This window comes from Streptomyces solicavernae, from assembly GCF_029968095.1.
In the GTDB taxonomy this organism is placed as follows: Bacteria; Actinomycetota; Actinomycetes; order Streptomycetales; family Streptomycetaceae; genus Streptomyces; species Streptomyces solicavernae.
Genome location: NZ_JASCIR010000009.1, coordinates 1 through 57,671 on the forward strand (window position 1 = coordinate 1; position 57,671 = coordinate 57,671).

A 57,671-nucleotide genomic window follows, 5' to 3' on the forward strand; every position below is an offset into this window, starting at 1 on the left:
GCACCGCCAGACAGGCCGCACGGTCGGCCGCGGACTCGGCGGGCCGGACCGCGTACGACCGCGTGGTCACGCGCTCTCCGCCCGGACCCGGTCGAGGGCGGTCTGCAGGTCGTCCGGGTAGCCGCTCTCGAACTCGACCCAGCGCCCGTCGTCCGGGTGCTCGAAGCCGAGCCGCACCGCGTGCAGCCACTGCCGGGTGATGCCGAGCCGCTTGGCGAGCGTGGGGTCCGCGCCGTACGTCAGGTCGCCGACGCAGGGGTGGCGGTGGGCCGACATGTGCACGCGGATCTGGTGCGTGCGCCCGGTCTCCAGCTTGATGTCGAGCAGCGAGGCCGCGCGGAACGCCTCCACCAGGTCGTAGTGCGTCACCGACGGCTTGCCCTCGGCGGTCACCGCCCACTTGTAGTCGTGGTTCGGGTGCCGTCCGATGGGGGCGTCGATGGTGCCGCTCAGCGGGTCGGGGTGGCCCTGCACGAGCGCGTGGTAGCGCTTGTCCGGCACGCGCTCCTTGAACTGCCGCTTCAGCGAGGTGTACGCACGCTCCGACTTGGCGACGACCATCAGGCCCGACGTGCCGACGTCCAGGCGGTGCACGATGCCCTGGCGCTCGGCGGCGCCGGAGGTCGAGATCCGGTACCCGGCGGCGGCGAGGCCGCCGATCACGGTGGTGCCGGTCCAGCCGGGGCTCGGGTGCGCGGCGACGCCGACCGGCTTCATGATCACGACGATGTCCTCGTCGTCGTGCACGATCTCCATGCCCTCGACGGGCTCCGCGACGATCTGCACGGGCGGCGCCGCCTGCGGCATCTCCACCTCAAGCCAGGCCCCGCCGTGCACGCGCTCGGACTTGCCGACGACGCTGCCGTCGACCTGCACCTTTCCGGATGCGGCCAGCTCGGCGGCCTTCGTACGGGAAAAGCCGAACATGCGGGAGATGGCGGCGTCTACGCGCTCGCCCTCCAGGCCGTCGGGCACGGGCAGGGTGCGGATCTCGGAAATCGTGCTCACCCGTCGAGTATGCAGGACGGGTACGACAGCCCCGCACGAGCGCCCGCCCGTATCGCTCCCGGCGCTCAGTCCTTGTGGACGGTGCCGCTCAGTCCTTGTGGACGGTGCCGCTCAGTCCTTGTGGACCGTGCGGCTCAGTCCTTGTGGACCGTGCCGTCCGGGTCGAGGCCGCGGAAGGACAGGATCACGATCAGGATGCCGCCGCACACGATCGCCGAGTCCGCCAGGTTGAACACCGCGAACCCCTTCGGCGCGATGAAGTCGACCACCGCGCCCTCGAAGACGCCGGGCGCCCGGAAGATCCGGTCGGTGAGGTTGCCGAGGGCACCGCCGAGCAGCAGGCCGAGCGCGATCGCCCACGGCAGGCTGTACAGCTTGCGCGCGAGGCGGGCGATCACCACGATCACCACGGCCGCGATCACCGTGAAGATCACCGTGAACGCCTCACCGATCCCGAAGGCCGCGCCCGCGTTCCGGATGGCCTGCAGCTTCAGCCAGTCGCCGATCAGCTCGATCGGCTCGTGGTGCTCCAGCTTCTCCACCACGATCAGCTTGCTGATCAGGTCGAGGGCGTACGCCACAGTGGCGACGGCGAACAGCACCGCGATCTTCCGCCGCCCCTTGGGCTGCTCCGGCTCCGCGGCCTCCTGCTGCGGCTGCTCCGGCTCCGCGGCCCCCTGCTGCGGCTCTCCCGACTCCGTCGCCCCGGCGTCCTCGCTGTCCGGCGTACCGATGATGCGCTCCGCCTCTGCCACGTGAGTCCCTCAACCTAGATTCCGACTGAGGACGAGGGTACGGCACCCACTCACAGTGACTGCTCCTCAGGACCGCCGTTCCTGCTTCTGCTTGCACTCCACGCACAGGGTCGCGCGCGGGAAGGCCTGCATCCGCGCCTTCCCGATGGGCTTCCCGCAGCTCTCGCACAGTCCGTACGTCCCCGCGTCGAGGCGTTCCAGGGCCCGCTCGGTCTGCTCCAGCATCTCCCGCGCGTTGGCCGCCAGGGCCATCTCGTGCTCGCGCGTGATGTTCTTCGTCCCGGTGTCCGCCTGGTCGTCGCCGGCCCCGTCCCCGGAGTCCCGCATCAGCCCCTGCAGCGACTCCTCGGACGCCACGATCTCGGTACGCAGCCGGCCCGCCGCCTCGGACAGCAGGGTGCGCGCGTCGGCCACCTCCTCGGGGGTCCACGGGTCCTCGCCGGGCCGTACGGCGAGCTCGCCCGGCTCGGCCGCGTCCGCTCGCGCCTTCGGTACGGAAGGGGCCGACTGCTCTGCCGCCGTCGCCCCGGTCTTCTTCGCAGCCACCGACCTGGCTCCCGTCTTCTTCGCGGCGTGCGCCGCCTCCTCGGCCGCCTGCTCCTCGGCGGCCTTCCTGGTCGCGCCCTTCCCTCGGGCCCTGGTGGCGTCGGCCGCCGCTCCCTCAGCGCTCTCAGCACGCGCGGAGGCGGTCTTCTTGGCGGCCGCCTTCTTTGTAGTGGCGGTTTCCGTGGCGGTTTCCGTGGAGGGTTTGGTGGAGGGTTTGGTGGAGGGTTTGGTGGCGGTTTTCGTGACCGCCTTCGTGGTGCTCTTCGTGGCGGCTTTCGTGGTGGTGCTCTTCTTCGCCGCCCTGGTGGTCTTCTTCGCGGTCTTGGCGGCCTTCGCGGTCTTCGCGGTCATCGCTGCCGCGCCCTGCGTCTCGGCGCTCTCCGTCTCGGCGCTCTCCGTCCCGGCGGCCTTCGCCCCGGCAGCCTTCGCCCCGGCGGCCTTGGTCTCGGCGGCCTTGGTCTCGGCGGCCTTCTCCGTGCTCTTCTTCGCCACCATGGCCGCGGCCCCTTCACATTTTGTGATCTTGCTCGCGAATCGTGCTGGGACGATAAATCGACTCCAGGCCCGCGGCAACGGGGCACTCCGCCCGATCCGCCCGGCCCACGGGAGCCCCGGGACCGGCATGCATCGGTTGTGCCCAGCTCCCCGCCCGGTAATCCGCCACGCGCCCCGCGCCGGGATCCGCACCCCGCGCGTGTGGCCATTCGGGTCAGCCCACGGCGCCCCGCCCCCGTACGAAATCCGGTCGGCCCACCGCCGCCGAGCCCCGTACACTGGGCACAGCGAAAAGGCATGGATGGGGACGAGTAGCGTCCGTGAGCAGCCAGGAGCGACCCGGGGACGGTGGAAGCCCGGGGGCCCGCGCGAGCGTGAAGATCACCCCGGAGCCGCCGGAAGAAAACCGCAGCGACGGTGAGTAGACCCGGCCGCGACCCCAATGAGGGGGCCCACCGGCGCACACCCGAGCCGGACGGGCCAAGGAGGGTGGTACCGCGGGAGCCCGCGCCGCACACGGCGCAGGCCGGCTCTCGTCCCTCCGACGGAAACAGTGTCCGCCGGAGGAAGCTCGTTGAATACGCAGCCGCAGTACCGCCAGGTGCCCGCCCAGGTCGACCTGCCCGCCCTTGAGCACGCCGTGCTCGACTTCTGGCGCGAGCAGAAGATCTTCGCCAAGAGCCTGGAGCAGTCCGAGGGTCGCCCCGAGTGGGTCTTCTACGAGGGCCCGCCCACCGCCAACGGAATGCCCGGCGCCCACCACATCGAGGCCCGCGTCTTCAAGGACGTCTTCCCGCGCTTCCGCACGATGCGCGGGTACCACGTCGCGCGCAAGGCCGGCTGGGACTGCCACGGGCTGCCCGTCGAGCTGGCCGTCGAGAAGGAGCTCGGCTTCAACGGCAAGAAGGACATCGAGGCGTACGGCATCGCCGAGTTCAACGCCAAGTGCCGCGAGTCCGTGACCCGGCACACCGACGCCTTCGCCGACCTCACCCAGCGCATGGGCTACTGGGTCGACCTCGACGACGCGTACCGCACGATGAACCCCGAGTACATCGAGTCGGTCTGGTGGTCCCTGAAGCAGATCTTCGACAAGGACCTGCTCGTCCAGGACCACCGCGTCGCCCCCTGGTGCCCCCGCTGCGGCACCGGCCTCTCCGACCACGAGCTGGCGCAGGGGTACGAGACGGTCGTCGACCCCTCGGTCTACGTCCGCTTCCCGCTCACCGGCGGCCCCCTCGCCGGGCAGGCCGCGCTCCTGGTGTGGACGACCACCCCCTGGACCCTCGTCTCCAACACCGCCGTCGCCGCGCACCCCGACGTCCGGTACGTGGTGGCCACCGACGGCAACGAGAAGCTGGTCGTCGCCGAGCCGCTCGTCGAGAAGGCGCTCGGCGAGGGCTGGGAGACCACCGGCGAGTCCTTCACCGGCGCCGAGATGGAACGCTGGACCTACCAACGCCCGTTCGAGCTCGTCGAGTTCCCGGCCGAGGCGCACTACGTCGTCAACGCCGAGTACGTCACGACCGAGGACGGCACCGGTCTGGTCCACCAGTCCCCCGCCTTCGGTGAGGACGACCTCAAGGTCTGCCGCGCGTACGGCCTGCCGGTCGTGAACCCGGTCCTGCCCGACGGCACCTTCGAGCCCGAAGTCCCGCTCGTGGGCGGCGAGTTCTTCAAGAAGGCCGACGAGAAGCTGACCGCCGACCTGGACGCGCGCGGCCTGCTCTTCCGCCACACCCCGTACGAGCACAGCTACCCGCACTGCTGGCGCTGCCACACGGCGCTGCTCTACTACGCGCAGCCGTCCTGGTACATCCGCACCACCGCCGTCAAGGACCGTCTGCTCGAAGAGAACGAGAAGACCAACTGGTTCCCGGACTCGGTCAAGCACGGCCGCTTCGGCGACTGGCTGAACAACAACATCGACTGGGCCCTGTCCCGCAACCGCTACTGGGGCACCCCGCTGCCCATCTGGCGCTGCGAGGAGGGCCACCTCACCTGCGTCGGCTCCCGCGCGGAGCTGTCCGAGCTGACGGGCACGGACCAGTCGGCCCTCGACCCGCACCGCCCGTTCATCGACGACGTCACGTTCACGTGCACGCACGACGGTTGTACGCAGACAGCCGCGCGTGTGCCGGAAGTCATCGACGCCTGGTACGACTCGGGCTCGATGCCGTTCGCGCAGTGGGGCTACCCGTACAAGAACAAGGAGCTCTTCGAGAGCCGCTACCCGGCGCAGTTCATCTCCGAGGCCATCGACCAGACCCGCGGCTGGTTCTACACGCTGATGGCCGTCGGCACGCTCGTCTTCGACAAGTCGAGTTACGAGAACGTGGTCTGCCTCGGCCACATCCTCGCCGAGGACGGCCGCAAGATGTCCAAGCACCTGGGCAACATCCTGGAGCCCATCCCGCTCATGGACCAGCACGGCGCGGACGCGGTGCGCTGGTTCATGGCCGCGGGCGGCTCCCCGTGGGCGGCGCGCCGCGTCGGCCACGGCACGATCCAGGAGGTCGTCCGCAAGACCCTCCTCACGTACTGGAACACGGTCGCCTTCCAGGCCCTGTACGCCCGTACGTCGAAGTGGGCCCCCTCGGCCGCCGACCCGGCCCCGGCCGACCGCCCCCTCCTGGACCGCTGGCTGCTCAGCGAGCTCAACACGCTGGTCGAGCAGTCCACCGAGGCCCTGGAGTCGTACGACACCCAGCGCGCCGGCAAGCTCCTGTCGGCCTTCGTCGACAACCTCTCCAACTGGTACGTGCGCCGCTCCCGCCGCCGCTTCTGGCAGGGCGACAAGGCGGCGCTGCGCACCCTGCACGAGGTCGTCGAGACGGTCACGCGTCTGATGGCCCCGCTGACGCCGTTCATCACCGAGCGGGTCTGGCAGGACCTGGTGGTGCCGGTGACGCCGGACGCCCCGGAGTCCGTGCACCTGGCGACGTGGCCTCAGGCGGACAACTCCCTTGTGGACCCGGTGCTTTCGCAGCAGATGGCGCTGGTGCGGCGGCTCGTCGAGCTGGGCCGCGCCACGCGTGCCGAGTCCGGTGTGAAGACGCGGCAGCCGCTGTCCCGCGCCCTGGTCGCGGCAGGCGGCTTCGACGCGCTCGGCGAGGAGCTGCGCACGCAGATCACCGAGGAGCTGAACGTCACCTCCCTCGCCTCGCTGTCCGAGGTCGGCGGCTCCCTCGTCGACACCACCGCCAAGGCCAACTTCCGCGCCCTGGGCAAGCGGTTCGGCAAGGGCGTCCAGGCCGTGGCCAAGGCCGTCGCCGACGCGGACGCGGCCGCGCTCTCCCTGGCGCTGCGCGACGGCTCGGCGACGATCGAGGTCGAGGGCGAGACGGTCACGCTCACTCACGACGAGGTCTTCATCACGGAGACGCCGCGCGAGGGCTGGTCCGTCGCCTCCGAGGCCGGCGCCACCGTCGCGCTCGACCTGGAGATCACCGAGGACCTGCGCCGCGCGGGCCTCGCCCGGGACGCGATCCGGCTCATCCAAGAGGCCCGCAAGAACAGCGGGTTGGACGTCGCGGACCGGATCGCGGTGCGCTGGTCGGCCACGTTCGGCGACACCGCGGACGCCCTCGCCGAGCACTCCGCCCTCATCGCCGACGAGGTCCTCGCCCTGGACTTCGCCGAGGGCGAGGCCGACGAGACGTATGGCGCGCCCTTCACCGACGAGGGTCTGGGCCTGACGTTCCGCCTCCGCAAGACCGAGGCGTAACCGACACCGCGCCCAAGCAGCGTCAACAACGAGGCCCGGTGTCGCCCGATCCGACGGATCGGGCGGCGCCGGGCCTTCGGCGTTGTGTACCGGGGCACACCTGGTCCCCCCGACCTGTGTCCGAATCCCCAACTCCCCCGTGCGTCAACTCCGCCTGTGCGTACGGCAAAAGGGCCTGGCCCCGGGAGGATTCCCGGGGCCAGGCCCTTGAAGCGCTGCCGACGCTACGCGCGCTGCGCGCGTACGACCGTCAGTTGTCGTCCTCGTCGATGAGGAAGCCGCGCATCGGGGACGGAGCCTGCTGCATCGGCTGCGGACCCTGCGGCCGCACCGGCGCCATCGGCTGCGTCATCGCGGGCGCCATCTGCTGCTGGCCGCCGTACGAGTTGCCACCGGTGGTGGCTCCGTGGCCGCCCATCGTCTGGTTGCCGCCCATGGTGTGGTTCCCGCCCATGGAGGGCGCACCGGCGGAAGCCATCGAGGGGGACGGCGGCAGCGAGGCGGCAGCCGGCGTACGCGGCGGGGCCAGCGAGTCGTCGGCCTGGGTCTCCAGCTGGCGCAGCTGCGACTCCAGGTACGACTTCAGGCGGGTGCGGTACTCGCGCTCGAAGCCGCGCAGGTCCTCGACCTTGCGCTCAAGCGTGGCGCGGGCGGACTCCAGGGAGCCCATCGCGACGCGGTGCTTCTCCTGCGCGTCCCGCTCCAGGGCGTCGGCCTTGGCGCGGGCGTCGCGCTCAAGGCCCTCGGCGCGCGAACGCGCCTCGCCGACGATCTTGTTGGCCTCGGAGCGGGCCTCCGCGATCGCCTGGTCCGCGGTCTGCTGGGCCAGGGAGAGGACGCGGGCGGCGCTGTCGCCACCGGGACCGCCCTGACCGCCGCCACCGCCGCCACCCTGCGGGAGCTGCGGACCGTGACCACCCAGGGGACCGCCCATCGGGCCGCCCTGCTGCATGGGGCCACCGGGACCGGGGCCCTGCGGACCGCCGTGGCCGCCGTTGGGACCTGCGGGCAGCTGCGGCGCGCCACCGGGCAACTGGGGCGGGCCCAGGTGCTGTTGCTGCTGCGGCGGCACCGGCTGCGGACCCGATATTGCGGCGGGCACCGGGGCGCCGGGACCGCGCTGCTGCGGCGGCTGGTCCTGCGGCTCGGGCTTGCGCATGCCGCCCTGCTGCTGGTTCTGCGCGGCGGCACGGGTCGCTGCGGCGAGCTTCGCGCGCAGGTCCTCGTTCTCGCGGAGCAGTCGCGTCAGTTCGGACTCGACCTCGTCGAGGAAGGCATCGACCTCGTCCTCGTCATAGCCTTCTCGGAGGCGGACGGTCGTGAACTGCTTGTTCCGCACGTCCTCGGGGGTCAACGGCATCTCTTCACCTCAACGTAGTCGTCGGCATTCGGCAAGAACGTAAGTGACATCGCGCTCACACCGCGCTCACGACGGAGATCAGGATGTAGACGATGATCATCAGCACGAAGAAGGACAGGTCGAGCGCCACGCCCCCGAGACGCAGCGGCGGGATGAACCGCCGCAGAAGCTTGAGCGGTGGATCAGTGACAGTGTAGGTGGCCTCCAGAACGACCACCATCGCCTTGCCGGGTTGCCATGAGCGGGCGAACTGGAAGACGTAGTCCATGACCAACCGGAAGATCAGCACGATGAGGAAACACATCAGCGCGATGTAGAGCACATCCAAGACAACGCTCATGATCCGCGCTTCCCTCTCCCCTGTCTCGTACTACTCGATCCGGTGTCGCTTCTCAGCTCTGGTTGAAGAACCCGCCCTCTGCGATGCGAGCCTTGTCCTCCGCCGTGACATCGACGTTAGCAGGAGACAACAGGAACACTTTCTGTGTCACCCGCTCAATGCTGCCGTGCAGTCCGAAGACCAGACCGGCGGCAAAGTCGACAAGTCGCTTCGCATCCGTGTCGTCCATCTCCGTCAGATTCATGATCACCGGAGTGCCCTCACGGAAGTGTTCCCCGATGGTACGGGCCTCGTTGTAGGTCCGGGGGTGCAAAGTCGTGATGCGGTAGGGCTCCCGCTCGGAGACAACCTTGGGCATGATCACCGGTGCGTTCTTCTCCAGGCTCTGACGTTCAGGTGTGATGGATGCCACGGGGGCGATTCGCGCGGGACGCCCGATTTCAGCCGGAACCGGAGCGGCGGCCGGCATCGGATCGCGCGGCGCGGGCGTCTGTACCTTTCGGGCCGGTTCGTCCTGCTGCAGTTCATGTACAGGCTCGTGCCGCCGACGGTCCCGCTCGGGCTCCGGATCCAGTTCGGGCTCGAACTCGTCATCGGGGTCAAAACCCCGGCCGTCGTATCCGTCGTCCTCCACGAGGCCGAGGTAGACCGCCATCTTGCGCATCGCGCCGGCCATGCTCTGAGTCCTCCGCTCTGTGGTGGATCCGCTGTGCCACCAGGTGCTCGCGATCCACTCGGCACCCCCGCTGATCTGCGGGAATGACCATATTTTCTGCTGTGGTCCGACTTGCTTGGCGACGTTACCGGAGCTGGGGTCGGACTCCGAGGACCGCACTGCCGACGCGCACATGTGTCGCTCCGGCCGCAACGGCCTCCTCCAGGTCCGCGCTCATCCCTGCCGACACCATGTTCGCAGCCGGATGGGCCGCGCGCAGGAGGGTTGAGAATTCCACCAGCCGCTGGAACGCCGCCTGTTGCCGTCCCGCGTACGGTCCGGTGAGCGGTGCGACGGTCATCAGACCGTCGAACCGCAGCCCCGGAGCTTCCGCCACAAGTCCGGCCAACTCCTCGATTCCGTCAGGCGCTACGCCTCCCCGGTCCCCCCGGCCGCCCTCTTCGGCGTCGAGGGCGACCTGGATCAGACAGCCCAGCTCGCGCTCCGCCTTCACCGCCGCGGCGGAGAGAGCGGTGACGAGCTTGGGCCGGTCCACGGACTGCACCAGATCGGCATAACTGGCAACGGAACGCACCTTATTGGTCTGCAGCTGGCCGACAAAGTGCCAAGTCAGCGGCAGATCCGCGCACTCGGCGGCCTTCGGCGCCGCGTCCTGGTCCCGGTTCTCCGCGACGTTGCGCACGCCGAGTTCGGCGAGGATCCGCACGTCGCTCGCGGGGTAGGTCTTCGTGACCACGATCAGGGTCACTTCCTCCCGCTCGCGCCCGGCCGCAGCGCACGCGGCAGCGATGCGCTCCTCCACCTTCGCCAGATTTGCGGCGAGTTCCGCCTTACGGTCCGTCATGCCCTATCAGTCCAGCCAGACATAGGCCGCGAGCCGACCGGTGGTGCGCTCGCGGCGGTACGAGAAGTGGTCTTCGGACTCCAGTGTGCAGACCGGCGACTGCTCCCGGTCGCGCACCCCGAGCCGCTCCAACTGGGCGTGCACCCCGGCGGTCACGTCGACCGCCGGGGTTCCCCAACTCGTCTCCGCGTAGGCCGCGCTCTCGACCGCCGCCACGTCGGCCCGCATCTGCTCCGGCACTTCGTAGCAACGGCCGCAGACCGCGGGCCCGGTGCGGGCGATCATCCGGGAGGCCTCGGCGCCGAGTTCCGCCATCGCCCCGACCACGGCGGGCACGACTCCGGCGACCAGACCGGGCCGGCCGGCGTGCGCCGCACCGACGACACCGGCGACCGGGTCGGCGAGCAGCACCGGTGTGCAGTCGGCGGTGAGGACGGCGAGCGGGGTGCCGCGGCGCGCCGTCACCACGGCGTCCACGCAAGGAATGTCGGAATTATCACGCCAGGGACCGTCCACCACGGCGACGTCCCGGCCGTGCACCTGGTTCATCCACACCACGGCGCCGGGTTCCACACCCAGCGCCTTGGCGGCGAGTTCACGGTTGCCGCGGACCGCCTCGGGGGCGTCGCCGACCGCCCCGCCGAGGTTGAGCTGCTCGTACGGAACGGCGCTCACCCCGCCCCACCTGTCGGTGAAGGCGAAGTGCGCGCCGTCCACGGTGTTGTGCGCAGTTATCACTTGGCGTCGGTCACTTCAGGAAGTCCGGCACGTCGAGCTCCTCGGCCGGGCTGTCCTGGTACGGACGGGCCGGCGGGACCTGCGGCGGGGTGACCGGTGCCGTCGGGATCTCGTTCGCCGGGGCCGGCTCGGGGGCGGGCTCGGCGACCGGGGCGGTGTCCTCGCGCGGGGTCACGCTGCCGAGGGAGCCGAAGGCGGGGCGGGACTCGGTGCTGGTGCTGCGTACCGGGGCCGGTTCCTCGCGCTTGCCCGCCGTGTTCGAACCCACCGCGTTCTCGCGCTTGTTCGGCGGCTGCCCGCCGTCGAAGCCCGCGGCGATGACGGTGACGCGCACCTCGTCGCCGAGCGCGTCGTCGATGACCGCGCCGAAGATGATGTTGGCCTCGGGGTGGGCGGCCTCGCTGACCAGCTGGGCCGCCTCGTTGATCTCGAAGAGGCCGAGGTCGGATCCGCCGGAGATGGAGAGCAGCACGCCGCGGGCGCCGTCGATGGACGCCTCCAGGAGCGGCGAGGAGATCGCCATCTCGGCTGCGGCCACCGCGCGGTCGTCCCCGCGCGCCGAGCCGATGCCCATCAGGGCCGAACCCGCTTCGGACATCACGGACTTGACGTCGGCGAAGTCGAGGTTGATCAGGCCGGGCGTGGTGATGAGGTCCGTGATGCCCTGGACACCGGAGAGCAGCACCTGGTCCGCCGACTTGAACGCGTCGAGCACGCTCACCTGGCGGTCCGAGATGGAGAGCAGACGGTCGTTGGGGATCACGATGAGGGTGTCGACCTCTTCGCGGAGTTCCGCGATGCCGTCCTCGGCCTGGTTGGCGCGACGGCGGCCCTCGAAGGTGAACGGGCGCGTGACCACACCGATGGTGAGTGCGCCGAGCGAGCGTGCGATGTTGGCCACGACGGGTGCGCCGCCGGTGCCGGTGCCGCCGCCTTCACCGGCGGTGACGAAGACCATGTCGGCCCCCTTGAGGACCTCCTCGATCTCCTCGCGGTGGTCCTCGGCCGCCTTGCGCCCGACTGCCGGATTGGCTCCGGCGCCGAGTCCGCGGGTGAGTTCACGGCCGACGTCGAGCTTGACGTCCGCGTCGCTCATCAACAGGGCTTGCGCGTCGGTGTTGATGGCGATGAACTCGACGCCCTTGAGACCGACCTCGATCATCCGGTTGATGGCATTGACACCACCGCCGCCGACACCGATGACTTTGATGACTGCGAGGTAGTTCTGCGGTGCTGCCACGTCGAAGGCCTCTCGCCTCGATTTACGTGTCGCCGCTTCGCCGTGCGTGCGGTGCGACGACTGATGCCGAATTGGGACGGTCCGAACGCCGACCCGAACCCTAACGCTGAAGTTTAGGGTTACCAGTGTGTCTGTTCCCTGGAGTCTTCGAAACAGGACACTAAGTCGACAAGTGGCGCACGTTCAACGAACACGCCGAACCTCCCGTTTTTCTTTTCACCCTATGTGATCAGCCGTTGCGCTGACCAACCAGGGTGCTGGCCAGCGCACTTGGGCGTCAACTCCCTGACACGGCGGGGGCGGTGGGAGCGCTCACGTCGAAGCGTCGGGCCGTCGGTTCCGCTTTCATCAGCGCGGTGAGCGAGGCGGCTTTCGCGTCGCCCTTCTCCACGCTGCCCCAGTGGACGGTGCGTTGGCCCTTCAGCTCGACCGAGATCGAGTCATATGAACGCACTTGAACGGTTCGCGCGTCCTTCGCGACCGAGGCGGGCAGATCCCCGGCCACCTGCACGGCAGCGCGCAACAGCCGTTCCGTGCCGAAGCGGTTGAGGCTGGGCGACGCGGCGGCGTCCAGTTCGAGCAGCGGAACGCCCTTGGGCGGCCGGTCCACCGTTGCGAACCGCACGCCTTTCGCGTCCACTTCGGTGAACTTTCCGCCCTTTTCGATGAGCAGCACCGGCTTGCGTTCGGTCACTTTCAGGCCGATTCCATGCGGCCAGGAACGTACGACGTCGACGGTGTCGATACGGCGCAGCTTCTTCCGGAGCCGGTCCTCGATCGCGTCCGTGTCAACGGAGATGAGCGGTGCGCCGACCGGAACCCGCGCCACCGCGCGGACCTGTTCGGAGGTCAACACCTCGGTGCCGGAGGTCTTCACGCGCTCCACGCGCAACCACTGCGAGCCGTAGAGGAGCCAGACGACGCCGGCTGCGAGCAGTGCGGCAGCGACCCCTGCGATGACGCGGGTGCGGGTCGGTGGCAACCGAAGCCGGCGGCCACCGCCCGTCGGCCGGGGCGGGCGGGCCGGTGCGTCCCCCTGTGTGCGTTCGCCTCGCTCGGCGGTGGTGGGTCCGGCCACGCTCCCCTGCCTTCTCACGCCCGGTGGCGTGCCGCAATCGCCTCGTAGACCATGCCGACGAGGAGTTCGTCGGCGTCCCGGCGGCCGAACTCGGCGGCGGCGCGGGACATCTCGTACAGCCGGTGGGGGTCGGCGAGCACCGGGAGGACGTTCTCCTTGACCCACTCCGGGGTGAGCTCGGCGTCGTCGACCAGGACACCGCCGCCGGCCTTGACCACCGGCTGGGCGTTGAGCCGCTGTTCGCCGTTGCCGATGGGCAGCGGGACGTAGGCGGCCGGGAGTCCGACGGCGGAGAGTTCGGCGACGGTCATCGCGCCCGCGCGGCAGAGCATCATGTCGGCCGCGGCGTACGCGAGATCCATCCGGTCCACGTACGGTACCGGGACGTACGGCGGCATCCCCGGCATGTTGTCGACCTGCGGCATTTCGTTCTTCGGGCCGACCGCGTGCAGGACCTGGATGCCGGAGCGCTGCAGATGCGGGACGACCTGCTGGACGACCTCGTTCAGGCGGCGCGCGCCCTGCGAACCGCCGGAGACGAGCAGCGTCGGCAGGTTCGGGTCGAGCCCGAACGCGGCGCGGGCCTCGGGCCGCACCTGCGCGCGGTCCAGGGTGGCGATGGTGCGGCGCAACGGGATGCCGATGTAACGGGAGTTGCGCAGCTTGCTGTCCGGCGAGGAGACCGCGACCTGGGCGGCGTACCGCGAACCGATCTTGTTGGCGAGGCCGGGCCTGGCGTTGGCCTCGTGCACCACGATCGGCACGCCGAGGCGCTTCGCCGCGAGGTAGCCGGGCAGCGCCACATAACCGCCGAAGCCGACGACGGCGTCGGCCTTGGTGCGCTCCAGGATCTGCTCGGCGGCCTTGATGGTGCCGCGCAGCCGGCCCGGGACCGTGATCAGTTCGGGGGTGGGCTTACGGGGAAGGGGTACGGCGGGGATCAGCGCGAGGTCGTAGCCGCGCTCCGGCACGAGCCGGGTCTCCAGGCCCTTCTCCGTGCCCAGGGCCGTGATGCCCACGGTGGGGTCCTGCCTGCGCAGGGCGTCCGCGAGGGCGAGCGCGGGCTCGATGTGGCCGGCGGTCCCCCCACCGGCGAGTACGACATGCACCGAAATTCACCGCTCTCCGGACGGTCGCGCCTTGGCGCGCCGTCTCATCGTGTTCCATCTCACCGCAGCCCGCTTCTTGCCCGAGGCGGACGACCGCATGGCAAGCGCTGCTCGTGCCGCGGGCTCCTCGCGCGCGAACGCGATGAGGAGTCCGACGGCGAACATCGTCGGCAGCAGGGCGGACCCTCCGTAGGAGAACAGCGGGAGCGGGACACCGGCGATCGGCAACAGGCCGAGCACCGCACCGATGTTGACCACGGCCTGGGCCGTGATCCAGGTGGTCACGCCTCCCGCGGCATACCTCACGAAGGGGTCCTCCGTGCGTCCGGCCACGCGGATACCCGCATAGCCTAGAGCCGCGAACAGAGCGAGCACCGACAGCGTCCCCGCCAACCCCAGTTCCTCCCCGGTGATGGCGAAGATGAAGTCGGTGTGCGGTTCAGGGAGTTGACCCCATTTTTCCACACTCGCTCCCAGACCGGAACCGAAGAATCCGCCGGAGGCGAGGGCGTAGATCCCGTGCACGGCCTGCCAGCACTGGTCGCGGGGGCCCGGGTCGGTCGCGCCGAGGCATTCCAGGCGGGCCATCCGGTTGGGGCTCGTACGGATCAGGACGAAGCCGAGCATCGCGGCGACGGAGAGCACACCGGCGAAGAGGCGCGTGGGGGCGCCCGCGAGCCAGAGCAGGCCGAAGAGGATCGCCGCGAGAATGATCGACGTGCCCATGTCGCCGCCGAGCATGATCAGCCCGAGCAGCATGAACGTGACCGGCACCAGCGGCACCAGCATGTGCTTCCACTGCGTGAGCAGCCGCTTGTCCTGCTTGCGCGCGAGCAGATCGGCGCCCCACAGGACCAGCGCCAGCTTCCCGAACTCGCTGGGCTGGAGCTGGAACGGACCGCCCAGGTAGATCCAGTTCTGGTTGCCGTTCACCGCATGCCCTATCCCGGGCACCTGCACCAGGATCATCAGGAAGACCGAACCGGCGAGCATCGGGTACGCGAACGCCCGGTGCAGCTTGACCGGCATCCGCATGGCGACGAGCAGCAGGATCGTCCCGAGCACCGCCGCGATGAACTGCTTGCCGAAGAAGTACGAGGCGGGCAGGTCGAGCCGCAGCGCCTGGATCATGGACGCGCTGTAGACCATCACCAGGCCGAGCACGGTGATCAGCGCGCTGCTGCCGAGGATCACGTAGTACGCGGTGAGCGGCCGGTCCCAGGCCTTGCGGGCGCGGTCGGCGATCCGCCGCCAGGGCCGGTCCCGGGGCGGTCGCGGCTGTGTCTTCCCGCGCAGCGGGTTCCGGTTCCTGCCCAACGGGCTCCGGTTTCTGCCCAGCGGTTTCCGGTTCCTGCCCAGCGGGATGGCCGCGCTGCGCACGTCGCGCGCGGGTTTGGCGTCGGCGGGCATCGTCGCTGTCCCCTCCAGTCGTGCCCGCGCCGCCGGGGTGCGGCGGGCGGGCCGGTCCGGCTAGGCGCGGTGGGTGGCGTCGCCGCGCTCGGCGGCGAGGGCGTGCACGGCGTCCGCAAACGCCTCGCCACGCTTGTTGTAGTTGACGAACATGTCCATCGAGGCGCAGGCCGGGGCGAGCAGAACGGTGTCGCCGGGAGCCGCGAGCCGGGCCGCCTCCTCGACGGCCGCGGACATCGCCCCAGTGTCGGTCCGGCCGAGGTCGGCCACCGGGACCTGGGGGGCGTGTCGGGCCAGGGCTTCGCGGACCAGGTGGCGCTCCTTGCCGATGAGCACGGCGCCGCGCAGCCGCTTCGCGGAGGCGGCGACCAGCTCGTCGAACGAGGCTCCCTTGGCGAGCCCGCCGGCGATCCAGACGATCGATTCGTACGCGGCCAACGAGGCTTGTGCCGCATGCGGGTTGGTCGCCTTGGAGTCGTCCACGTACGAGACCCCGGCGACGTCCGCGACGTGCTCGATGCGGTGGGCGTCGGGGCGGAAGTTGCGCAGCCCGTCCCGTACGGCGGCCGGTTCGACGCCGAAGGCGCGGGCCAGGGCGGCGGCCGCGAGGGCGTTGGCGACGTTGTGCGGGGCGGGCGGGTTGACGTCCGCGACCTCGGCCAGTTCCTGGGCGCTCTGCTGCCGGTCCTCGACGAAGGCGCGGTCGACCAGGATGCCGTCCACGACGCCGAGTTCGGAGGGCCGGGGGCTGCCGAGGGTGAAGCCGATCGCGCGGCAGCCCTCCTCGACGTCGGCCTCGCGGACCAGGTCCTCGGTCGCCTTGTCGGCCGCGTTGTAGACGCAGGCGACGCGATTGCCCTCGTAGATCCGGCCCTTGTCCTTGGCGTACGCCTCCATCGAGCCGTGCCAGTCCAGGTGGTCCGGCGCCAGGTTGAGGACCGTGGCCGAGTGGGCGCGGACCGAGGGCGACCAGTGCAGCTGGTAGCTGGAGAGCTCCACGGCGAGTACGTCGTACTGCTCCTCGCCGAGGACCGCGTCCAGGAGCGAGACGCCAATGTTGCCGACGGCCGCGGTGCGCAGGCCCGCCGCCTGAAGGATCGAGGCGAGCATCCGTACGGTCGTGGTCTTGCCGTTGGTGCCGGTGACCGCGAGCCACGGGGCGGCGTCCGGTCCGCGCAGGCGCCAGGCCAGCTCGACGTCGCCCCACACCTCGACGCCCGCCTCGGCCGCTGCTGCGAAGAGCGGCTTGTCGGGCTTCCAGCCGGGGGTCGTGACGATCAGTTCGGTGCCGGGCGGCAGGGTGTCGCCCGCGGCGGAGCCGCTGGTCGATGCAGTACCGAGCCGGACGGTGATCCCGAGTGCCTCCAGCTCGGCGGCCTGCGTACGGGAACGCTCGTCGTCGCCGTCGTTGACGACCGTGACGACCGCGCCGAGGCCGTGCAGGACCTTGGCCGCCGGGATTCCGGAGACGCCGAGCCCGGCGACGGTGACGTGCTTGCCCTGCCAGTCGGTCACTTGGCGGCCGCCCATACTGCGTAGAAGATGCCGAGTCCGACGATCACGCACATGCCCTGGATGATCCAGAACCGGACCACCACAAGGACCTCGGACCAGCCCTTGAGTTCGAAGTGGTGCTGCAAGGGTGCCATCCGGAAGACGCGCTTCCCAGTGAGGCGGAACGAGCCGACCTGGATCACCACGGACATGGTGATGAGGACGAACAGGCCGCCGAGGAGCGCGAGCAGCAGTTCCGTACGCGAGCAGATCGCGAGGCCGGCGAGGGCGCCGCCGAGGGCGAGCGAGCCGGTGTCACCCATGAAGATCTTGGCCGGTGAGGTGTTCCACCACAGGAAGCCGAAGCAGGCACCCATCAACGCCGAGGCCACGATGGCCAGGTCGAGCGGGTCGCGTACCTCGAAACAGGCCGCCGGGTTGGTGAGCGTCACCGCGTTGGCGCAGGACTCCTGGAACTGCCAGACGCCGATGAACGTGTACGCGCCGAAGACCATCACGGAGGCGCCGGTGGCGAGGCCGTCCAGGCCGTCCGTGAGGTTCACGCCGTTCGACATGGCCAGGATCATGAAGAGCGCCCAGACCACGAAGAGCACCGGGCCGATCGACCAGCCGAAGTCGGTGACGAAGGACAGCCGCGTGGAGGCCGGAGTGTTGCCGCGTACGTCCGCGAACTGCAGCGCGAGGACCGCGAAGGTGATGCCGACGATCAGCTGTCCGGCCATCTTCGCCTTGGCCCGGAGCCCGAGCGAACGCCGCTTGATGATCTTGATGTAGTCGTCGAGGAAGCCGACCAGGCCCATGCCCGCCATCAGGAAGAGCACCAGAAGCCCGGAGAAGGTGGTCTCCGCGCCGGTGAGCAGCTTGGTCAGGAAGTACGCGAGGATCGTCGCCAGGATGAAGGCGATACCACCCATGGTCGGCGTACCGCGCTTGCTGGCGTGCTCGCGCGGGCCGTCGTCCCGGATGTACTGGCCATAGCCCTTCTTGGCCAGGAGCTTGATCAGCAGCGGGGTGCCGACCAGGGTCAGGAAGAGTCCGATGACACCCGAGAAGAGGATCTGCCTCATCGGCCGGAGACCTCACCCTCGATGAGCGCGAACGCGACCTTCTCCAGGCCCACCGACCTGGAGGCCTTCACGAGCACGACGTCTCCCGGGCGCAGCTCGCTGCGCAGCAGGTCGACCGCCGCCTGTGCGTCGGACACGTGCACCGACTCCTCACCCCACGAACCCTCGTTGTATGCGCCCAGCTGCAGCCAGGACGCTTCCCTGCCCCCGACCGCGACGAGCTTGCTCACATTGAGCCGGACGGCCAGGCGTCCGACCGCGTCGTGCTCGGCCAGCGCCTCGTCCCCCAGCTCGGCCATCTGCCCGAGCACCGCCCACGTGCGGCGCCCCCTACCCATGGCAGCGAGCGCGCGCAGTGCGGCTCGCATGGACTCGGGGTTCGCGTTGTAGGCGTCGTTGACGACCGTCACGCCGTCCGGGCGCTCGGTGACCTCCATCCGCCAGCGGGACAGGTTGCCCGCCTCGGAGAGCGCGACCGCGATCTCCTCGGCTGACATCCCGAGTCGGTGGGCGACGGCGGCCGCGGCAAGCGCGTTCGACACGTGGTGCTCACCGTACAGGCGCAAGGTCACGTCACTGCACCCGGAGGGTGTGCGCAGCGTGAAGGACGGCTGTCCCTGGTCGGTGAGCCGGACATTCTCGGCGCGTACGTCGGCTTCTTCGGACTCGCCGAAGAACAGCACCGGCGCCTTCGTCCGCGAGGCCATCGCGCGTACGAGCGGGTCGTCGGCGTTGAGGATCGCGGTGCCGTCCTCCGGCAGGGCCTCGACCAGCTCGCCCTTGGCCTGGGCGATCTGCTCGCGGCCGCCGAACTCGCCGATGTGGGCGGAGCCGACGTTCAGCACGACGCCGATCTTCGGCGGGGTGAGGCCGGTGAGGTACCGGATGTGGCCGATGCCGCGGGCGCCCATTTCGAGGACGAGGTGGCGGGTCTCCTCGGTGGCGGTGAGCGCGGTGAGCGGCAGGCCGATCTCGTTGTTGAGGGAGCCCGGGGTCCAGACCGTGGGGGCCCTGCGCTGCAGGAGCTGGGCGATCAGGTCCTTGGTGGAGGTCTTGCCGGCGGAGCCGGTGAGGGCGACGAGGGTGGTGCCGAGCCGGGCGACGACGGCGCGGGCGAGGGCGCCCAGCGCCTTCTCGACGTCGTCGACCACGATCGCGGGCACACCCACGGGCCGGGTGGCGAGCACGGCGGCCGCCCCCGACTCGATGGCGCGCTCGGCGTAGTCGTGGCCGTCGACCTGTTCACCGACGAAGGCGGCGAACAGGCCGCCGGGCTCGACCTTGCGGGAGTCGATCACCACGGAGCCGGTGACCTGACGGTCGCCGTCCGGTATGTCGTACGGCTGTCCGCCGACGACGGAGGCGATCTCGGCGAGGGAGAGGGCGATCACTGCGTCATCCCTGGGTGTTCTGAGTGGCGTTGCGGCGGCTGTGCTCGATGGCGGCGCGCAGCACGTCACGGTCGTCGAAGGGGCGGACCACTCCGTTGATGTCCTGGCCCTGCTCGTGGCCCTTGCCGGCGACGAGGACGGTGTCCCCGGGGCGGGCGCGGTGCACGGCCGAGGCGATCGCGGCGGCCCGGTCCTCGAACACCTGGACGTCGCCGCGCTCGTGCACCGGCACCTCGGCGGCACCGGCGATCATCGTGGCGAGGATGGAGAGGGGGTCCTCGGAGCGGGGGTTGTCCGAGGTGAGGACGGCGGTGTCGGCGAGCCGGGCGGCGGCGGCGCCCATCGGGCCGCGCTTGGTCTGGTCGCGGTCGCCGCCGCAGCCGAGCACGATGTGCAGCTTGCCCTCGGTGACCTTGCGCAGGGCGCGGAGCACGGACTCGACGGCGTCGGTCTTGTGGGCGTAGTCCACGACCGCGAGGTACGGCTGCCCGGCGTCCACCCGCTCCAGGCGGCCCGGCACCCCGGGGACGGCCGCGATGCCGTCGGCCGCGGTCTGCGGGTCGATGCCGGAGGCGGCGAGGGCGACGATCGCGGCGAGGGTGTTGGCCACGTTGAAGGGCCCGGCGAGCGGCGACTTCGCGGCGATCCGCTCGCCCTTGGGGCCGACGACGGTGAACGTCGAGTCCATCGGGCCGACTTCGACGTCCTCGGCGCGCCACTCGGCGTCCGGGTGGCCCTCGGCGGAGAACGTGATGACCGGGACGGTGGCCTCGGTCACCAGCCTGCGGCCGTACTCGTCGTCGAAGTTGACGACGCCGAGCCGGGAGCGTTTGGGCGTGAAGAGCTGCGCCTTGGCCCGGAAGTAGTCCTCCATGTCGGAGTGGAACTCCATGTGCTCCGGGCTGAGGTTGTTGAAGACGGCGACGTCGAAGACGCAGCCGTCGACCCGGCCGAGCACCAGGGCGTGGCTGGAGACCTCCATGGCCACCGAGTCGACGCCGCGCTCGCGCATCACCGCGAACAGCGCCTGCAGATCGGTGGCTTCGGGGGTGGTGCGCTCCGACTTGATGCGCTCGTCCCCGACCCGCATCTCGACGGTGCCGATCAGCCCGGACTTGTGCCCGGCGGCCTTGAGCCCGCCCTCGACGAGGTACGCGGTGGTGGTCTTGCCCGACGTGCCGGTGATGCCGATCTGCAGCAGGCCGGCGCCGGGGCGGCCGTAGATGGTGGCGGCCAGCTCGCCCATGCGGCCGCGCGGGTCGCCCACGACGAGCACCGGCAGCTCGGTCGCCGTGGCCCGGTCCATGCCGGCCAGATCCGTGAGGATCGCGGCGGCACCGAGGTCGGCGGCCTGCGCGGCGAAGTCGGCGCCGTGGACGCGGGCACCGGGGAGCGCGGCGTAGACGTCGCCGGGGCGCACGGCACGGGAGTCGTGCGTGATGCCCGTGATCTCCGCGGTTCCGGGTACGTCGACACCCAGCTGCTCGGCGAGGGTCGCGAGGGTGCTCGCGGAGACCTGCTCCGGCCGCGGCGGTCCCGGATATGTCACGGGAACGCCCTTCTGGGTGGTTTGGGACTGATCAGCGTGTGGCACGGCGGTGAGCGTACCCGGCGCACCCGGCGAGGCGCGAAATGGGCCGTCCTCGGGTGCGGGGCGGGGGTTCTGGTTCCCGGAGTCGGGGGTGATCGTTGTCACGGGGCTACCTGTTCAGTGGGGCGGATCAGTCTTTCGGGTCGAACGTGACCGGAAGGCCGGGGGCCTTGCTGCCGGAGGGCGGCACCTGAAGGGTCTTGAGCGCGAACTCCATGACCGTCTTGTAGATCGGCGCACAGATCTGGCCACCGAAGTAGCTGCCCTTGGTCGGGTTCTGAACGGCGCAGTAAACCGCGATCCGCGGCTTGTCGGCGGGCGCGAATCCGGCGAAGGACGCGGTGTAGCCCTTGTAGCGGCCGGTCTTCGGGTCGACGCGGTTGGCCGTGCCGGTCTTGCCCGCCACGCGGTAGCCGTCGATCTTCGCCTTGGTGCCGGTGCCCTCGTCGTCGTCCACGACCGACTGCAGCATTTCGGACAGGGTCTTGGCGGTCTTCTCGCTCACGACCCGCTCCTTCTTCGGCTCGGGCGCCGGCGTGAACCGGCCATCGGGCCCCTTGGACCCGCGGATCAGCGTGGGCTCCACGCGTACGCCGCCGTTGGCCACCGTCGAGTACACGGAGGTGGCCTGCACGGCGTTGAGCGCGAAGCCCTGGCCGAACGGGATCGTGTACTGCTGCGAGGTCGACCAGTCCTCCGGCTTGGCGAGGATGCCCGCGGTCTCGCCGGGGAACCCGAGCCCGGTCGGCCGGCCGATGCCGAACTTGCGGAGGTACGAGTAGAGGACCTTGTTGGCCTCCGGCTGGGTCTTGCCCAGCTGCTGCGTGGCGAGGATCGTGCCGATGTTGCTGGACTTGGCGAGCACTCCGTTGAGCGTCAGGTACCAGGTGGGGTGGTCGACGTCGTCCTTGAAGAGCCGGTCGCCGCGGTGCAGCCGGTTCGGCACCGTGACATGGGTGCCGGGTGTGGCCGCGTTCTCCTCCAGGACGGCCGCCATCGAGATCAGCTTGGTGGTGGAGCCCGGCTCGTACGCGTCGCGCAGGGCGGCGTTGCCGAGGGCCTGCGGGTCGGCCTCGGCGAGGTTGCCCGGGTCGAAGCCGGGGGCGTTGGCCAGGGCTAGCAGCTCCCCGGTCTTCGTGTCCTGGACGACGACGTAGCCGCGGTCGGCCTTGGACTTCTCGACCTGCTCGGCGATGGCCTTCTGGGCGACGTACTGGATGTCGCGGTCGATGGTCAGCTCGATGTCGGAGCCGGGCGTCGCGGGGTTCTCGTCGCCGCCCGCCGTGGGGACGCGCCGGCCGCCGGACTGCGCGTAGGTGATCTTGCCGTCCTTGCCCGCGAGTTCCTCGTTCAGCTGGGCCTCGATGCCGCCGCCGCCCTTGCCGTCGGCGTTGACCCAGCCCAGCGTTCCGGCGGCGAGGTCGCCGTTCGGGTAGAGGCGCTTGCTGCTCGGCTCCTGGAAGACACCGGCGAGGACGCTGCCCTTGTCGGCCTCGTCCGCCTTCTCCTGGAAGGTGTTCTTCAGGTCCTTGATCTGCTTCCAGACCTCGGGGGTCTGACGGCGGGCGAGCAGGGCGTACCGGCTGTCGGGCTTCCTCAGCTTGCGGGCGATGTCGGCGGCGTCCCGGTCGATGATCGGCGCGAGCAGCGCGGCGGCCTGCTCCGGCGCGTCCCTCACGTCGGTCGCCTCGGCCGTGAACATCGACGGGTCGGCGGTGATGTCGTACGCGTCCACGCTGATCGCCAGCTCGGCGCCGTTGCGGTCGGTGATGCCGCCGCGCTCGGCGGTCAGGGTGTGGCTGAAATAGCGGTTCTTCGCGGCCTTCGCCGCGTACGCGCTCGCGTCCACGGCCTGCACCTGCAACAGCCGTACGACGAAGGCGATCATCACCAGGGCCAGGGCCACACTGATCAGCCGGAGCCGGGGCCGGGGGCTGCCGAGGCGGATAGTGCGGGGCCGGGGGGCGGCGGGGCGCGGCCGGCGGGCGGCGGGGCGGGCGCCGGGGGCGGGGCGTCGCGGGGTGGTGCCGGAGCGGCCCGGCTCGGCCGGTCCCGGCACCCGGCGTCGTGGGGGCTGCCTGTCGGTCACGGCATCACCTTGCGGCGGTCGAAGGAGTGGGCTCCGCCCCGGTCCGCGCGCCGGACGAGGGGCTCGGCGGCTGCGCGGCGGGCGAACCGGAGGGCTTGGCTCCGCCGCTCGGCGTGCCTGAGGGCTTCGGGCTGCCGCCCGGCGAACCGGAGGGCTTCGGGCTCCCGCCCGGCGAACCGGAGGGCGGCGAACCGGAGGGCGGCGGCGTGGAGTTGGCGGTACGGGGCGGCGGCTTGCTCGCGGCGGACGGTTCGGCGGTGGCCGGGTCCGTGGTGCCGTGCACCTTGCCCTCCGGGTCGAGGAAGGCGGGGTTGCCGCCGGGGACCATGCCCAGCTCGCGGGCGCGCCGCTCCAGGTTGCCGGGCGCGGAGTAGCCGTCGACCTCACGCTGGAGCTGCTGCTGCCTGTCGGTGAGCTCGGTGGTCTCCTTCTTCAGCTTGCTGAGCCGGAACGACCCTTGGTTGAGCGAGGAGTTGAGCAGCAGCAGCGCGATCAGGCCGCCGCCGAGCAGCACGACGACCAGCAGTACGAACGGGGTGCGGGCCGCGGTGGCCGGCCCGGCGGGGAGCAGCCGGGCGAGCCGCGCGGCCCTGCCCCGCATCTGCGGTCGTGCGCTCATGCGAAGCCCTCCCCACTGCGCCGCGTCACGCGATGTCCTCCCGGATGCGCTGCGCCCCGCGCAGCCGCGCGGGCGCGGCCCTGCGATTCTCGGCCACCTCTTCCTCGGTGGGAAGTTCGGCACCGCGCGTGAGGAGCTTGAGCCGCGGCTGGTAGCGCTCGGGCACGACCGGAAGGCCGGGCGGCGCGGTGTTGGCCGCACCGGCCGCCAACACCTGCTTGACGAGCCGGTCTTCGAGCGAGTGGTACGAGAGGACGGCGATCCGCCCGCCGACCGCGAGCGCCTTCACGGCCGCCGGGATCGCCCGTTCCAGTACGGAGAGTTCACCGTTGACCTCGATCCGCAGCGCCTGGAACGTGCGCTTCGCGGGGTTGCCGCCGGTGCGCTTGGCGGCCTGCGGCAGCGCGTCCCGGATGAGTTCGACGAGCCGCGCGCTGTTGCTGAACGGCTCCTTCTCGCGCTCCCGCACGATCGCCGAGACGATCCGCTTGGCCTGCTTCTCCTCGCCGTACGCCCGCAGGATGCGCACGAGTTCGCCCGCCGGGTACGTGTTGAGCACCTCGGCGGCGCTCATCCCGGCCGTCTGGTCCATGCGCATGTCGAGCGGGGCATCCTGCGCGTACGCGAACCCGCGGTCCGCCTCGTCGAGTTGCATGGAGGAGACGCCGAGGTCGAAGAGGACGCCCTGGACGGCGGGGATCTCCAGGCGCCGCAGTACGTCCGGGAGTTCGTCGTAGACCGCGTGCACCAGGGTGGCCCGGTCGCCGTACGGGGCGAGCCGCTCGCCGGAGAGGCGCAGCGCCTCCTTGTCCCGGTCGAGGGCGACGAGCCGGGCCTCGGGGAAGCGGGTGAGCAGCGCCTCGCTGTGCCCGCCGAGGCCGAGCGTGCAGTCGACGACCACGGCTCCGGGCTGTGTCAGGGCCGGGGCCAACAGGTCCAGGCACCGCTGGAGCATCACCGGGACGTGTCGGCTCTCGCTCAAAACACCCTCTCAAGTAGAGCGCGGCCGCACACGCACTGCCGGGTCCCCGCCCGCTCGAAGGGGAACGGCCCGCCTGGCGCCGGGGAAGGGGCGTCAGCCGACCGGGAGCGGGAGGAGGCCGAGCCGTACGTGCGCACCGCGCGCGGGGAAATCCGTAAGGAATCTCCGGGAAACCAGTCAAGGAGGGAGGGTTGTCCGCCTCCCGCTTCGCGTCACTTTAGTCCACGCTGTCCCGCGGTCAATCTCCGGCCACGCGCGCGCTGTGCGCGTCGTACGGGAGCCCCCTGGAGGCCTTCCGGGAGCCCTCCGGGGGCGCTTCGGGGCCGCTTCGGGGCCACTGCGGGGCCACTGCGGGGCCACTGCGGGAGCCTGCTCACCCGTACGGACGCGGCCTGTGCGGGTCTGTGCGTTCCCTCACAACAACGGCATAAGGCGTTCTTTGTCCCCTCCCACAGCGGGCCCGCGCGTGCGGTGCGGACTACCGTCGTACGCATGTCGACAGCCTCAGTTCCCGCAGACCCCGCCGGCCGCATTGCGCACGCGTCCGCCGAAGGTACAGTCACCGACCGCCTCGTCGAGGCGAACCAGCGGTACGCCTCCGCCTTCACCGACCCGGGCATGGACGCCCGGCCCGTCCTCAACGTCGCCGTCGTGGCCTGCATGGACGCCCGGCTCGACCTGCACGACGCCCTCGGGCTCGAACTCGGCGACTGCCACACGATCCGCAACGCGGGCGGCGTGGTCACCGACGACGTGATCCGGTCCCTGACCATCAGCCAGCGCGCGCTCGGCACCCGCAGCGTCGTCCTGATCCACCACACCGGCTGCGGTCTGCTCAGCCTCACCGAGGACTTCCGGCACGAGCTGGAGGACGAGGTGGGCCAGCGTCCGGCGTGGGCGGTGGAGGCCTTCCGCGACGTCGACCAGGACGTGCGCCAGTCCATGGCGCGGGTGCGCACCTCGCCGTTCCTGCTGCACCGCGAGGACGTGCGCGGCTTCGTCTTCGACGTGAAGACCGGCCTGCTGCGGGAGATCGACCCGGCGTAACGGTCCGCCCCTTCTCTGTGTTCACGGCTCCGCCGGGTGCTGTCCAGGCCCGGCGGAGCGCTGCGTTCCGGGCAGGTCCAGAGAGAAATCAGCCGTACTCATATCCCAAAAGGCCGCAAGGCCCGACATATCGCCGCCAGTTATCCACAGGCAAGTGACACGACCCGGTAACGGCAACAAGAATGCGTGTGTGGCATCCCGCGGACGCTTCCGCGAGCGGTGCCGTGATTCGGGGAGGGCCGTGTCGCACCGAGACACCGGCCTTGAGAACGGGCCGAGGAGGGCCGGGTGACGACCTATGAAGATCGAGCGAGCCTCACTGACCTGACCACGACCGCGGAGCGGGTCCGCAGGTCGGTGGAGGGTGTGATCGAGGGCAAGCCGGAGGTCGTACGGCTCTCGCTGACCGTGCTCCTCGCCGAGGGGCACCTCCTGATCGAGGACGTCCCCGGCGTGGGCAAGACCATGCTCGCCAAGACCCTCGCGCGGTCCATCGACTGCTCGGTGCGCCGCATCCAGTTCACGCCGGACCTGCTGCCCTCGGACATCACCGGGGTGTCGATCTTCGACCAGCAGGAGCGGGACTTCGAGTTCAAGCCGGGCGCGATCTTCGCCCAGATCGTCATCGGCGACGAGATCAACCGCGCCTCCCCCAAGACCCAGTCCGCGCTCCTGGAGTCCATGGAGGAGCGCCAGGTCACGATCGACGGGAAGAGCTACGAGCTGCCCGACCCGTTCATGGTCGTGGCCACGCAGAACCCGGTCGAGATGGAGGGCACGTACCCCCTCCCCGAGGCCCAGCGGGACCGCTTCATGGCCCGCGTCTCCATCGGGTACCCGAGCGCCGAGGCCGAGCTGCAGATGCTCGACGTGCACGGTGCGGTCTCGCCCCTGGACGACCTGCAGCCGGTGGCGCACGCCCACGACATCGTCAAGCTGATCGAGGCGGTGCGCACGGTCCACGTCGCGGAGCCGGTGCGGCGTTACGCGGTCGACCTGGTCGCCGCGACGCGTACGCACCCCGACCTGCGGCTCGGCGCATCGCCGCGCGCCACCCTGCACCTGTTGCGCGCCGCGAAGGCCGCCGCCGCCCTGAACGGCCGGGAGTTCGCGCTGCCGGACGACGTCCAGTCGCTCGCCGTCCCCGTCCTCGCCCACCGCCTGCTGCCCACGGCCCAGGCCCAGTTGAACCGCCGTACGGCCGAGCAGGTCGTCCTGGAGATCCTGCAGCGCACGCCGGTGCCCGCCGCCCCCGCACCGGCCTCCGGGTACCCGGGCCAGCTGCCGGGTGCCAACGCCTACGGCCGGCAGCCGCCCGGCGCCCGGAGGCTGTGATGGCGGTCGGGGGGCCGCCGCCGCAGACCGGTCAGGCGGACGCGGACGACGACCGGGGCAGCCTGCGCACCGCGTTCGCCGGGCTGACCACCCGCGGCCGCTCCTTCCTCGCCGCCGGCATCGCCGCGGCGGCGTGTGCGTACGTCCTGGGCCAGGGCGACCTGCTGCGCGTCGGGCTGCTGCTCGCCGTGCTGCCGCTGCTCTGCACGCTGGTGCTGTACCGCACGCGCTATCGCGTCGCGGGCTCGCGCCGCCTGACGCCCGCGCGCGTGCCCGCGGGCTCCGAGTCCCGAGTGCACCTGCGCATGGACAACGTGTCGCGGCTGCCCACCGGACTCCTGATGCTGCAGGACCGGGTGCCCTATGTGCTCGGCCCGCGGCCCCGGTTCGTGCTCGACCGGGTGGAGGCGGGCGGCCGCCGCGAGGTGTCCTACCGCGTCCGCTCCGACCTGCGCGGACGCTACCCGCTTGGGCCGCTGCAGCTGCGCCTGTCCGACCCGTTCGGCATGTGCGAGCTGACCCGCTCCTTCAGCGCGTACGACACCCTGACGGTCGTCCCGCGCGTGACGCCGCTGCCCGCGGTCCGCCTCTCCGGCGAGGCCGCCGGGTACGGCGACGGCCGCCAGCGCGCGCTCGCCCTCGCCGGCGAGGACGACGTGATCCCGCGCGGGTACCGGTACGGCGACGACCTGCGCCGCGTCCACTGGCGCTCCACCGCGCGGTACGGCGAGCTGATGGTGCGCCGCGAGGAGCAGCCGCAGCGCGCCCGCTGCACGGTGCTGCTCGACACCCGCCGCGCGGCCCACGAGGGCGCCGGACCCGACTCGCCCTTCGAGTGGGCGGTCTCCGGCACGGCCTCCGCCGTGGTGCACATGCTCGAACGCGGCTACGGCGTCCGCCTGTTGACCGACACCGGCGCGTCCGTGCCGGGCGAGGGCCCCGACGGCTTCGCGGGCCCCGGCCTGGAGTCGGCCGACGCGGCCGGGCTGATGATGGACACCCTCGCGGTGGTCGACCACTCGGACGGCACGGACCTGTCGCGCGCGTACGAGGTGCTGCGCGGCGGGAACGAGGGCCTGCTCGTCGCCTTCCTCGGCGACCTGGACGCGGCGCAGGCCGCCGTGGCCGCGCGGATGCGGCAGCGCAGCGGCGGGGCCGTCGCGTTCGTCCTGGACGGCCGGGCGTGGACGCGCACACCGGGCGGCGGTCCGTCCGGCCCGTTCGAGGAGCGGCTGCGGCAGTTGCGCGAGGCGGGCTGGACGGCGATCGGGGTGCCGCCCGGCGCGGACCTGGCGCAGCTGTGGCGCGAGGCGGACCGGCACAGCGCGGGCGCGGGCTCCGTCGCGGGCACGACTCCGGGAGGCTGGTCATGAGCGGGCGCACCCGTCTCGTCCTGTGCGCCACGGCGGCCACGCTGCTCGCGGCCTGCGCGCTGCTGCCGCTGGTCAATTCGATCGCCTGGATCGTGCAGGCGGCGGTCCTGCTCGCCCTGCAGTCGGGCACGGGCGCGCTCGCCCGCCGGGTCCCGCTGGCCCGGCCGCTGACCGTGCTCGCCCAGGCCGTGGTGACGCTGCTGCTGCTCACGCTGGTCTTCGCGAGCGGTTATGCGATCGCCGGGTTCCTGCCCGGCCCGGACGCCTTCGGCCGTTTCGCCGCGCTGCTGCAGGCCGGAGCCCAGGACGTGGGGCAGTACGCGATCCCGGCGCCGCTCTCCGACGGCATCCGGCTGATGCTGGTCGGCGGGGTCCTGGTGATCGGCCTCGCGGTGGACGCGCTCGCGGTGACGTTCCGCAGTGCGGCCCCGGCCGGGCTGCCGCTGCTCGCGCTGTACTCGGTCGCGGCGGGGCTGTCGGACGGCGGGGCGGGCTGGGTGTGGTTCGTCCTGGCCGCCGCGGGCTATCTGCTGCTGCTCCTGGCGGAGGGCCGGGACCGGCTCTCCGCGTGGGGCCGGGTGTTCGGCGGCGCCGCCCGCAGGCCGGGCGGCCTAACCTCCGGCCTGGAGCCGAGCGGCACGGGCGCGGTGGCCCCGGTCCGTACGGGCCGGCGCATCGGTGTGGTCGCCCTCGGCGTCGCCCTGCTGGTGCCCGCGGCCCTGCCGGCCCTGGACGGCGGCCTGTTCGACCCGGCGCGCGGCGGTGGCGGCACCGGCCCCGGCGGCGGCACGATCTCCGCGGTGAACCCGCTGGTCTCGCTGCAGAACAGCCTGAACCAGCCGACCGACCGCGAGGTCATCTCGTACCGCACCAACTCCGAGCAGACGCAGGACATGTATCTGCGGATCGTGGCCCTCGACCAGTTCGACGGGAGGTCCTGGAAGCCGGCCGAGCGCGCCATCACGGATGTGCCGAACCGCCTCCCGGTCCCCGGCGGCCTCAGCTCGGAGGTGCGCACGACCGAGGTGCAGACGAACATCTCGGCGGCGGACTGGTACCAGCAGAACTGGCTGCCGATGCCCTTCCCGGCCACGCAGGTCAGCATCGAGGGCCGCTGGCGGTACGAGCCGGTGGGCCGCACCCTCGTCGGCGACCGCGGCCAGAACACCGGCGGCAGGCAGTACGAGGTGAGGAGCCTCGTCGTGCAGCCCACCGCCGAGCAGCTGGCCGAGGCTCCGGCGCCGGACGCGACGCTCGCGCGCGAGTTCACCTCCGTACCGGACTCGCTGCCCGCGGACGTGTACGCGACGGCGCGGAAGGTGACGCGGGGCTCGTCCAACGACTACGAGCGCGCGGTGAAGCTCCAGGACTGGTTCACGACCGAGGGCGGCTTCACGTACGACACGGAGGTGCAGGCGGGCAGCGGGGTGGCGGCGATCAGCCGGTTCCTGAAGCAGAAGGAGGGCTTCTGCGTCCACTTCTCCTTCTCGATGGCGGCGATGGCCCGCACGCTCGGCATACCGGCCCGCGTGGCGGTCGGCTTCACTCCGGGCGCTCCGCAGTCCGACGGCACGATGTCGGTCGGCCTGCGCGATGCGCACGCCTGGCCCGAGCTGTATTTCGAGGGGGTCGGCTGGACCCGTTTCGAGCCGACGCCGACGCGCGGTTCGACGCCCGATTACACCCGGCAGGACGTGCCCGCGCCGGAGGCGAGCGACAGTGCGGCGCCGGCGCCTTCGGCCTCGGACACGCCGTCCGAGGACCCGTCGTCGGCGCCGTCGGAGGGCTGTGGCCGGGACCAGCGGCTGCTCGGCGAGTGCGGGGCGGCGCAGGCCCAGGGCGGTGCGGACGGCGGCGCCGACGGCACGCCGGTGTGGTCGGTCGTGGCGGTGTCGGTCGGTGCGCTGCTGCTTGTGGCGCTGCCGCTGCTGCCGTGGCTGTGGCGGACCCGGGTGCGCGCGGTGCGGCTAGGCGCCCGGGGTCGTACGGGGGCGGACGCGGCGGCGCGGACGCTGGCGGTCTGGCGCGAGGTCACGGACCTGGCCTGGGACTACGGCATCCTGCCGGACGAGTCGCTGACGCCGCGCAAGGCGGCGGAGCGCATCGTCCGCGTCGGGCATCTGGGGGGTGAGCCGGCGGCGGAGTCGGCCCTGCGGGTGGCCTCGGCGGTGGAGCAGGTGCTGTACGCGCCGCACCCGCGTCCGGCGGCGGGCCTGGCCGAGGACGTGCAGCGGCTGCGGGCGGGGCTGCGTACGGGCCTGAGCCGCGCGAGCCGGGCCCGGGCGGTGCTCGCGCCGCGTTCGGCTGTCCGTGTGGCCTGGGCGTTCAGTGCCCGTCGGCGGGCGCTGACCCGGCGTCTGCTGGTGAACGGCCGGGGCGAGAGCCGCCTGGACCGCTGGTCAGCGGCGGTACGCCGACCGGGACACCGGCAGGGCTGATCGCCCCGGCAACGGCCGGGCGCGCGAGAGTCCCGGCGAGCTGGGGCATCCGGGGGGGCCGGTCCTGGCAAGCGCGGGCATGTGGAACAGGCATGCGAAAGGGGTGCGCGCCCAGGCGTGCACCCCTTCAGCCAAGCTGTTCAGCGCGGACTCAGCGGCCCTCTTCGTCTCGACGACGCTGCCATCGCTGCTCGATCCGGTCCATCATCGAGCGGCGCTGTTTGCCCTGGCGGCGAGTGGTCTGGCCGGGCGCCTCACCGGGAGCGGCCTGCTCCCCTGGCTTGGGCGCCTTGCGCCAACCGGTGACAGCGAGAACGGCGCAGCCGAGCATCACGAGGAAGCCCACGACGCTGATCCAGATCTGCTGCGCGACCATGCCGGTCATGAGGAGCGCGATACCCACCAGGAAGCCGGCAACAGCCTGGTAGACCCGTCGACGGGTGTGTGTACGCAGCCCGCTTCCCTCAAGCGCTGTCGCGAACTTGGGATCTTCGGCGTACAGCGCTCGCTCCATTTGCTCGAGCATTCGCTGCTCGTGCTCCGAGAGCGGCACGGAGTCCTCCTCATCGTGCAGTCGCCGGGGCGACCGGGGGTCCCCTTCAGGATAGGCAGGGAATCGCCCCCGTGAAACCCGCCCCTCTACGCCAATTCGCCTTCCGGGCCCGTCATGGGAGGTCCGGCCGTGCTGAAGCAGGCATTCCCCAGCGGCCGATCCGTCATGCCGGACGGTCTCCCTCGATCATACGGGGCGAAGCGCCCGATCGGGGGTCCTGTGGCGTACTCCATCTGCGGCTGCGGTGCTGATCAGCGCCGCGCGTCATGCGGCGGCCTTCTCGGCGAGCACGTGCAGCTGCGTGGCCACCGAGTGAAACGCGGGCTGTTCCGCGGCGGCGGCCTCAAGCTTGAGGAGGGCGTCGAGCGCCCCCGGCTCGGTGTCGACGAGCACGCCGGGGACGAGGTCCGCGAAGACCCGTACGCCGTGCACCGCGCCGATGCGCAGGCCGCAGTCGGTGACGAGGCCGGTGAGCTGCTCCGCGGTGAAGCGGCGCGGCACCGGGTCGCCCTCGCCCCAGCGGCCGTCCGGGTCGGTGAGCGCCTCGTGGGCCTCGGTGAAGTGGCCGGCGAGGGCCCGGGCGAGCACGGCGCCGCCGAGGCCCGCGGCGAGCAGGCTGAGCGCGCCGGTCTCGCGCAGGGCGCCGACGACGTTGCGCACGCCTTCGGCCGCGTCGTCCACGTACTCCAGGACGCCGTGGCACAGCACCACGTCGTACTCGCCGCGGCCGACCACGTCGAACAGGCCGTGGGCGTCGCCCTGGACGCCGCGGACCTGGTCGGCGACACCGGCCTCGGCGGCCCTGCGCTCCAGGGCGAACAGGGCGTTGGGGCTGGGGTCGACGACGGTGACGCGGTGCCCGAGGCGGGCCACGGGCACCGCGAAGTTGCCGCTGCCGCCGCCGGTGTCCAGGACGTCGAGCGAAGCGCGTCCCGTCGCCTTGGCCTGACGGTCCAGGGCGTCCTTCAGGACCTCCCAGACCACGGCGGTACGGAGAGAAGCGCGGGGGCGCATCGGGTCCGACACGGCAGTTGACTCCTCGGCGCGCGGCACCGCCTCTTTGTCGGCGGAGCGATGGGGTGAATCACCCGGCCTCGCGTGGTACGCAAAGCGCAGGTGGTCCCACCCTATTGCCTCCTGACCGGTCTCCTGTCATCCGCCTGGGACGGCTCCGCCGCCGGACGGTCCTGGCGTGGCTGGGGCAGGGCCGGCTGGAGGACCAGCATGCGTTCGACGAGGCGCAGGAACATGGCCACGTCGCGCAGCAGGTCGTCGGCGTCGCGGGTGGTCGCGGCGCCCTGGATGCCCGCCTCGGCGCGGGCCCGGCGGCGGGCGCCGGAGGCGAACAGGGCGCTCCACTCGGTGAGTTCGGGCGCTATTTCGGGGAGCACTTCCCAGGCGCTCCTGATGCGCCGGCGCTTGCGCGGGTCGGTCTCGGGGCGGCCGCGGGCCGCGAGGACGGCGGCGGCGGTGCGCAGGGCGGCGAGGTGGGCGGCTGCGTAGCGCTCATTGGGGGTTTCCAGGGTGACCGCGTCGTCGAGCCCGGTGCGGGCCTGGCCCAGCAGGTCGAGTGCGGCCGGCGGGGCCGTCGCCCGGCGCAGCACGGGGTGGATGTCGCTCGCCGGACCGTTCAGTGAGGGGGCAGGGCCGGCGGTGGCGCGACGCCGGCGTGCGGCGGCTGCGGAAGAACTGGCCATGACGAACCTCCTGTCGTCGTATGACGGCGCATGAGGAGCCGTATGACCCCATCGTGAGGTACGCCACTGACAATCGGCTCTGACCTGCGATTTCGGCTCGACCGGGGGTTCGGGTACGGGAGTTGGGGAGGGGCGGCCGCCACGCTTGCGGGCGGACCCTGCATACTGTTCTGCACTGACCAGTCAGTTCAAAAGAGCGTCAGAGACGTTCGTCTGCGAAGTTCGCCTGCGAAGTTCGCCTGCGAAGTTCGCCAGAGAGTTCACGAGGGGGAAGGTCTGTGGAGAGCCCACACGGGGCACCCCGCGGCATATCCGTCACGGCCGAGGACTTCGGCCTGAGAGGCCCGCGCGGCTGGGCGTTCCGCGGTGTCCGGATCGACGCGGAGCCCGGCGCCCTGATCGCCGTCGAGGGCCCGTCCGGCTCCGGCCGCACCTGCCTGCTGCTCGCCCTCACCGGGCGGATGCGGCCCACGGAGGGGCGCGCGACGATCGGGCGGATGCGCCTGCCCAAGCAGATGGCGGCCGTACGGGGAGTCAGCGCGCTCGGTCCGGCACCGGGGGTGACCGACCTCGACCCGGCGCTGACCGTGCGCGAGCAGATCCATGAACGCGCCCTGCTCCAGCGGCGGTTCGGCGGCTCGCTGCGCTCGCTGCTGCGGCCGCGGTCCGAGCGCCGGGCATCGATGAGACGACATGTCGACCATGCCCTTGCGGCGGCCGGGCTCGACCTGGAGTCGCTGCCCAAGGGCCCCCGTACCTCCGTACGCGACCTGGAGCGGCTGGAGGAGCTGCGGCTCTCCGTGGCGCTCGCGCTGATCGGGGAACCGCGGCTGCTCGGGGTGGACGACGTGGACCTGAAGCTGTCCGACGCCGAACGGGCCGAGGCCTGGGACCTGCTGCGGTCGGTCGCCGAGTCCGGCACCACGGTCGTCGCGGTGTGCAGCGAGGCGCCCGAGGGTGCGGTTGTGGTGTCCACGGCTTCCGCGGGCGACGACGAGGACGAGACCGAGGACGAGACCGAGGCCGAGGCCTTCGCCACCGAAGTGGACCGCGCGGAAGCGGAAGCGGACGACGAGGAATCGGAAACGGACGCCGAGACAGACGAGACAGACGAGACAGACGAGACGGACGAGACGAAGGGGGCGGCGGATGCGTTCGCCGAGACTGGCCGCGCTTGAGCTGAGGCGCTTCGGCAGGGGAAAGCTGCCACGCGCGGCGCTGGTTGCCCTGCTGCTGCTTCCGCTGCTGTACGGAGCGCTCTACTTGTGGTCGTTCTGGGACCCGTACAGCCGCCTGGACCGGATCCCGGTGGCGCTGGTCAACGACGACGAGGGCGCGATCGCGGACGGCAAGAAGATCTCCGCGGGCGACTCGATCACCGAGGGGCTGCACGAAAGCGACACCTTCCAGTGGCACGAGGTGAGCGCAGACGAGGCCCGCAAGGGCGTCGAGGACGGCACGTACTACCTGTCCCTGACCATGCCGAAGGACTTCAGCGAGCGCATCGCGTCCAGCTCGGGGGACGCGCCGGAGACCAGCGCGCTGCAGGTGCGGACGAACGACGCCAACAACTACATCGTCGGGCAGATCTCGCGGACGGTGTTCGCCGAGGTGCGCACCGCGGCCTCCACGGATGCCTCGCGCACCTTCCTCGACAAGATCTTCATCTCGTTCTCCGACATCCACGGCAAGACCAAAAAGGCCGCGGAGGGCGCGGACAAGCTCAAGGAGGGTGCGGGGAAGGCCAAGAAGGGCGCGAAGCAGCTCGCGGACGGCCTCAAGGACGCCAAGGACGGCAGCACCGAACTGTCCGGCGGGATCAAGCGCCTCGACAAGGGCGCCGGTGAACTGGAGCGCGGCGCGGGCCAGGTGGCAGCGGGCACGCAGGCGCTCGCCGACAAGGTGAACGCGGGCGCGGCCAAGGTGCGGCCGTTCCTCAAGGACAACGGTCGGACCATCGGCGATACGGCACGTCTCGTATCGGATTCGGCCGCGGTCGTCCGCCGTCACCTGGACGACCTCGCGGCTGCGGCCCCGGGCGCGGCCACGGAGTCCCGCAAGGCGTCCGAGCGGCTCGACACGGTGTACGCCTCGCTCTGCGAGAACGCGACCCTGCCCGGCCCGCACTGCCCGGCCCTCAAGGACGCCAAGGACGCGGCGGCCACCACGGCCCGCATCGCAGGCGACCTCGACCGGGTCGTCAAGGACTACGACGGCGACATCGCCAAGCTCGACGGTCACCTGGCGAAGCTGCAGAAGCAGGCCGACGACCTGGCCGAGCGGGCGCCGCACCTGGACGAGGACCTGGACGACGCGGTCGCCAAGATCAACAAGCTGAACAGCGGCGCCAAGAAGGTCGCCAAGGGTGCGGTCAGGCTGCACACCGGCCTCGGCACCGCCAAGTCCGGCGCCGTCGACCTGGACAGCGGCGTGGGCCGCCTCAAGACGGGTGCGAACGACCTCAACGGAGGCATGTTCAAGCTCGTCGACGGTTCGGGCGACCTCGCGGGCGGCCTGCACGACGGCGTCGCCAAGATCCCGGACTACGACGAGGAGGACCGGGACGCGCGCACCGAGGTGATGGCCGACCCCGTCCAGCTCGCCTCCCAGTCGCTGCACAAGGCGCCCAACTACGGCACCGGTTTCGCCCCGTACTTCATCCCGCTGTCGTTGTGGGTCGGCGCGATGGTCGCGTACATGCTGATCCAGCCGATGAACCGGCGGGCGCTCGCGGCCGGTGCCTCGGCCTGGCGGATCGCGCTCGCGGGCTGGCTGCCGGTGGCGGCGCTCGGGGCGCTGCAGACGGCCGCCCTGATGTCGGTGCTGCACTGGGGGCTCGGCCTGGAGATGGCGCGGGCGGCGGGCACGGTCGGCTTCCTGCTCCTGGTCACCGGGTGCTTCGCGGCGATCGTGCAGTGGCTGAACGCCCGGTTCGGGGCGGCGGGGCGGATCCTGGTCCTCGCGGTCCTGATGCTGCAGCTGACGTCGGCGGGCGGCACCTATCCGGTGCAGACCAGCCCGGCCTTCTTCAACGCCATCCACCCCTTCCTGCCGATGAGTTACGTCGTGGAGTCGCTGCGCAGGCTGATCAGCGGCGGCGGCCTGGGGCCGGTGTGGCAGGCCTGCGCGGTGCTGCTCGCCTTCACCCTCGGGGCGCTCGCCCTCACCGCGCTGTCCGCGCGGCGCAAGCAGGTGTGGACCCTGGACCGGCTGCACCCGGAACTGAGCCTGTGAGCGCGGCGAGCCGAACCCGACCTGTGAGCACAGCGAGCCGAACCCGACCTGTGAGAATCAGGACCATGGAAAGCAGCAGCACGCGGCGCCAAGCCACCCGGGCCAAGCTCTACGAAGCGGCCGTCACGCTCATCGCCGAGAAGGGCTTCTCCGCGACCACGGTCGACGAGATCGCGGAGCGGGCCGGGGTGGCCAAGGGCACGGTCTACTACAACTTCGCCAGCAAGGCCGAGCTCTTCGAGGAGCTGCTGCGGCACGGCGTGGGCCTGCTCACCGCCTCGCTCCGGGACGCCGCCGAGCGCGCCGCCGCGGAGGGTGGCAGCAAGGTGGACGCCCTGGACCGCATGATCCGCGCGGGGCTCGTCTTCATCGACACCTATCCGGCGTTCACGCAGCTGTACGTCGCCGAACTGTGGCGCACCAACAGGGCCTGGCAGTCCACCTTGATGGTGGTCAGGCAGCAGGCCGTCGCGGTGGTCGAGGACGTACTGCGGGAAGGCGTCGAGAACGGTGAGCTGAGCTCGGAGATCGACGTCCCGCTCACCGCGGCGGCACTGGTGGGCATGGTCCTGGTCGCCGCCCTGGACTGGCAGGCGTTCCAGCCGGAGCGGACGATCGACGACGTCCACTCGGCGCTGTCCCGCCTCCTCCAGGGCAGGGTCAGCGGCACGCGCGCGTAGCGAGGGTTTCGCAGCGAAATCCCGCAGCGAAATCCCGCACACGCGCGGACGCCGAACGCGAAATCCGGCGCACGCGCGGACACACGAAAGCGTCGGCTCCGTGAGGCTCGATCCCCCCGAGCCTCACGGAGCCGACGCGCCCCCCGTGTCGTCCCCCGTGCCCTCCCCCGTTCACGTCCGGGGTGCCGCGCCGTTCCGCCGCCCCGTGTCGGCGGTGCCGGCGCTGCGCCCCTTCCGTGCCCCCTACTCTTCCGTCTGCGCAGGCCGGGGCCCATCCGCGCAACTACTCATCTCGACGCCTGAGTACGGATACTCAGACCTGAGTGCTCGTCCCCAACTCGCGGAGCGCCGCACTGGTTACGATCGCGTCCGTGTCCGTACTCCCCCTCGTCTTCACGAGCGGCTGGGCCAGCGGCATCAACGCCTACGCGGTGGTGCTCCTGCTCGGCGTCTTCGGTGCGACCGGCCTGACCGACGACGTGCCCGAGGCGCTGCAGCGCACCGACGTGCTGTGCGTCGCCGGCGTGCTCTTCCTCTGCGAGGCGGTGGCCGACAAGATCCCGTACGTCGACTCGGCCTGGGACGCGGTGCACACCGTGATCCGGCCGGTGTCCGGCGCCGTGGTCGGGGCCCTGCTCGCGGGCCAGAGCGGCTCGCTCAGCGATCTGGCGGCGGGAGCGGTCGGCGGCTCGACCGCGCTGGCGAGCCATTGCGTGAAGGCCGGCACGCGCATGGCGATCAACACCTCCCCCGAGCCCGCCAGCAACTTCATGGTCAGCGTGGCCGAGGACCTGGGCGTAGGCGGTCTCGTCTCGTTCGCGATGTTCCATCCGGAGGCGGCCGCGATCACCGCGGCGGCGCTGCTGCTCATCGGCCTTGTCCTGCTGATCTTCATCGCCCACCGGATCCGCCGCTTCCTGCGCCGCAGGGCCCAGCTCCGCGAGGAGAAGCGCCTCGTGGAACGCATGGGCGCACCACCCGGCTGACCCCGCCGAGGGCCGCGCCTCCGGCGGCCGGGCGTTGTCAGTGGCGGCCGCTAAAGTCCCTGGCATGGCACGGATTGCGGTGATCGGCGCCGGCATGGGCGCGATGGCGGCCGCTGCCCGGCTGGCCGTGGCAGGCCACCGGGTGGCGGTGTTCGAGCGGACCGAGACGTACGGCGGCGGGGTCCGCCGCTTCGCGCGCGACGGTTTCGCGTTCGACACGGGCCCCGGCCTGCTCCCGCTCCCCGCGGTCTACCGCGACCTGTTCGTGAAGACCGGCAAGCAGCCCCTGGAGGAGTGCGTCGAGCTCGTCCAGGTCGACCCGGCCGTGCGGCACGTCTTCGCGGACGGCACGTCCGTCGCGCTGCCGAACGTCTCCCGCGCGGGCGTAGTCGAGGCGCTGGACGCGGCGTTCGGCGCCCCGGCAGGCGAGCGCTGGGGCGCGTTCCTCAACCGCGCGCGCGACACCTGGGACCGCTGCCGCCGCCCCCTCCTGGAGGAGCCGTTGTGGCCGAACTGGGAGGTGCTCGCCGAGCGCGATCCGTACCCCGCGGTGCGCAGGAGCGGACTGCTGCGGCGCAGACCGCCCACCTTCGCCGAGGTGACCCGCCGCGAGCTCGCAGAGCCGCATCTGGTCGCCCTGGTCGAGAGCTCCCTCCTGGCCCACGGCCTCGACCCGCGTACGACTCCGGCGAGCGCGGCCGTCCTGCCGTACCTGGAGCAGGCCTTCGGCACCTGGTATGTCCGCGGTGGCATAAGGGAGTTGGCGCGCGCGGTGTACGAACGGTGCCGCGCGCGGAGGGTGGAGTTCAGCTTCGGCGCGGAGGTCGTCTCGGTCGTCGAGAAGGACGGCCGCGCGGCGGGCGTGGAGCTGGCCGACGGCACCCGCGTCGAGGCGGACCACGTGGTGGCGGGCATCGACCCGCTGCGGCTGCAGCAGCTGACCGCCCACCGCCTCCAGGCCGAAGGGGATGTGCAGCCGGCCGAGGGCGCGGAGCGCAGCGGCGCCCGCTTCACGGTCCTGCTCGCGCTGCGCGGCGCCCGGGAGGCCGGTGCGGTGCACCGCACGGTGGTGCACCCGGCCGGCCGCAAGGCCGAATTGGACGCCCTGGCCTCCGGCCCGGCCGCCGGGGTGCGGCCGACGGTCACGGTGCTGCGCCCGGGCGACCCGGCGCTGACGCCCGACGCCGAGCACGAGTCAGTGGTGCTCTCCGCGGTGGCCCCGTCGCGGCAGGTCCTCGCCGACCCGGCCGGGACGCAGGCGTACGCGGACCAGTTGGTGTCGGCCGCCGAGTCGGCGATACCGGGTCTGCGGGAGCGGATCATCTGGCGCGAGCTGCCGGACGGCCCGCCCGCGAGCGCCGCGCCCCCCGCCCTCGCAGGCGCCGGCGAGCGGTTCCTGTACCCGTCCAACGCGACGCGGCTGGCGGGGCTCCACCTGGTCGGCGGCTCGGCCCACCCCGGCGGCGGACTGCCGCACTCCGGAATGTCCGGGGCGCTGGTCGCCGGCCTGATCGTCGAAGGGCCGGAGTTCCGCGGCTCTCAGTGAGCGATGCGGAACTTTGGCCCTGCGGAGCCGAGTTGACGGCCACGCGCCGCCGACGGCCGCGGCGGCCCGGTGCTCAGTAGCGGTACGGCTGCTGCTGCTCGCCGTAACCCGTGTCGTAGCCGCCCTGGCCCTGGTACGGGTAGGGCTGCTCGGGCGGCAGGTCGGCGCCGCCCTGCAGCTCGTCGCCGGTGCGCTGCTGCGGCACCCAGACACCGCCGGGCGGGGTGTCGGACGGATAGGCCGCCGCGTACGGGTCCTGGTAGGCGGGGTCGTAACCCGCCTGCCCCTGCTGGCCGCCGTAGGTGTCGTACTCGGCGTAGCCGCTCTGGCTGCCGATGTACGGGTCCGAGTAGGCCGCGTACTGCTGCTGGTTGCCGTAGGCGTAGCTCTGCTGGTCGTGCTGGTCGTGCTGGTCGTGCTGGTCGTGCTGGTCGTGCTGGTCGTGCTGGTTGTAGCCACCCGTGCCGTACGCGTCGTAGCCGAAGCCGGCCGCGCCCCCGCCGGCCGGGGCCGCGGCGGGCGGGGGTGGGAAGGCCGAGTCCTGGTAGACGCCGTACTGCCCGGTCTCGTCCGGGAGCGGCTCCGGGTTGTACACCGGGGACTGCTGCGGCGGTTCCGGAGCCTGGGCGTCCGGCGGCCCGGGCGGGAAGTCCTGGAGCGGGGCGGCGGCGAAGGGCTGGGGCTCGTCCGGGGCGGCGGCGAAGGGCTGGGCCTGGTCCGGGGCGGCGGCGAAGGGCTGGGTCGCGTCCGGGGCGGCGGCGAACGGCTGGTTCCGGTCCGAGGCGTACGCCGGGTCGTACTCCAGGTCCGAGACCTCCAGGGTCGGGTCCTGGGCGTCGAGGCCCTCGGTCTTGCGGCGGCGGCTCGCGCCGGGGCTGCCGCCGATCGCCCAGCCCGTGGAGAAGCCGCGGCGGAACGAGAGCGTCACATAGGTCTGACCGACGGCGAACGTGGCGGCGCCGGCCCCGATGACCCAGATCGACGGCAGCAGCACGCCGACGACCACGCCGAGGAAGCCGACGAAGGCGAGCAGCCGCCAGCGCAGCCGCGCCTTGTACTGCAGCAGCACTTCGCCCAACAACCACAGCGCGACGATTCCGAACGCGATGTAGAGGACCGTCCAGCCCATGTACGTCCCTCTCCTGCGGCCGCCCGCCCCGCCCCGGTTCGGGCAGGGCCACGGCCTTGAGTTTCAGGCCTGCTGTGGGTCGTGCAGGCCCAGGTTCTCGTAGATCTCCAGCGTCGCCGCGGAGTTGTTCATGGTGATGAAGTGCAGACCTGGCACTCCCTCGGACAGCAGCCGAGCGCTGAACTCCGTCGCGAACTCGATGCCAATGGAGCGTACAGCCGCCGGATCGTCCTGCGCCGCGAGGATGCGCTCTTTCACATCCTCCGGGAAGACCGCGTTGCTGAGTTCGGCGAACCGGGTCAGCTGCTTGACGTTCGTGACCGGCACGATCTCCGGAATGATCGGGGTCTCGCAACCCGCGGCCGCGACCCGGTCGCGCAGGCGCAGGTACGCGTCCGCGTCGAAGAACATCTGTGTGATGGCGTAGTCGGCGCCCGCGCGGCACTTGTCGACGAAGTGCCGGACGTCGGCGTCCCAGTCGTCGGAGCGCGGGTGCATCTCCGGGAACGCCGCGACGCCCACACAGAAGTTGCCCGAACTCTTGATCAGTTGCACCAGTTCGGCGGCGTAGGTGAGGCCCTGCGGATGCGCGACCCAGTCGCCCATCGGGTCGCCGGGCGGGTCGCCGCGGACCGCGAGGATGTTCCTGATCCCCGCGTCCGCGTACTGCCCGATGATGTTGCGCAGCTCGGCGATGGAGTGGTTGACCGCGGTGAGGTGGGCGACCGGGGTGAGCGTGGTGTCGGCGACGATCTGCTGCGCGCCCTTCACGGTGCCCGCCCGGGTGGAACCGCCCGCTCCGTAGGTCACGGAGATGAAGTCGGGAGCCATCGCCTCGACCCGGCGCAGGGAGTTCCACAGGTTCCGCTCGCCCTTGGGGGATTTCGGGGCGAAGAACTCGAAGGAGTACGTGGTCTTGCCGGTCGCGAGCATGTCGCGCACGGTGCGTGCGCGGTCCGTCCGGGTGGAAGCAGTGCCTAGGGCCATACCTGGCAGGTTACTCAGGGGTTCTCGGCACCCCAACCAGACCAGGGGAATATGTCCGCAATAGCCGTTTGCCGTCCACCCTTCGGACACTTGTGTGCCTGTTTCGGCCATGGCGCATCACCGTCAGCCACGCCCTCAGCGCGCGGCCTCAGCGCGCGCCCGCAGTCCGCGGCCTCAGTCCGTGGCAGCCCGTGGTCTCAGCCGGCGGCCTCGCGCAGTCTGCTCGCGAAGTGGGCTGCGGCGGCGCCCGGGTCGTCGGCCTCGGTGAGCGCGCGTACGACGACGACGCGGCGGGCGCCTGCTTCGAGGATCTCGTCCAGGTTCCCGGCGTCGATCCCGCCGATCGCGAACCAGGGGCGCTCGGTGCCGAGCCCAGCCGTGTACCGCACGAGGTCGAGGCCGGGTGCGTACCGGCCGGGCTTGGTGGGGGTGGGCCAGCAGGGGCCGGTGCAGAAGTAGTCCACGCCGGGCTGGACGGCGGCCGCGGCGGCCTCGGACTCGGCGTGCGTGGAGCGGCCGATGAGCGGCTCCTCGCCGATGACGGCCCGCGCCGCGGGCACCGGCAGGTCGCCCTGGCCGAGGTGCAGGACGTCGGCCCCGATGGCGTGGGCGACGTCCGCCCGGTCGTTCACCGCGAGCAGCTTGCCGTGCCGCTTGCAGGCGTCGGCGAAGACCTGGAGGTGCTCCAGCTCCTCGCCGGCCTCCATGCCCTTGTCGCGCAGCTGGACGATGTCGACGCCGCCGGCGAGCACCGCGTCCAGGAACGCGGGCAGGTCGCCCTGGGCCTTGCGGGCGTCGGTGCAGAGGTACAGCCGGGCGTCGGCGAGGGCCTCGCGGGGTGCGCGGGACATGGAAGGACTCCCCCCGTTCTGGTGGCGTACGGGCCAGGGCGGGTGCCGTGGCCCGTACGCCGTCGGTTGTCGGATCGGGCGACGAGCGCCCGGGTTCGGTGCAGGCGGCGGGTGCCTGCGTTCGGTTCAGGCGGCCTGCGCCCGGGTTCGAATCAGACGGCGAGCGCCTGGGCGCGGCGCTTCACTTCCGTGCCGCGATTCTCGCTCAGGGCCTGGGCCGGGGTGCCCGGCAGGGTCGGGTCGGGGGTGAAGAGCCACTCCAGCATCTCTTCGTCGTTGAAGCCGTCGTCCCGCAGGAGCGTCAGGGTGCCAGTGAGGCCCTTGACGACCTTGTCCTCGTCGATGAAGGCGGCGGGCACGTGCAGCGCCCTGTTCTCGCCGCGGCGCACGGCGATCAGCTGGCCTTCCTTGACGAGCTGCCGGACGCGTGTCACCTCGACGCCGAGGAGCTCGGCGATCTCGGGGAGGTTGAGCCAGGCAGGGACGAGAGCATCGGTCTTTGCGTCAATCTCGGTCACAGGCACAAGCGTGCCATCCCCCACTGACAGTCGGTACCCGGCGCCGCCGACACGTCCCCCCACAGCCGCCCGACCAGGCGCGACCGCCTCACCCCGGCCCGGAACAGGCCCGCCTCACCCCGGCCAGGAACAGGCCAGCCTCACCCCCCGGCCCGGAACACCCCGCGGCCCCGGATCCGCCCGGGACCGCGACCGCCTCGCCAGACCCTCCGTCAGACCTTCGCCGACTTGAGCGGAACGGCAGGATCCGCGACCAGCTCAGCGTCCAGAGCAGCCCCGGACTCGATCAGCTTGCGCCCCTGCGCGAGGTCCCGGGGCCGCCCGACCGCGAGCAGCCCGACCAGGGCGCCCTCCCGCAGCCAGCACACCGACCAGGCCGGACCGTCCGGGTCCCCGCGCCACACCGTGCGGTCGGCCCCGCTGTGGTCGCCCGCGTACTGCACGAAGCGGCCGAACTGCTCGGACCAGAAGTAGGGCACCGGGTCGTACGCCGTGGGCTCGGCGCCGACGATGTGCGACGCGACCGTGCGTGGGCCCTGCAGGGCGTTGTCCCAGTGGTGCACGAGGAGGCGGCGGCCGTACCGGGCCGAGGGGAAGGAGGCGCAGTCGCCGACCGCGTACACGTCGGGGGCCGAGGTGCGCAGGAAGGCGTCCGCGACCACCGCGCCGTCGGGTCCGGTCTCGATGCCGGAGCCGGCCAGCCAGCGGGTGGCGGGGCGGGCGCCGATGCCGACGACGACGGCGCCGGCGGGCAGCCGGGTGCCGTCGTCGAGGACGACGACGCCCGGTTCGACGCCTTGCACGCGCGCGTGCGTACGGAGTTCGGCGCCCGCGTCGGCGTACCAGCGGGCCATGGGGGCGGCGACCTCGGCGGGCAGGGCGCCGGCGAGCGGGCCCTCGGCGGCCTCGACGACGGTGACCCGGCAGCCCGCGTCACGCGCGGCGGTGGTGAACTCGGCGCCGATCCAGCCCGCGCCGACGACCACGACGGCATGCTGCTCGGCGAGGACCGGACGCAGTCGCTCCGCGTCGTCGAGGGTGCGCAGGAGGTGCACGCCGGGCACCCCTTCGGCGCCGGGCAGCCGGACGGGCTCGGCTCCGGTGGCGACGACCAGGGTGTCGTAGCCGATCGGGCCACGCACGGCGTCCAGTTCGTGGTCGGCGGGGCGCAGCCCGGTGATCTCCTCGCCGAGCCGCAGCTCCACGCCGAGCGCCTCGAAGTCGACGTCGAAGGCGGAGCCCTCGGCCTTGCCGAGCAGAACGGCCTTGGACAGCGGCGGCCGGTCGTACGGCTGGTGGGGCTCGGCCCCGATCAGCGTGACGGAACCGGTGAAGCCCTGTTCGCGCAGGGCCACGGCGGTCTGTACGCCGGCCATGCCCGCGCCGACGATCACCACGCGGTGCTGCTCCTGGGGGCGCTCGCCCGGCTGGGGGTCGCTCTGCCTCTGCTGCTCGCTCACCCGATCACCTTAAACAGGTGACGATCAGTCAGGTAGCGGTCCGGCGAAGCTCGCGGCGTGACCTGCTGCACACCGGGCCCGACCGCGCGCGTGCCCGAAACCACACCGCGCGTGTGCCCGAAGCTGCACCGCGCGTGTCGCCGAAACGCCACGAAGCTGCACCGCGCGTGAGGCCGAAACGCCACCGAAGCTCCACCGCGCGTGTGGCCGAAACGCCACCGAAGCTCCACCGCGCGTGTGCCGAACCCCACCGCGCGTGCACCCTCCCCCGTCGGCCTCCTGCAGGCCCCGCTCGTCGGCACCCTTCAACCGGGCGCGGGCCGCGAGCTAGGGTGGCGGGAGTAACCACTCGCGGGAGCCCGGACGCACCGGGCTGAGAGGGAGGCTCAGCGCCTCCGACCGTACGAACCTGATCCGGGTCATGCCGGCGAAGGGAGGGGCTGGACGCCCATGCATCCACGCACCGTGCATCCCAGCACCACGCATCCAGGCACCGCACATGCACGCAGCACGCATCCACGCACACCCGCATCCGATGTGCTCGTCCTCGGCGGCGGCATCATCGGCCTGGTCACGGCCTGGCGGGCGGCGCAGCGGGGGCTGCGCACCGCGGTAGTCGACCCCGAGCCCGGCGGCGGCGCGGCGCAGGTCGCCGCGGGCATGCTCGCGGCCGTCACCGAACTCCACTACGGCGAGCAGACACTCCTCGCCCTCAACCTCGCCTCCGCCCGCCGTTACCCCGGCTTCGCCGCCGAGCTGCGGGAGGCGAGCGGCCTGGAACTCGGCTACCGCGCGTGTGGCACCCTCGCCGTCGCGCTCGACGCCGACGACCGGGCGCACCTGCGCGAACTGCACGCCCTGCAGCGGGAGTCGGGCCTCGAATCCGAGTGGCTCTCGGGGCGCGAGTGCCGGCGGCTCGAACCGATGCTCGCGCCGGGCGTGCGCGGGGGCCTGCGGGTCGACGGGGACCACCAGATCGACCCGCGCCGTCTGGCCGCCGCCCTGGTCACGGCCTGCGAGCGGGCCGGGGTGACGTTCCACCGGCAGTGGGCGCAGCGGCTGACGGTGGCGGGTGAGCGGGCGCGCGGCGCCGTCCTCGCCGACGGCACGGCGCTCGCCTCCGACCAGGTGGTGCTCGCCGCGGGCAGTCTCAGCGGACAGCTGGAGGGAGTGCCCCCGGAGGTCGTACCACCGGTCCGCCCGGTCAAGGGCCAGGTGCTCCGCCTGACCGTGCCGAAGGCGTACGCCCCGTTCCTGAGCCGGACGGTGCGCGCGGTCGTCCGCGGCGGCGCCGTGTACCTGGTGCCGCGCGTCGACGGCGAGCTGGTCCTCGGCGCCACCAGCGAGGACCTGGGCTGGGACACCACGGTCACCGCGGGCGGGGTGTACGAGCTGCTGCGGGACGCGCACGAGCTGGTGCCCGGCATCACCGAGCTGCCGCTCACCGAGACCCGCGCGGGCCTGCGCCCCGGCTCCCCCGACAACGCGCCGCTGCTCGGCCCGAGCGGCCTGCCCGGCCTGCACCTGGCCACCGGCCACTACCGCAACGGCGTGCTGCTCACCCCGGTCACCGGCGACGCGATGGCGCATGTCCTGACCACCGGCGAACTGCCCGAAGCGGTACGCCCGTTCACGCCGCAGCGCTTCGGCGCACGCGAGGAGCTGACCGTATGAGCGCCGACAGCACGGGCACGGACCGTACGAGCACCGCGACCCGGGTGTCCGTGAACGGAGAGGAGCGGTCCGTCTGCCCCGGCACCACCCTCGGCGCCCTGGTGGCGACCGTCAGCGCCGCCCCCTCGGGGGTGGCCGCCGCCGTCAACGAAACCGTCGTCCCGCGCGGTGAGTGGCCGCGCACCGCACTGGCCGAAGGGGATCGCGTGGAGATCCTCACCGCCGTCCAAGGAGGCTGAACCATGGCAGACGACCCCCTGGTCATCGGCGGTACGAGCTACTCGTCGCGGCTCATCATGGGCACCGGCGGCGCGCCCAGCCTGGACGTGCTCGAACGGTCCCTGATGGCGTCCGGCACCGAGCTGACCACCGTCGCGATGCGCCGCGTCGACCCGAACGTGAAGGGCTCGGTGCTCTCCGTCCTGGACCGGCTCGGCATCCAGGTGCTGCCCAACACCGCGGGCTGTTTCACCGCGGGCGAGGCCGTCCTGACCGCCCGCCTGGCCCGCGAGGCGCTGGGTACGGACCTGGTCAAGCTGGAGGTCATCGCGGACGAGCGCACCCTGCTGCCCGACCCGATCGAGACCCTGGAGGCGGCCGAGACGCTGGTCGACGACGGCTTCACGGTGCTGCCGTACACCAACGACGACCCGGTGCTCGCGCGCAAGCTGCAGGACGTGGGCTGCGCGGCGATCATGCCGCTCGGCTCCCCCATCGGCTCCGGGCTCGGCATCCGCAACCCGCACAACTTCCAGCTGATCGCCGAGCACGCGCGTGTGCCGGTGATTCTGGACGCGGGCGCGGGTACGGCGTCGGACGCGGCGCTCGCCATGGAGCTGGGCTGCTCGGCGGTGATGCTGGCCTCGGCCGTCACGCGCGCGCAGGAGCCCGTGCTGATGGCGGAGGCGATGCGGCACGCGGTCGAGGCGGGCCGGCTCGCGCACCGCGCGGGACGCATTCCGCGCCGCCACTTCGCGGAGGCGTCCTCACCCACCGAGGGAATGGCCCGACTCGACCCGGAACGTCCGGCCTTCTGACGCTTCGTCCCACGGGCAGTCCCGTCACCACGGAAATCCGCGGGTCACAGCTGCGCTGCAGTCGCACCCCGGTTTTCCACAGGCGTGCGGGGCTGTCCGTGCTCACTCGTAGACTCTTCGCGTGGACACGACCCTTCAGGACCCTTCCCCAGCCTTCGGCCGGGGAGACCCCATGGTCGGGCAGGTGCTCGACGACCGCTACCGCATCGACGCGCGCGTGGCGGTCGGAGGGATGGCCACGGTCTACCGGGCCGTGGACACCCGCCTCGACCGCGTGCTCGCGCTCAAGGTGATGCACCCGACGCTGGCCGCCGACGTGACGTTCGTGGAGCGCTTCATCCGCGAGGCCAAGTCGGTCGCCCGCCTCTCGCACCCCAATGTGGTGGGGGTCTACGACCAGGGCACGGACGGGGCGTACGTCTACCTGGCGATGGAGTACGTGGCGGGCTGCACCCTGCGGGACGTGCTGCGCGAGCGGGGCGCCCTGCAGCCGCGGGCCGCGCTCGACATCCTGGAGCCGGTTCTGGCCGCGCTGGGCGCCGCACACCGCGCGGGCTTCGTGCACCGTGACATGAAGCCGGAGAACGTCCTGATAGGGGACGACGGCCGGGTCAAGGTCGCCGACTTCGGCCTCGTACGCGCGGTGGACACGGTCACCAACACCACCGGCGCCGTCCTCGGCACCGTCTCGTACCTCGCGCCCGAGCAGATAGAGAACGGCACGGCGGACCCCCGGGTCGACGTCTACGCCTGCGGTGTCGTGCTCTACGAAATGCTCACCGGCGCCAAGCCGCACACCGGCGACTCCCCCGCCCAGGTCCTCTACCGCCACCTGCACGAGGACGTGCCCCCGCCCTCGGCCACCGTCCCCGGCCTGCCCGTGGACCTGGACGAGCTGACCGCCGCGGCCACGGCCCGCAACCCCGACGTACGCCCGCATGACGCGGTGGCGCTGCTCTCACAGACCCGGCAGGCGCGCGCGGCGCTGACCGACGAGCAGCTGGACGCGCTGCCGCCGGGCGCCCTGGCGGAGGCGCACGACAACGCCGACGACCGCACCAGCGTGATCCCCCGCGCCCTCGGCACGGTCCCGAGCCCCCTCCCCGCCGAGCAGCAGCAGCTGCCGGACCCGGCGGCCGGCGGCGACGAGGACCGCCTGAACCGCACCAGCCGCCTGGAGGTGCCGCCGCCCACCGAGCCCACGCGCGCCTCCGTCGGCGGCCCCGGCAACCGGCGCCGGCCGAGCCGCGCGGTGCTCGCCCTGCTCGCCGCGCTGCTCACCCTCGGGGTCGGGGCGGGCGTCTGGTACATCAACGTGGGCCAGTTCACGCGCGTACCGCCGCTGCTCACCAAGACCGAGGCGCAGGCGCGCAAGGCGCTCGCGGACGCCGGTCTGGACGTGCGCGAGATCGAGCGGAAGTACAGCGCGAACGACAAGCGCGGCACGGTCATGGACACCGACCCCAAGGCGGGCAGCCAGATCCGGGACACCGGGCGGGTGACCCTGACGATCTCGCTCGGCCCGCGCATCGTCACGGTGCCCGACCTGAAGGGCACGCCGCTGGAGAAGGCCAAGAACGACCTGCGGGACCGCGGCCTCGAACCGGGCATGGTGACCCGGCAGTTCAGCGACGAGGTCGAGCGGGGCGCCGTGATCAGCTCGGACCCGGCGGTCGGCAAGAAGGTCAAGCCCGGTACGGGGGTGGCGCTCACCGTCAGCAAGGGCAGCCCGGTCGACGTCCCGGACGTCGTCGGGGACGCCCTTGAGGACGCCCGCGCCGAGCTCCGGGAGGCGGGCCTGAAGGCGGAGGTCGCACCGGAGCGGGTCTTCTCCGAGGAGGACAAGGGCACGATCGCGGTGCAGCGCCCGGGCGAGGGCGCCCAGCTGGCGCACGGCGACACGGTGAGGCTGACGGTCTCCAAGGGCCCGGACCTCGTCGAGGTCCCGGACGTGAGCGGCCTGAGCAAGGACGAGGCCAAGGCGAAGCTGGAGGCGGCGGGCTTCAAGGTGAACGTCCAGCGCTGGTTCGTCGGCGACACGGTCTGGGACCAGGCGCCGGGCGCGGGCGAGGAGGCCCCGCGGGGCAGTGAGGTCACCATCCGGACGCGCTGAGGGGGCGCGTCCCGGGCCGTGCCACCCTGGTCGCGTGAGCAGCAGCATCGGCGCCGACAGCAAGATCGGCAACAACGGCAAGATCGGCAGCAACAGACCCCGCAACCCGGTCGGCGGGCACGTCCCGGTGGCCGGCGGCCTCGCCAAGGTCGGCCTGTCGTACGCCCGTGAGATGGGCGCCGAGACCGTCCAGGTCTTCGTGGCCAACCCGCGCGGGTGGGCCACCCCGGTCGGCAACCCGCAGCAGGACGAGGAGTTCCGCGCGGCCTGCGCCGAGGAGGGCATTCCGGCGTACGTACACGCCCCGTACCTGATCAACTTCGGCTCGCACACCGAGGCCACCGCGGAGAAGTCGGTCGAGTCGATGCGGCACTCGCTGCGCCGCGGCCGGGAGATCGGCGCGCTCGGCGTGGTCGTCCACACCGGCTCGGCGACCGGCGGCCGGGACCGCTCGGTCGCGCTCAAGCAGGTACGCGAGACCCTGCTGCCGCTGCTCGACGAGCTGACGCACGACGACGACCCGTTCCTGCTCCTGGAGTCCACCGCCGGGCAGGGCGCCTCGCTGTGCGCCCGCACCTGGGACTTCGGGCCGTACTTCGAAGCCCTGGACGCCCACCCGAAGCTCGGCGTCTGCCTGGACACCTGCCACATCTACGCGGCGGGCCACGACCTGGCCGGGCCGAGCGGCATGCACCAGACCCTCGACCTGCTCGTGGACACGGTCGGCGAGGGCCGCCTGAAGCTGATCCACGCCAACGACTCCAAGGACGTGGTCGGCGCACACAAGGACCGGCACGCGAACATCGGCGCCGGGCACATCGGCGAGGACCCGTTCCGCGCACTGTTCAGCCACCCGGCGACCGCCGGCGTACCGCTGGTCATCGAGACCCCGGGCGGCAAGGAGGGGCACGCGGCGGACGTGGCGCGGCTGAAGGAGCTGAGGGACCGGTAGGCCCGCGCGCTTCGCTTGAGGAATACCCCAGGGGGGTATACGGTTCTTGTCAGTGGCAGGAGCCGCTACCTGACTTTGGGGGCTACTCATGGAGCACGAGACCCACTCCGAGCGCCGGGAGCACGAGGCGCACCACCACGGCCACGCACCCCACGCACCCCACGAGCACCACGAGCACCACGGCGGCGGGGTCAGCTGGGCCATGGCCGCCAAGGCGACGCTGCACTGCCTCACCGGGTGCGCCATCGGAGAAGTGCTCGGCATGATCATCGGCACCGCACTCGGCTGGGGCACCGCGCCGACGATGGCCCTCGCGATCGTCCTGGCCTTCTTCTTCGGGTACTCGCTGACGCTCTGGGCGGTCGTCCGGGCGGGCGTCGGGCTGCGTACCGCGATCGGGGTGGCGCTGGCCGCGGACACCCTCTCGATCACGGTGATGGAGATCGTCGACAACGGCGTGCTGCTGCTCGTGCCCGGCGCCATGGAGGCGCACCTGTCGGACGCGCTGTTCTGGGGCGCGCTCGCCTTTGCGTTCGCGATCGCATTCCTCGTCACCACTCCGGTGAACAAGTGGATGATCGGCCGCGGCAAGGGCCACGCGGTGGTGCACCAGTACCACCACTGAGCGGCATCACCACGACGGCCCGGGCGGGTTACAGCTCCGGGCCGTCGCCCGGTTCCTCCTGGTACGAATAACGCTGTTCACGCCAGGGGTCGCCGATGTTGTGGTAGCCGCGCTCCTCCCAGAAGCCGCGGCGGTCGGCGGTCATGTACTCGATGCCGCGGACCCACTTGGGGCCCTTCCAGGCGTAGAGGTGGGGCACCACGAGGCGGAGCGGAAAGCCGTGTTCGGCGGTGAGGAGTTCGCCGTCGCGATGCGTTGCAAAGATCGCTTTCTCGGACGTGAAGTCGTCGAGGCGAAGGTTCGAACTGAATCCGTATTCGGCCCAGACCATGACGTGGGTGACGCCCTCGGCGGGCGGCGCCAGCTCGACGAGGGCGCGCGTGGGCACCCCGCCCCATTCGGCGCCCAGCATCGAGAACTTGGTGACGCAGTGCAGGTCGGCCACGACCGTGGCGTACGGAAGAGCCGCGAATTCCTCGTGCGTCCAGCAGTGCTTGTCGCCGTCGGCGGTCGCGCCGAACACCCTGAACTCCCAGCGTTCCGGGCGGAACTTGGGCACCGGGCCGTAATGGGTGACGGGCCAGCCCCGCTGCAGCCGCTGCCCCGGAGGAAGTTCCGACTGCTCCATTTCGCGGCTTTCCGGATGACCCATGCCTCCATGATGACAGCCTTGGAAGAGTGGCTGTGACCAGGTGCGCATCGATTCGGGCAACTCCTACTAAGCATGCACTTACTGGACCGGCCACCGGCGCCGGTGCAAGGATGCGGCGCACCTGCCCCCGATACGTACTTGGAAGGAGCCTCTGCGATGCAGGGCGACCCCGAGGTCATCGAGTTCCTCAACGAGCAGCTGACCGCCGAGCTCACGGCCATCAACCAGTACTTCCTGCACGCGAAGATGCAGGAGAACTTCGGCTGGCCCAAGCTCGCGAAGTACACCCGGTCCGAGTCGATCGACGAGATGAAGCACGCGGAGGTGCTGACCGACCGGATCCTGTTCCTCGACGGGCTGCCCAACTACCAGCGACTGTTCCACGTCCGGGTGGGCCAGACCGTCACCGAGATGTTCCAGGCCGACCGGCAGATCGAGGTCGAGGCGATCGACCGCCTCAAGCGCGGCATCGAGGTCATGCGGACCAAGGGCGACATCACCTCGGCGAACATCTTCGAGTCGATCCTGGAGGACGAGGAGCACCACATCGACTATCTCGACACCCAGCTGGAGCTGGTGGAGAAGCTGGGTGAGCCGCTGTACATCGCCCAGCTGATCGAGCAGCCGGAGAGCTGAGCCCGTCCGGCAGGAGGTCAGGCGGCCTCGGCGTCCAGCAGTTCCGCCGTCGGCGCGAATGCGGGCTCGCCCTGGTCGACCAGGTCACGGCGGGGGCAGGCGCCCCGGCCGAGCAGCGCCTGGATCCGGCGGACGCAGGAACCGCAGTCCGTGCCGGCCTTGCAGGCGGACGCTATCTGGCGGGGGGTGCAGGCGCCGTCCGCCGCGTGCTTCTTCACCTGTTCCTCGGTCACTCCGAAGCAGTTGCAGACGAACACGCGGTACACCTCCCCAGGACTCGCGGTCGGGATTCATAAGTCGTTGCCGTCCCGATTGATCGGTGAGGCTAACCTAACCTTACCCGCCGGAGGGAATACGCAAAAGCAGTGTGGGGCGCGGATCGTGTGATCCGCGCCCCACAGCTGTGTGCAACGATGCGACTACTGGTCGCGGTACATCTCCGCCACCAGGAACGCCAGGTCCAGGGACTGGCTGCGGTTCAGGCGCGGGTCGCAGGCCGTCTCGTAGCGCTGGTGCAGGTCGTCGACGAAGATCTCGTCGCCGCCGCCCACGCACTCGGTGACGTCGTCACCGGTGAGCTCGACGTGGATGCCGCCCGGGTGGGTGCCGAGCGCCTTGTGCACCTCGAAGAAGCCCTTGACCTCGTCGAGCACGTCGTCGAAGCGGCGGGTCTTGTGGCCCGAGGCCGCCTCGTAGGTGTTGCCGTGCATCGGGTCGGTGATCCAGGCGACCTGGGCGCCGGAGGCGGTGACCTTCTCGACCAGGGTGGGCAGCTTCTCGCGGATCTTGTCCGCGCCCATCCGGACGATGAAGGTCAGTCGGCCCGGCTCGCGGTCCGGGTCGAGGCGCTCGATGTACTGCAGCGCCTCCTCCGGGGTGGTCGTCGGGCCCAGCTTGATGCCGATCGGGTTGCGGATCTGCGAGGCGAACTCGATGTGCGCGTGGTCCAGCTGGCGGGTGCGCTCACCGATCCAGACCATGTGGCCGGAGGTGTCGTACAGGCTGCCGGTGCGCGAGTCGGTCCGGGTGAGGGCCGACTCGTAGTCGAGGAGCAGCGCCTCGTGGGAGGCGTAGAACTCGACGGTCTTGAACTCCTCCGGGTCCGTGCCGCAGGCCCGCATGAAGTTCAGCGCGTTGTCGATCTCGCGCGCGACCTTCTCGTACCGCTGGCCCGACGGGGACGACTTCACGAAGTCCTGGTTCCAGGCGTGCACCTGGCGCAGGTCGGCGTAGCCACCGGTGGTGAAGGCGCGCACCAGGTTGAGCGTGGAGGCGGAGGCGTTGTACATCCGCTTCAGGCGCTCGGGGTCCGGGACGCGGGCCGCCTCGGTGAAGTCGAAGCCGTTCACCGAGTCGCCGCGGTAGGTCGGCAGGGTGACGCCGTCGCGGGTCTCGGTGGGCTTGGAGCGGGGCTTGGAGTACTGGCCGGCGATACGGCCGACCTTGACTACGGGCACCGAGGCCGCGTACGTCAGCACGGCGCCCATCTGGAGCAGGGTCTTGAGCTTGTTCCGGATGTGGTCGGCCGACACGGCGTCGAAGGCCTCGGCACAGTCGCCGCCCTGGAGCAGGAACGCCTCTCCCTTGGCGACGGACGCAAGGCGGGCGCGCAGCTGGTCACACTCGCCTGCGAAGACGAGCGGCGGATACGATTCGAGGTCCGCGATCACATCGCGCAGAGCCTCGGCATCGGGGTACTCAGGCTGCTGCGCCGCGGGAAGGTCTCGCCAGGTGTTGCCACCGGATGCGGTGGTCTTAGCGTTCACGGTCACCTCGACAACATTACGGGGTCCTGGCGGGTGCCCAGCCCGCAGCCCACTTCGTGAGACGGGCGCCGGACGGCCCCGGCCGGGCCGGCGGGATGCGCTAGGGTGCGGAGCATGTTCGCGCAAGAGACCCGTAACTGGTGGTGGACCGCTCATCCGGCGGCCCACTGACTGCGCGTACAACGATTCGCGAAGGCCGCCCGAGGGGCGGCCTTCAGTGTTTTCAGCGGCCGTTCCCTCCTTTCGTCAGGAAGGAACCACCAGCATGCGAACCTCCATGCCGATCAGTCGACTTGTCGACCTCGTCGCATCGACCACCCCCTTCGCCCTGCTCCGCCGTCGCACCCCCGGCCACGACCAGGACACCGTCGAGGTGCTGCTCGGGCCCGTGCAGGAGGTGGAGCGGCTCGCCGAGATTCCGGAGCGGGAGCTTCCGGTGCTGGCGCTCGTCCCGTTCCGGCAGATCAGGGAGCGCGGTTTCGACGTACGCGACGACGGCACCCCGCTGACCGTGCTGTGCACCGAGGAGCGCTACGAGGTGCCGCTCGCGCAGGCGCTCGATGAGCTGCCCGCGCACGAGGTGAGCGTGACGGGCGGGGCCTTCGACGTGGACGACGAGGCGTACGCGGGGATCGTCGAGCGGGTGATCCGGGACGAGATCGGGAGCGGCGAGGGCGCGAACTTCGTGATCCGGCGGAACTTCGAGGGCCGCATCGACGGCTTCTCGCGCGCCGACGCCCTCGCCCTGTTCCGGCGGCTGCTCGACGGGGAGCGGGGCGCGTACTGGACGTACGTCGTGCACACCGGAGACGAGCAGGGGCCCGGAGGGCCTTCCGCAGAAGGGCGGGGGCGGGAGACGGGAGACGAGCAGGGGCCCGGAGGGCCTTCCGCAGAAGGGCGGGGGCGGGAGACGGGAGACGAGCAGGGGCCCGGAGGGCCTTCCGCAGAAGGGCGGGGGCGGGAGACGGGAGGGCGGACGCTGGTGGGCGCGAGCCCCGAGGTGCATGTGCGGATGACCGGCGGGACGGTCGTGATGAACCCGATCAGCGGGACCTACCGGTACCCGGCCGAGGGGCCCACTGAGGAGCATCTGCTCGACTTCCTCGCGGACGGCAAGGAGATCGCCGAGCTGTCGATGGTGGTCGACGAGGAGCTGAAGATGATGTGCACCGTCGGCGACATGGGTGGTGTCGTCGTCGGGCCGCGGCTGAAGGAGATGTCCCATCTCGCGCACACCGAGTACGAGTTGCGGGGGAAGTCGTCGCTGGATGTGCGGGAGGTCCTGAAGGAGACGATGTTCGCGGCGACCGTGACCGGCTCGCCGGTGCAGAACGCCTGCCGGGTCATCGAGCGGTACGAGCCCGGGGGCCGGGGCTACTACGCGGGTGCCCTCGCGCTCATCGGCCGGGATGCGGGCGGCGCGCAGACCCTGGACTCGCCGATCCTGATCCGTACCGCCGACATCGATGCGCGGGGCGGGCTTCGGGTGGCGGTCGGGGCGACGCTGGTGCGGGACTCGGACCCGGCGGGCGAGGTCGCCGAGACGCACGCGAAGGCGGCCGGGGTGCTCGCCGCGCTCGGCGTGCGGCCCGGGCGCCCGCGCGCGGAGGGCGTGCGCCCGCGCCTCGCGGACGACGCGCGCGTGCGGGAGGCGCTGGACTCGCGCCGGGCCTCGCTCGCGCCGTTCTGGCTGCGGATGCAGGAGCGGTCCGCGGAGCTGTCCGGGCACGCCCTGGTGATCGACGGCGAGGACACGTTCACGGCGATGCTGGCGCACCTGCTGCGCTCGTCCGGCCTTGACGTGAGCGTGCGGCGGTACGACGAACCGGGGCTGCGGGAGGCGGCGCTCGCGCACGAGGGCCCGGTGGTCCTCGGGCCCGGCCCCGGAAACCCGGCGGACGCGGCCGACCCGAAGATGCGGATGCTGCGCGCGCTCACCGCCGACCTGGTGCGGGAACACACTCGCGGCCTGCTCGGAGTGTGCCTGGGCCATGAACTGCTCGCCGCCGAACTGGGGTTGCAGATCGGCCGCAAGCAGGTGCCGTACCAGGGGGCGCAGACCCGGATCGAGCTGTTCGGACGGCCCGAGGTGGTGGGTTTCTACAACAGCTTCGTGGCGCGCTGCGACGACGAGGAGGAGGCCGAGCTGGGCGCGCACCGCGTGGAGGTCAGCCGCGACCGGGAGACCGGCGAGGTGCACGCGCTGCGCGGGCCGGGGTTCGCCTCGGTGCAGTTCCACCCGGAGTCGGTGCTCACGCTGCGCGGCACCCGGATCGTGGCGGAGCTGGTCGCTCAGTCGGTCCTGGGCTCGGCGGGGACGAGCACGTTCTCGCTGCGGCGGCCCGCGGTGTAGTCGAGGACGTTGCGCACGGTGGCCTCGATGATCTGGCGGACCGCGTCCACGGTGTAGTACGCCTGGTGCGAGGTGACCAGGACGTTCGGGAAGGTCAGCAGGCGGGCCAGGGTGTCGTCCTCGACGCCCTGGATCGACTTGTCGAGAAAGAAGAGCCCGGCCTCGGCCTCGTACACATCGAGGCCGACCCCGGTGAAGCGGCCCTGGCGGAGCTCGCCGACCAGGGCCTCGGTGTCGATCAGGGCGCCGCGGCTGGAGTTCACCAGGATCGCCTCGTCCTTCATGGCCCGCAGCGCCCCCGCGTCGATGAGGTGCCGCGTCTCGGGGAGCAGCGGTACGTGCAGGCTGATCAGGTCGGCCTCGGCGAGCAGCTCGCCCTTCGCGACGTACTTCATGCCGAGCTCCAGGCAGGCCGGGTTCTCCGCCACGTCCCAGCCGAGCAGGCGCATGCCGAAGCCGTGGGCGATGCGGGTGAAGGCCTCGCCGATCTTGCCGGTGCCGAGGACGCCGACGGTGCGGCCGTGCAGGTCCCGGCCCATCAGCCCGTCGAGCCGGAAGTCGAAGTCACGGGTCCGGCGGGAGGCGCGGACGACGCGGCGGTTGACGGCCGTCGCGAGCGTCCAGGCGAACTCGGCCACGGAGTACGGCGAGTAGTACGAGACGCGGGCGACGGTGAAGCCGAGGCGCTCGGCGACCTGCAGGTCGATGTTGTTGAAGCCGGTCGAGCGCTGGGCGATCATCTGCGTCCCGCCGGCGGCGAGGGTCTGCAGGACGCGGTTGTGCAGGACCGCGTTGACGCTGGTGGAGATGATCTCGTACCCGGCGGCGATGGGGGCGGTGTCCTCGTTCAGGAACACGTCCAGGCAGCGGATGTCGTGGTGCGGCGCGAAGGCCTTCTCGATCAGCGGCTTCTCGTCGGCCTGCACGCCGAATGCCAGGATCTCCATGGCGGCGAGTCTATGGACGCCGGTGGGGGGCGGCACCCGGAGCCGGGTGCCGCCCCCACGCCCGGGGCTTCCGGTCAGCCGAAGAAGACGCCGACCTCGCGGTACAGCTCCGGGTCGACGGTCTTCAGGCGCGCGGTGGCCTCGCCGATCGGGACCCGTACGACATCCGTGCCGCGCAGGGCGACCATCTTGCCGAAGTCGCCGTCGCGCACCGCGTCGATGGCGTGCAGGCCGAAGCGGGTGGCGAGCCAGCGGTCGAAGGCGCTCGGGGTGCCGCCGCGCTGGACGTGGCCCAGGACGGTGGTGCGGGCCTCCTTGCCGGTGCGCCGCTCGATCTCCTTGGCCAGCCACTCGCCGACGCCGGAGAGCCGCACATGCCCGAACGAGTCGAGGGAGCCGTCCTTGAGCACCATCTCGCCGTCCTTGGGCATCGCCCCTTCGGCGACGACCACGATCGGCGCGTACGAGGCCCGGAAGCGTGAGGTCACCCAGGAGCAGACCT

The 57,671-nt window shown here is 71.6% G+C and carries 51 protein-coding genes and 1 riboswitch (1 of these 52 running past the window's edge); of the genes, 19 read left to right on the forward strand and 32 right to left on the reverse strand.

Annotated features, from left to right (window positions below; genetic code table 11):
* Nucleotides 1-66 precede the first annotated feature (66 nt).
* From QIS99_RS12990 to QIS99_RS13000, 3 genes are all read right to left on the reverse strand, one after another.
* On the reverse strand, nt 67-1,008 hold the full coding sequence (locus tag QIS99_RS12990) for an RluA family pseudouridine synthase (protein WP_282513396.1): 942 nt from the start codon (nt 1,006-1,008) through the stop codon (nt 67-69).
* A 134-nt stretch (nt 1,009-1,142) separates the two neighbouring features.
* Nucleotides 1,143-1,763, reverse strand: a complete 621-nt coding sequence (gene lspA, locus QIS99_RS12995; protein WP_282513397.1) for a signal peptidase II — start codon at nt 1,761-1,763, stop codon at nt 1,143-1,145.
* A gap of 66 nt (nt 1,764-1,829) precedes the next feature.
* Complete coding sequence (locus tag QIS99_RS13000) at nt 1,830-2,804, reverse strand: TraR/DksA family transcriptional regulator (protein ID WP_282513398.1); 975 nt, start codon at nt 2,802-2,804, stop codon at nt 1,830-1,832.
* Between the two features lie 574 nt (nt 2,805-3,378).
* On the opposite strand from QIS99_RS13000, the gene ileS reads away from it, so the two are divergent.
* Complete coding sequence (gene ileS / locus QIS99_RS13005) at nt 3,379-6,531, forward strand: isoleucine--tRNA ligase (protein WP_282513399.1); 3,153 nt, start codon at nt 3,379-3,381, stop codon at nt 6,529-6,531.
* 250 nt (nt 6,532-6,781) lie between these two features.
* Here the strand turns inward: ileS and QIS99_RS13010 are convergent, their stop codons facing one another.
* The 16 genes from QIS99_RS13010 to rsmH all read right to left on the reverse strand — a co-directional run bounded on the left by QIS99_RS13010 (nt 6,782) and on the right by rsmH (nt 24,580).
* Entirely contained in the window at nt 6,782-7,891 is a 1,110-nt protein-coding gene (locus tag QIS99_RS13010) for a DivIVA domain-containing protein (protein WP_282513400.1), read from the reverse strand.
* A gap of 55 nt (nt 7,892-7,946) precedes the next feature.
* Nucleotides 7,947-8,231 carry a YggT family protein gene (locus QIS99_RS13015; RefSeq protein ID WP_282513401.1) on the reverse strand — a complete coding sequence of 95 codons (285 nt, stop codon included), beginning with the start codon at nt 8,229-8,231 and terminating at the stop codon, nt 7,947-7,949.
* A 52-nt stretch (nt 8,232-8,283) separates the two neighbouring features.
* Nucleotides 8,284-8,907 (reverse strand): cell division protein SepF, encoded by a 624-nt coding sequence (locus tag QIS99_RS13020; protein WP_282513402.1) that lies wholly within the window; start codon nt 8,905-8,907, stop codon nt 8,284-8,286.
* Between the two features lie 124 nt (nt 8,908-9,031).
* Nucleotides 9,032-9,751 carry a YggS family pyridoxal phosphate-dependent enzyme gene (locus tag QIS99_RS13025; protein ID WP_282513403.1) on the reverse strand — a complete coding sequence of 240 codons (720 nt, stop codon included), beginning with the start codon at nt 9,749-9,751 and terminating at the stop codon, nt 9,032-9,034.
* A 6-nt stretch (nt 9,752-9,757) separates the two neighbouring features.
* On the reverse strand, nt 9,758-10,468 hold the full coding sequence (gene pgeF / locus QIS99_RS13030) for a peptidoglycan editing factor PgeF (RefSeq protein ID WP_408909554.1): 711 nt from the start codon (nt 10,466-10,468) through the stop codon (nt 9,758-9,760).
* A gap of 31 nt (nt 10,469-10,499) precedes the next feature.
* Nucleotides 10,500-11,729: a cell division protein FtsZ gene (gene ftsZ, locus QIS99_RS13035; RefSeq protein WP_282513405.1), complete on the reverse strand. Its 1,230-nt coding sequence runs from the start codon at nt 11,727-11,729 to the stop codon at nt 10,500-10,502.
* Between the two features lie 277 nt (nt 11,730-12,006).
* Complete coding sequence (locus tag QIS99_RS13040) at nt 12,007-12,807, reverse strand: cell division protein FtsQ/DivIB (protein ID WP_282513406.1); 801 nt, start codon at nt 12,805-12,807, stop codon at nt 12,007-12,009.
* Nucleotides 12,808-12,821: 14 nt separating this feature from the next.
* On the reverse strand, nt 12,822-13,916 hold the full coding sequence (gene murG / locus QIS99_RS13045; RefSeq protein WP_282513407.1) for an undecaprenyldiphospho-muramoylpentapeptide beta-N-acetylglucosaminyltransferase: 1,095 nt from the start codon (nt 13,914-13,916) through the stop codon (nt 12,822-12,824).
* Nucleotides 13,917-13,922: 6 nt separating this feature from the next.
* Nucleotides 13,923-15,326 carry a putative lipid II flippase FtsW gene (ftsW, locus tag QIS99_RS13050; protein ID WP_408909548.1) on the reverse strand — a complete coding sequence of 468 codons (1,404 nt, stop codon included), beginning with the start codon at nt 15,324-15,326 and terminating at the stop codon, nt 13,923-13,925.
* Nucleotides 15,327-15,386: 60 nt separating this feature from the next.
* The gene (gene murD, locus QIS99_RS13055; RefSeq protein ID WP_282513408.1) at nt 15,387-16,856 is read right to left on the reverse strand and encodes a UDP-N-acetylmuramoyl-L-alanine--D-glutamate ligase; all 1,470 of its coding nucleotides are present in this window, start codon (nt 16,854-16,856) and stop codon (nt 15,387-15,389) included.
* Entirely contained in the window at nt 16,838-17,908 is a 1,071-nt protein-coding gene (gene mraY / locus QIS99_RS13060) for a phospho-N-acetylmuramoyl-pentapeptide-transferase (protein WP_282513409.1), read from the reverse strand. The genes murD and mraY overlap by 19 nt, the downstream gene beginning before the upstream one ends.
* Nucleotides 17,905-19,299 carry a UDP-N-acetylmuramoyl-tripeptide--D-alanyl-D-alanine ligase gene (locus QIS99_RS13065; RefSeq protein WP_282513410.1) on the reverse strand — a complete coding sequence of 465 codons (1,395 nt, stop codon included), beginning with the start codon at nt 19,297-19,299 and terminating at the stop codon, nt 17,905-17,907. The genes mraY and QIS99_RS13065 overlap by 4 nt, the downstream gene beginning before the upstream one ends.
* 4 nt (nt 19,300-19,303) lie before the next feature.
* Nucleotides 19,304-20,995 carry a UDP-N-acetylmuramoyl-L-alanyl-D-glutamate--2,6-diaminopimelate ligase gene (locus QIS99_RS13070; RefSeq protein WP_282513411.1) on the reverse strand — a complete coding sequence of 564 codons (1,692 nt, stop codon included), beginning with the start codon at nt 20,993-20,995 and terminating at the stop codon, nt 19,304-19,306.
* Nucleotides 20,996-21,020: 25 nt separating this feature from the next.
* Nucleotides 21,021-22,979 (reverse strand): peptidoglycan D,D-transpeptidase FtsI family protein, encoded by a 1,959-nt coding sequence (locus QIS99_RS13075; RefSeq protein WP_282513412.1) that lies wholly within the window; start codon nt 22,977-22,979, stop codon nt 21,021-21,023.
* 4 nt (nt 22,980-22,983) lie between these two features.
* Nucleotides 22,984-23,598 (reverse strand): hypothetical protein, encoded by a 615-nt coding sequence (locus tag QIS99_RS13080; protein ID WP_282513413.1) that lies wholly within the window; start codon nt 23,596-23,598, stop codon nt 22,984-22,986.
* 25 nt (nt 23,599-23,623) lie between these two features.
* Entirely contained in the window at nt 23,624-24,580 is a 957-nt protein-coding gene (gene rsmH / locus QIS99_RS13085; protein ID WP_282513414.1) for a 16S rRNA (cytosine(1402)-N(4))-methyltransferase RsmH, read from the reverse strand.
* A 492-nt stretch (nt 24,581-25,072) separates the two neighbouring features.
* On the opposite strand from rsmH, the gene QIS99_RS13090 reads away from it, so the two are divergent.
* From QIS99_RS13090 to QIS99_RS13105, 4 genes are all read left to right on the forward strand, one after another.
* Nucleotides 25,073-25,627, forward strand: coding sequence for a beta-class carbonic anhydrase (locus QIS99_RS13090; protein ID WP_282513415.1), 555 nt, complete (start codon nt 25,073-25,075; stop codon nt 25,625-25,627).
* Between the two features lie 288 nt (nt 25,628-25,915).
* Entirely contained in the window at nt 25,916-26,962 is a 1,047-nt protein-coding gene (locus QIS99_RS13095) for an AAA family ATPase (RefSeq protein ID WP_282513416.1), read from the forward strand.
* Entirely contained in the window at nt 26,962-28,335 is a 1,374-nt protein-coding gene (locus QIS99_RS13100) for a DUF58 domain-containing protein (RefSeq protein ID WP_282513417.1), read from the forward strand. Before QIS99_RS13095 ends, QIS99_RS13100 begins: the two co-directional genes overlap by 1 nt.
* A complete protein-coding gene (locus QIS99_RS13105) occupies nt 28,332-30,773 on the forward strand; it encodes a transglutaminase TgpA family protein (protein WP_282513418.1) in 2,442 nt (813 codons plus the stop codon). Before QIS99_RS13100 ends, QIS99_RS13105 begins: the two co-directional genes overlap by 4 nt.
* A gap of 151 nt (nt 30,774-30,924) precedes the next feature.
* On the opposite strand, the gene QIS99_RS13110 is transcribed toward QIS99_RS13105, so the two are convergent.
* The 3 genes from QIS99_RS13110 to QIS99_RS13120 all read right to left on the reverse strand — a co-directional run bounded on the left by QIS99_RS13110 (nt 30,925) and on the right by QIS99_RS13120 (nt 33,023).
* Complete coding sequence (locus QIS99_RS13110; protein WP_282513419.1) at nt 30,925-31,326, reverse strand: DUF3040 domain-containing protein; 402 nt, start codon at nt 31,324-31,326, stop codon at nt 30,925-30,927.
* 264 nt (nt 31,327-31,590) lie between these two features.
* Nucleotides 31,591-32,352, reverse strand: coding sequence for a methyltransferase (locus QIS99_RS13115; RefSeq protein WP_282513420.1), 762 nt, complete (start codon nt 32,350-32,352; stop codon nt 31,591-31,593).
* A gap of 101 nt (nt 32,353-32,453) precedes the next feature.
* On the reverse strand, nt 32,454-33,023 hold the full coding sequence (locus QIS99_RS13120; RefSeq protein WP_282513421.1) for an SAV_6107 family HEPN domain-containing protein: 570 nt from the start codon (nt 33,021-33,023) through the stop codon (nt 32,454-32,456).
* 278 nt (nt 33,024-33,301) lie between these two features.
* On the opposite strand from QIS99_RS13120, the gene QIS99_RS13125 reads away from it, so the two are divergent.
* The 5 genes from QIS99_RS13125 to QIS99_RS13145 all read left to right on the forward strand — a co-directional run bounded on the left by QIS99_RS13125 (nt 33,302) and on the right by QIS99_RS13145 (nt 39,469).
* Complete coding sequence (locus tag QIS99_RS13125) at nt 33,302-34,201, forward strand: ATP-binding cassette domain-containing protein (RefSeq protein WP_282513422.1); 900 nt, start codon at nt 33,302-33,304, stop codon at nt 34,199-34,201.
* Nucleotides 34,173-36,257, forward strand: a complete 2,085-nt coding sequence (locus QIS99_RS13130) for a YhgE/Pip domain-containing protein (protein ID WP_282513423.1) — start codon at nt 34,173-34,175, stop codon at nt 36,255-36,257. Before QIS99_RS13125 ends, QIS99_RS13130 begins: the two co-directional genes overlap by 29 nt.
* A gap of 65 nt (nt 36,258-36,322) precedes the next feature.
* Nucleotides 36,323-36,937, forward strand: a complete 615-nt coding sequence (locus QIS99_RS13135) for a TetR/AcrR family transcriptional regulator (RefSeq protein WP_282513424.1) — start codon at nt 36,323-36,325, stop codon at nt 36,935-36,937.
* 371 nt (nt 36,938-37,308) lie between these two features.
* Nucleotides 37,309-37,923, forward strand: a complete 615-nt coding sequence (locus QIS99_RS13140; RefSeq protein WP_282513425.1) for a DUF4126 domain-containing protein — start codon at nt 37,309-37,311, stop codon at nt 37,921-37,923.
* Nucleotides 37,924-37,987: 64 nt separating this feature from the next.
* A complete protein-coding gene (locus QIS99_RS13145; RefSeq protein WP_282513426.1) occupies nt 37,988-39,469 on the forward strand; it encodes a phytoene desaturase family protein in 1,482 nt (493 codons plus the stop codon).
* 73 nt (nt 39,470-39,542) lie between these two features.
* On the opposite strand, the gene QIS99_RS13150 is transcribed toward QIS99_RS13145, so the two are convergent.
* From QIS99_RS13150 to QIS99_RS13170, 5 genes are all read right to left on the reverse strand, one after another.
* Nucleotides 39,543-40,598, reverse strand: coding sequence for a hypothetical protein (locus tag QIS99_RS13150; RefSeq protein WP_282513427.1), 1,056 nt, complete (start codon nt 40,596-40,598; stop codon nt 39,543-39,545).
* Nucleotides 40,599-40,661: 63 nt separating this feature from the next.
* Entirely contained in the window at nt 40,662-41,585 is a 924-nt protein-coding gene (metF, locus tag QIS99_RS13155; RefSeq protein ID WP_282513428.1) for a methylenetetrahydrofolate reductase [NAD(P)H], read from the reverse strand.
* 197 nt (nt 41,586-41,782) lie between these two features.
* Complete coding sequence (gene thiE, locus QIS99_RS13160) at nt 41,783-42,436, reverse strand: thiamine phosphate synthase (RefSeq protein ID WP_282513429.1); 654 nt, start codon at nt 42,434-42,436, stop codon at nt 41,783-41,785.
* A 152-nt stretch (nt 42,437-42,588) separates the two neighbouring features.
* On the reverse strand, nt 42,589-42,954 hold the full coding sequence (locus tag QIS99_RS13165; protein ID WP_282513430.1) for an Rv2175c family DNA-binding protein: 366 nt from the start codon (nt 42,952-42,954) through the stop codon (nt 42,589-42,591).
* A 212-nt stretch (nt 42,955-43,166) separates the two neighbouring features.
* On the reverse strand, nt 43,167-44,330 hold the full coding sequence (locus tag QIS99_RS13170) for an NAD(P)/FAD-dependent oxidoreductase (protein ID WP_282513594.1): 1,164 nt from the start codon (nt 44,328-44,330) through the stop codon (nt 43,167-43,169).
* A gap of 425 nt (nt 44,331-44,755) precedes the next feature.
* Nucleotides 44,756-44,867: riboswitch (TPP riboswitch) on the forward strand.
* On the opposite strand from QIS99_RS13170, the gene thiO reads away from it, so the two are divergent.
* The 6 genes from thiO to QIS99_RS13200 all read left to right on the forward strand — a co-directional run bounded on the left by thiO (nt 44,865) and on the right by QIS99_RS13200 (nt 50,815).
* Entirely contained in the window at nt 44,865-46,088 is a 1,224-nt protein-coding gene (gene thiO / locus QIS99_RS13175; RefSeq protein WP_282513431.1) for a glycine oxidase ThiO, read from the forward strand. It overlaps the preceding riboswitch by 3 nt.
* Nucleotides 46,085-46,327 carry a sulfur carrier protein ThiS gene (gene thiS / locus QIS99_RS13180; protein WP_282513432.1) on the forward strand — a complete coding sequence of 81 codons (243 nt, stop codon included), beginning with the start codon at nt 46,085-46,087 and terminating at the stop codon, nt 46,325-46,327. The genes thiO and thiS overlap by 4 nt, the downstream gene beginning before the upstream one ends.
* A gap of 3 nt (nt 46,328-46,330) precedes the next feature.
* Nucleotides 46,331-47,125 (forward strand): thiazole synthase, encoded by a 795-nt coding sequence (locus QIS99_RS13185; RefSeq protein WP_282513433.1) that lies wholly within the window; start codon nt 46,331-46,333, stop codon nt 47,123-47,125.
* Nucleotides 47,126-47,246: 121 nt separating this feature from the next.
* Nucleotides 47,247-49,238: a Stk1 family PASTA domain-containing Ser/Thr kinase gene (pknB, locus tag QIS99_RS13190; protein WP_408909549.1), complete on the forward strand. Its 1,992-nt coding sequence runs from the start codon at nt 47,247-47,249 to the stop codon at nt 49,236-49,238.
* A 64-nt stretch (nt 49,239-49,302) separates the two neighbouring features.
* Nucleotides 49,303-50,190, forward strand: a complete 888-nt coding sequence (locus QIS99_RS13195) for a deoxyribonuclease IV (RefSeq protein WP_408909555.1) — start codon at nt 49,303-49,305, stop codon at nt 50,188-50,190.
* An 88-nt stretch (nt 50,191-50,278) separates the two neighbouring features.
* Entirely contained in the window at nt 50,279-50,815 is a 537-nt protein-coding gene (locus QIS99_RS13200; RefSeq protein ID WP_282513434.1) for a DUF4396 domain-containing protein, read from the forward strand.
* Between the two features lie 28 nt (nt 50,816-50,843).
* Here the strand turns inward: QIS99_RS13200 and QIS99_RS13205 are convergent, their stop codons facing one another.
* A complete protein-coding gene (locus QIS99_RS13205; RefSeq protein WP_282513435.1) occupies nt 50,844-51,467 on the reverse strand; it encodes a sulfite oxidase-like oxidoreductase in 624 nt (207 codons plus the stop codon).
* A 156-nt stretch (nt 51,468-51,623) separates the two neighbouring features.
* Here QIS99_RS13205 and bfr point away from each other — a divergent pair, with 156 nt between their 5' ends.
* The gene (gene bfr, locus QIS99_RS13210; RefSeq protein ID WP_282513436.1) at nt 51,624-52,103 is read left to right on the forward strand and encodes a bacterioferritin; all 480 of its coding nucleotides are present in this window, start codon (nt 51,624-51,626) and stop codon (nt 52,101-52,103) included.
* Between the two features lie 17 nt (nt 52,104-52,120).
* Here bfr and QIS99_RS13215 read toward each other — a convergent pair whose 3' ends face one another.
* Together QIS99_RS13215 and QIS99_RS13220 are read right to left on the reverse strand one after the other, a co-directional pair.
* Nucleotides 52,121-52,369: a (2Fe-2S)-binding protein gene (locus QIS99_RS13215; protein ID WP_282513437.1), complete on the reverse strand. Its 249-nt coding sequence runs from the start codon at nt 52,367-52,369 to the stop codon at nt 52,121-52,123.
* Between the two features lie 153 nt (nt 52,370-52,522).
* Nucleotides 52,523-53,875 (reverse strand): class II 3-deoxy-7-phosphoheptulonate synthase, encoded by a 1,353-nt coding sequence (locus tag QIS99_RS13220; protein WP_282513438.1) that lies wholly within the window; start codon nt 53,873-53,875, stop codon nt 52,523-52,525.
* A 108-nt stretch (nt 53,876-53,983) separates the two neighbouring features.
* Between QIS99_RS13220 and QIS99_RS32330 the strand changes: the two genes are divergently transcribed.
* Together QIS99_RS32330 and QIS99_RS13225 are read left to right on the forward strand one after the other, a co-directional pair.
* Entirely contained in the window at nt 53,984-54,040 is a 57-nt protein-coding gene (locus QIS99_RS32330; RefSeq protein ID WP_161697035.1) for a trp operon leader peptide, read from the forward strand.
* A gap of 94 nt (nt 54,041-54,134) precedes the next feature.
* Nucleotides 54,135-56,222, forward strand: a complete 2,088-nt coding sequence (locus tag QIS99_RS13225) for an anthranilate synthase family protein (protein WP_282513439.1) — start codon at nt 54,135-54,137, stop codon at nt 56,220-56,222.
* Here QIS99_RS13225 and QIS99_RS13230 read toward each other — a convergent pair.
* Complete coding sequence (locus QIS99_RS13230) at nt 56,162-57,169, reverse strand: 2-hydroxyacid dehydrogenase (protein ID WP_282513440.1); 1,008 nt, start codon at nt 57,167-57,169, stop codon at nt 56,162-56,164. The two genes, QIS99_RS13225 and QIS99_RS13230, sit on opposite strands and share 61 nt — an antisense overlap.
* Before the next feature lie 74 nt (nt 57,170-57,243).
* Nucleotides 57,244-57,671, reverse strand: partial view of a 6-phosphofructokinase gene (locus QIS99_RS13235; protein ID WP_282513441.1) — the 3' portion only. 601 nt of this gene lie beyond the right edge of the window; only the last 428 of its 1,029 coding nucleotides appear in the window; its start codon lies off the right edge, out of view; it ends in the stop codon at nt 57,244-57,246.

Coding starts and splice junctions, on each gene's coding strand:
- QIS99_RS13000 (WP_282513398.1), bottom strand. CDS start 2,804: ATGGTGGCGAAGAAGAGCACGGAGAAGGCCGCCGAGACCAAGGCCGCC.
- QIS99_RS13010 (WP_282513400.1), bottom strand. CDS start 7,891: ATGCCGTTGACCCCCGAGGACGTGCGGAACAAGCAGTTCACGACCGTC.
- QIS99_RS13015 (WP_282513401.1), bottom strand. CDS start 8,231: ATGAGCGTTGTCTTGGATGTGCTCTACATCGCGCTGATGTGTTTCCTC.
- QIS99_RS13020 (WP_282513402.1), bottom strand. CDS start 8,907: ATGGCCGGCGCGATGCGCAAGATGGCGGTCTACCTCGGCCTCGTGGAG.
- QIS99_RS13025 (WP_282513403.1), bottom strand. CDS start 9,751: ATGACGGACCGTAAGGCGGAACTCGCCGCAAATCTGGCGAAGGTGGAG.
- ftsW (WP_408909548.1), bottom strand. CDS start 15,326: ATGCCCGCCGACGCCAAACCCGCGCGCGACGTGCGCAGCGCGGCCATC.
- murD (WP_282513408.1), bottom strand. CDS start 16,856: ATGGGCGGCCGCCAAGTGACCGACTGGCAGGGCAAGCACGTCACCGTC.
- mraY (WP_282513409.1), bottom strand. CDS start 17,908: ATGAGGCAGATCCTCTTCTCGGGTGTCATCGGACTCTTCCTGACCCTG.
- QIS99_RS13080 (WP_282513413.1), bottom strand. CDS start 23,598: ATGAGCGCACGACCGCAGATGCGGGGCAGGGCCGCGCGGCTCGCCCGG.
- QIS99_RS13090 (WP_282513415.1), top strand. CDS start 25,073: ATGTCGACAGCCTCAGTTCCCGCAGACCCCGCCGGCCGCATTGCGCAC.
- QIS99_RS13100 (WP_282513417.1), top strand. CDS start 26,962: ATGGCGGTCGGGGGGCCGCCGCCGCAGACCGGTCAGGCGGACGCGGAC.
- QIS99_RS13105 (WP_282513418.1), top strand. CDS start 28,332: ATGAGCGGGCGCACCCGTCTCGTCCTGTGCGCCACGGCGGCCACGCTG.
- QIS99_RS13120 (WP_282513421.1), bottom strand. CDS start 33,023: ATGGCCAGTTCTTCCGCAGCCGCCGCACGCCGGCGTCGCGCCACCGCC.
- QIS99_RS13130 (WP_282513423.1), top strand. CDS start 34,173: ATGCGTTCGCCGAGACTGGCCGCGCTTGAGCTGAGGCGCTTCGGCAGG.
- QIS99_RS13135 (WP_282513424.1), top strand. CDS start 36,323: ATGGAAAGCAGCAGCACGCGGCGCCAAGCCACCCGGGCCAAGCTCTAC.
- QIS99_RS13145 (WP_282513426.1), top strand. CDS start 37,988: ATGGCACGGATTGCGGTGATCGGCGCCGGCATGGGCGCGATGGCGGCC.
- QIS99_RS13150 (WP_282513427.1), bottom strand. CDS start 40,598: ATGGGCTGGACGGTCCTCTACATCGCGTTCGGAATCGTCGCGCTGTGG.
- metF (WP_282513428.1), bottom strand. CDS start 41,585: ATGGCCCTAGGCACTGCTTCCACCCGGACGGACCGCGCACGCACCGTG.
- thiE (WP_282513429.1), bottom strand. CDS start 42,436: ATGTCCCGCGCACCCCGCGAGGCCCTCGCCGACGCCCGGCTGTACCTC.
- QIS99_RS13170 (WP_282513594.1), bottom strand. CDS start 44,330: ATGGCCGGCGTACAGACCGCCGTGGCCCTGCGCGAACAGGGCTTCACC.
- thiO (WP_282513431.1), top strand. CDS start 44,865: ATGCATCCACGCACCGTGCATCCCAGCACCACGCATCCAGGCACCGCA.
- thiS (WP_282513432.1), top strand. CDS start 46,085: ATGAGCGCCGACAGCACGGGCACGGACCGTACGAGCACCGCGACCCGG.
- QIS99_RS13185 (WP_282513433.1), top strand. CDS start 46,331: ATGGCAGACGACCCCCTGGTCATCGGCGGTACGAGCTACTCGTCGCGG.
- QIS99_RS13200 (WP_282513434.1), top strand. CDS start 50,279: ATGGAGCACGAGACCCACTCCGAGCGCCGGGAGCACGAGGCGCACCAC.
- QIS99_RS13205 (WP_282513435.1), bottom strand. CDS start 51,467: ATGGGTCATCCGGAAAGCCGCGAAATGGAGCAGTCGGAACTTCCTCCG.
- bfr (WP_282513436.1), top strand. CDS start 51,624: ATGCAGGGCGACCCCGAGGTCATCGAGTTCCTCAACGAGCAGCTGACC.
- QIS99_RS13225 (WP_282513439.1), top strand. CDS start 54,135: ATGCGAACCTCCATGCCGATCAGTCGACTTGTCGACCTCGTCGCATCG.
- QIS99_RS13230 (WP_282513440.1), bottom strand. CDS start 57,169: ATGGAGATCCTGGCATTCGGCGTGCAGGCCGACGAGAAGCCGCTGATC.